The following is a 42,165-nucleotide window of genomic DNA, read 5'->3' as shown; positions in this document are numbered from 1 at the left end:
AAGGGTTTAAATTTGTTTACGAAGGCATAGAAGACGCAAATAAGATTCATAAAAAAGCAGACAAGGTGAAAGAAGCAAAAAAGAGTACGAAAAAAGCCAGTGGGGCTAAAGTAAAAATAGAAATTCCTAAAGAAAGGCTAGAACATGCTAATCTAGGTGACTTCACTAAAAATCCCAAGACCGGTGCAATTTCAAAAATGAAAGGTGGAGGGCATGGGCAGGATAATATTGATTTTTTGAGAAAACAAAATATAGAAGTGAATATCGAAAAAACATATTCAAATGGTGTAAGGGTCGGAAATGTTCCAGAACACAAGACAAAATCCAAACAAAAAGGTTCAAATCAATCTTGGTTTCCTAAAAATTGGACAGCAGCTGATATTGAAAATGCTGGACAACAGATAGCAAGACTTCCAGAATTTGCAAAAGTAAATGATGGAGAAGTTATTTTTGGAGAAGTTAATGGAGTGAGAGTAGGAGTAATAAAAACAAATGGTAAAATTGGTACAATTTTTCCTGATGCTACTAGACAACCATAAAAATTGAAAGGTGGAAAAATATAATGGACTTAAAAGAAAATATGAATATTGTACTTTCTGGAAGAAAAAAATTAAATATGAATGATGATTATGGTATTGAAAAATGTTGGAATAAAATGACAGAACTTTTGTCTAATAATCTGGATACTACAATAAAATATTTAGAAGATTGTAATGCTGATGATTTATATTGGATAAGTGAGATCTTTGAAGATGTTTCTGCCAATTTGAAAAGTCAAAAGTTTATTGACTGTTTGAGAAAACTAGATAAGAAATTCCCGGAATTAGAAATGACACATGACATTGATATTGCTGAAAGTTATTTTTAAAGATATCACACTGTAGACAAAGTGAGGAATGTAGTGACCCCAAAAGTTAGACCAAAAAATCTAACTTTGGGGCGTATTTTGATTGTCTAAATGCAGCCAATCGTATCATAAAATTATAGGGTTCTTAACAAGTACACTAGCGGTTACAGTAACATAGAAAAAGGAACAGTAAGACTTTCACATCAAAATGCCGTTATTTTAAGCGAAATTTTAATGTGCGATTTAAAATGTTTTTACGAATGAAATAGAGAAAGGGACATAAGAGATAAAGATAATATCCCTTACGACACGGTTAATATGGAAAAATAATGAGAAGGCACACGTTTTGAGTGCTTTCCTTTTTTTATAAAAACATTCAGTTATGAAGGGAAGTTATTTATGTTTAGGGGAGCGAGAACTGGCTGATTCACAAAAAGTAGCACCGATTATTAGTGTGTGAATGGTAGGAAAATTCCATAACATATTTAGTTTTTTTGCTCCATGTTTTTTCTAGTATTTCCATTTGTGAATGATATACTAAGAACAGGAGAATGGACTCCTAACAAAAGAAGAGAGGATACGAATACATGCAACGGGAGGCAAAATCATGAGTATTGATATGTATGTATCTAAATCCAAAGCCCAAGCGACGAGTACCAGCCAAGTTTGCCAGCAACATTTAGAAGGCTATGAAGCACTCCAACAAGCGATTAGTCAGTTCACCCCTCGAGCCTTTCTTAAAAGGAAAAGCGTACGACTCGGCCAAAGCTTATTATAGCACCGTGCTCTACCCCCTTGTGCAGGGAGGGATTTTGTTAACCGAAGCGACCGAAGCAGCCGTCAAAAAATTCTCAGAACGGTACCAAAGTGAAGTGGACAGTGGGGATCTCAAACAGTCCGAACTGGAAGAACAAATACGACGAGTCAATGAACTCATCCACCAATAGTAAAGCCTTGATAGTAAGGCATACACTCACTAATCAAGTTGCCAATAGCTAACTAAAGCTAATTTGTATTCATTGTAAGAAAAATTTATTTTTGAGAAAGGGAGCGATTGAGTGCAATCGTTTCTTTTTCTACATCTAGAGCTAATTTATAGCTCCAAGAAAGCCAGTTAGGAAAGAATATCAAAAACACAAGCAGAAGCAAAAGACTTTGACCCAGTGAAAGCAATGAAAGAAATAGCCGATTTCTTTACACCGATAGGAGACGGTGCTAGAGTGGTTACTCTGAACCGATTCTAGCAATTGTTAGAATCGGTTTTTTATTTTAGCGAATCACGATATTCTTTCGGTGTCATATCAAATGTCTTTTTGAAAACTTTACAAAAATAGCTAGCTCTTGAAAAGCCTAGATTTTTGGCGATAGTATGTACTGCCCAATCACTTTTCGCCAGCTGCTCTTTTGCATAAAGCATTTTTTGTTCATTTACATAATTGATAAAATTAATGTTTAGCTCGTTTTTAAACAATTTACTTAAGTAGAAGGGGCTTAAATAAACATAATTTGCTACTTCTTCTAAAGTAATCGAGCGGTGAATGTTTTTCTTAATATAGCGGATTGCTTGTTTGATTTCTTTATGTTCTCCGCAAGCTTTATTGGAAGCTGTGAGTTCTTTTTTTGGTTGTTTTTGTTTTTCATGTGCAGTGTAGTAATCACTCAACACATCAAGTACTTCCACTGTTTCAAGTGAATGAAGCAGGGCGGAGTGGTCGGGATTTTTTTGGTTAAAGTCTGCTTGGATTTGCTCTGTAAATTGATTGTCTACTTGATTTAACATAACAGGTTGAATATTTACCACATTTTCTTTCTCCAAAATGCCTCGCTCCTCCATTTATTCTTACCGTAATTATACCATAAAACAGCTTGAAATAACGTTTTATCTTGCATTTTAAATAGAACAATAAATTCTTTTTTATAACAAAATATTGTCATCTTTGTTTGGTTGTTGAAGGAATATGATAAATAGTTCACACTGGGGGCTATTTTTAGCATTGAAAAAGAGAATAATAAGATTGTAAAAGCTTGCACTATTTTGTTTTATAGCTTGTTTGTGTCCTTGTACCAGTGGTTTGACAGAGATATAATGAGGTGGAAATAACGCTTTCATGAGAGGGTGATCTTTTCAGTTGAAGATTCAAAAATTAGTATTATGTGCGATGTTGATTGCGATGTGTGTTATCGGCGCAAACATAAAATTAATGGGTTCGATTGCATTTGATGCGGCACCAGCTTTCATTGGGACTTTATTACTTGGTCCAATGTATGGAGCGATACTTGGAATATTTGGTCATTTGACTTCTGCTTTATTAGCAGGTTTTCCACTAACGCTACCAATACATTTAATTGTCGCTGGAATGATGGGGATAACAATGATTGCTTACGGTTTTACGCGACAAAAACTAGCAGATAAAAAACCATACATTAGTATTAGTTTATCTAGTATTGTTGCTTTTCTTTTTAACTGTCCGTTATCATTACTTGCAATTTATCCATTTATGCACGAAGCAGTATTTGTATTATTTCCAGTCCTAGCGATTGGCACGATTTGCAACATTTTTGTAGCAGAAATCGTGTATCAAGTTTTACCGGAACGCTGGAAAAAGCGGATTGCCGGGTACTAACAACTAAATAGGTGAATATATTAATCCGGGAAAGAGGTGAAAATCCTCTACAGGCCCTAGCTACTGTAATACGGACGAAAGCCAAATGTATGTCACTGGAAATTTTTTCCGGGAAGACTGGTAAGTAGGATGATGTTAAGTCAGGAGACCGCTAGTATATTCGATATTTAAGTAACAACTTCTAAGGGAGCGAGTTGTCTTTATTAAACAGATTTTCATGATAGGAAAGTTTCTTTGAGTTTGAAAGAAATACCTAGATTAAATCTGCCCAAAGACGCCAAAGTTCTGTTTGGTGTCTTTTTTTATGCAGAAAGAGAAAGGTGAAAACTGATGAAAAAAATCGTGATTGCAGCAGCTTCCAGTGGCGCTGGAAAAACAACAGTAACTCTTGGTATTATGCAGGCGTTAAAAAAAAGAGGTCTTACTGTGCAGCCTTTTAAAGTAGGTCCCGATTATATTGATACTAATTACCATCAAGCAATTACAGAAGTTCCATCCATTAATTTAGATAGTTTCTTAATTGCCGACGATAACAGGTTAGCATCTTTATTTCAAAAGCACGCGGCATCAGCTGATATAGCAGTAATAGAAGGTGTTATGGGATTATTTGATGGGTTAGGAGTGGACCGAGATAACGCAAGTACTTCTTTTATCGCAAAATGCACAAAGACGCCTGTTATTTTAGTCATTGATGGAAAAGCAATCTCTACTTCTGCGGCTGCTATCGTTGCTGGCTTTAACAATTTTGACCCAGAGTTACAATTAGCTGGTGTTATTGTAAACCGGGTTGCATCTGAAAATCATTTTTCTTTAATTAAAGGGGCAATAGAGAGGTATACCAATGTACCAGTAATAGGTTATTTACCAAAAAATGCGGATGTGGCTCTTCCTGAAAGACATCTTGGTTTAGTTCCACAAGAAGAAATGAGAGAACTTGAAACAAAGTGGGAGCTACTTGGAAGCTTGATCGAAGCACACCTTGATATGGAAAAATTGTTGCAAATTAGTGAATCTGCTGTGGAGCTTCCTGTCTCTAATTTAGACTTTCCGCTACCAGATTTTGCTGGAATGAAAGTAGCCTATGCGCTAGATGAAGCATTTCATTTCTATTATCAAGACAACTTAGATTTAATCAGTGCCACTGGGGCAGAATTGATTCCATTTAGTCCACTTAATGACAAAACATTACCAGAAGCTGATTTTATTTATATTGGTGGCGGTTTTCCAGAAGTGTTTGCACAGCAACTATCGCAAAATTATACCATTCGTCAAGCGATTTTTAATGCACATCAAAAAGGAACACCCATTTATGCGGAATGTGGTGGATTGATGTATTTAGGAACAAGCTTAGAAGTATCTGGTCAACTTTATGAAATGGTCGGAATTTTTTCAGGTGTTAGTAAAATGACGGAACGACTTCGAAAGTTTGGCTATTGTATTGCTACTCCTGTGGATGCTACAACATTGCTTGGCGTTACTGGGACAACGATTCGCGGGCATGAGTTCCATCATTCTATTTTTGAAACAACGGAAAAAACCTGCTTGGAACTGACGAAAATGCGAGACGGGGTTGTCATAAAAAAATGGAATGGTGGCTACCAGAAAGGGAATACTTTTGCGAGTTATTTGCATATTCATTTCTATCAAAACCCAGCTATTTTAGCTTCGATGTTTGGAGCGGTGAGATGATTCCAGTTTTGTTTTATACGACTTCTTTTATATTAGATTTACTACTAGGGGATCCGTACAGTTGGCCGCACCCAATTAAAGCAATCGGTAATTTTATTCAGTTATTAGGGACGCTGCTACGAAAAGTAGGCAAGTCGGAAAAATGGCTCTTTGTTGCAGGAGGAATTTTGTTTGTAGTAACGGTGGGGTTAACTGGAGTGATAACGTGGCTGCTCCTTCTAGTTAGTAGCAAAATAGCTTACTGGCTCTATGTGGTGATTTTTATTTATTTGGGATATTCAACGCTTGCAATGACATGTCTTGCAAAAGAAGCTCGGAAAATTCAGCGTACATTGGCGAAGGATGATTTAACGGCTGCAAGAATTCAAGTTGGCATGATTGTTGGTCGTGATACGGCGAATCTATCCAGAGAACAAATTAGTAAAGCGACGATTGAAACAGTGGCAGAAAATACTGCTGATGGTGTCATTGCGCCACTTTTTTACTTATTTCTCGGCGGTCCTGTTCTTGCGCTAATGTATAAAGCAGTAAATACACTGGATTCAATGGTCGGTTATAAAAATGAAAAATATCGCGCTATTGGTTTTGTTTCAGCAAAAATGGACGATGTTGCTAATTTCATTCCAGCAAGGCTCACTTGGCTTTTCCTAGTACTAGCAAGTTTCCTTTTAAAATACGATGGACGAGCGGCCTGGAAAATTGGGTGGCGAGACCGAAAGAAACATACAAGTCCCAATTGTGCCTATCCAGAAGGCGCTGTTGCAGGTGCACTGGATATTACACTTGGCGGAACACATGAATATTTTGGCAAAGAGGTCGTAAAACCAACTATAGGTGACGGTTTAGCACCTGTTACACAAAAAGAAATTAGCCAAACAATTTATTTACTTTATACAGCATCAATTTGTGCGTTTATTATTTTTGCAAGTATACATTTATTACTATTTTAAAGGAGTGGCAAAATGAACTACATTAAAAATCCAGCGAAAATTGAAGAAAAAAGCTTTGAAATTATTCAACAAATTATTGATGATAGCAGACCTGATTACAGCTTCCAAAATAATATAGAAGAAGCAATTATTAAACGAGCAATACATACGACAGCAGATTTTGATTATTTAGATAGTCTGGTTTTTCAACAGGATGTAATTTCAAAAATTATTCATTGTTTACAAAATAAAGGAACAATTTTTACCGATACTAATATGGCGCTAAGTGGAATTAATAAGCGACTTTTAGATGAACTTGGTTGCAAATATCATTGCTATGTAAGTGATCCAGAAACGGTTGAAATCGCTAAACAACATGGTATCACTAGGTCGATGGCGGGAATTAAACTGGCCTCTTTAAAAGAAGGACCAAAATTATTTGTACTTGGAAATGCCCCAACAGCTGTATATAAAATTATTGAAATGACCGAAAGTGAACAATTACAAGCAGATGCAGTCATCGCTGTACCTGTTGGGTTTGTAGGAGCCGCAGAATGTAAAGAAGAAATACTGGCAACCAATATTCCAGCAATTGTCGCACGTGGAAGAAAAGGTGGAAGTAATTTAGCCGCGGCGATAGTCAATGCAATTCTTATCACAATGTAAAGAAGGCAGGCAAATATGGAAGATTTTATTTATTATAATGGCAAAAAATATCGAAAAGGTTATACAACTGGGACTTGTGCCGCCGCTGCCGCTAAAGCTTGCGCGCAAATGATTTTAACACAAGAAGAGGTAAGTCTTGTTCAAGTAGAAACAACCGGTGGGCAAATTCTTGAAATCCCAGTAGCCAAGCAAAAATTTTCTAAAACAAAGGCAACTGCAGCCGTACAAAAAGATGGCGGGGATGATATTGATGCAACTCATGGAATGTGGATTTTTGTGGATGTAGAACTAACCGAAGAAAATAAAATCCATTTAGACGGAGGCATAGGCATAGGTCGCGCTACACAAAAAGGCATTTCGGTTGCAGTTGGTGAAGCTGCAATAAATCCGGCACCGCGAAAAAATATTATCGCAACAATGCGTGACTCTCTTGGTGAAACTCGTGGCGCAAATATTGTAATTTATGCACCAGAAGGAGAAGAACGTGCGAAACGAACGATGAATAGTAACTTAGGAATTGTAGGTGGAATTTCTATCCTTGGAACAACCGGAATTGTGACGCCAATGTCGGATGAAGGTTGGAAGAAATCGCTCTCCATTGAATTAGAGATGAAGCGCACACAAGGTATGGAACAAATCATCTTAGTGCCAGGTAATTACGGAGATGATTTTGTTCAAAACACTCTTGGCTTTTCGAATAATCAAGTCGTTTCGATGAGTAATTTTGTCGGTTATATGTTAAAAGAAACGCAGCGCCTTGCTTTTAAACGCGTATTAATGGTAGGGCACTTTGGAAAATTAGTTAAAGTATCCGCGGGGATTTTCACAACTTATAGTAAAGATGCCGATGCTCGGGCTGAAATTTTAGTTGCTAATCTTGCACTTCTTGGGGCACCAATTTCACTGTTAGAAGAAGTTGAAAAATGTAATACAACAGAGGCAGCTGGTGAATTAATTGAAGCAGCTGGATATTCACACGTTTATGATGTAATTGTTCAAAAAATAAAAGCCAGATCTGAGCGTTTTCTCAAATTCACCAAACCAAGTGTAGAAATTGATGTGGTTACTTTTTCGACTGAACGTGGCTTACTTGCCTCTACGAAAGATATAGAAGTTTTACGGGAGGAATGGCAGTGATTAGTGTTGTAGGAATTGGTCCAGGGGATGCGAATTTTTTAACAACTGAAGCAACAGGAGTGCTAAAAATAGCGGATACAGTTTTTGGATCAGAGCGACAATTACAAGAAATTAGCAATATAACAACAGCTACTAAACAACTTTTACCGAAAAAATTAGCGGAATTAAAAACAGTTCCGCACGAGGGCAAGGAGATTGTTATTTTAGCTTCCGGAGATCCCTTGCTTTACGGGATTGGAAATTGGGTGCTTCGTCATTTTACAAGTGAAGTTCGGATTGTTCCGGGGATTAGTTCTATCCAAATGATGTTTCATAAAATGAAGCTTCCAATGAATGATTGTTTTATCACAAGTAGTCATGGAAAAACACCTGATTTTGATTTTTTACTACAGCATTCCAAAGTAGCGATGGTAACGGATTCACTTATCGGTCCATATGAAATCGCTCAAGAAATTTTAAAACGCGGCTTACAAAAAATCATTTATATTGGAGAAAATTTAAGTACAACGGAGGAACAAATCCATCAACTGGCGCCAAATAAAGTGGCAAAAAAATACGATATGAATGTAGTGGTGATTGTAGATGAAAGATGAAGTATTTATTCGTGGTAAAGTCCCAATGACAAAAGCAGAAGTACGTGCTGTGAGCATTGATTTACTGGAACTAGATAATTCGAGCAAAAAATTACTTGATGTTGGTGCCGGGACAGGAAGTATTGGGCTACAAGTTGCCTGTAACTACCCCAAAATTCACGTAACAGCAATTGAACGAAATCCAGATGCTGTAGCGCTTATCAAACAAAATAAAATAAAATTCGGTTTGCAAAATATCGACATTATCCAAGCTTATGCACCAGTAGAAATAGCATCCACCAATAAATTTGATGCCATTTTCATTGGTGGTAGTGGCGGGAATTTAACTGAAATAATCGATTGGTCATTACAACATTTAAAAACGAATGGTCGCTTAGTACTCAATTTTATTTTAGTTGAAAATGCTCTTACAGCAATGCAACATTTAGAAAAGTGTGCAGTTAGTGAAATAACAATGAAACAAATTCAAGTAGCAAGTTGGCATAAGCTTGGCGTGGGGCATTATTTTGAACCGCAAAATCCAACAATCGTTATTGGTTGTAAAAAAATAGAGGAGTGAAAAAAATGGCACAAGTACATTTCGTCGGCGCAGGTCCGGGAGACAAAGAATTAATTACCTTAAAAGGATATCAACTATTAAAAGAAGCAGATGTAGTCATTTATGCGGGATCGCTCGTAAATCCAGAATTACTAGATTATTGTAAAGCTGACTGTGAAATTCATAATAGTGCAAGTATGAATTTAATTGAAATAATTGATTGTATGGAACAAGGAGTAACAGCCGGAAAAGAGGTAGTTCGCTTGCAAACAGGTGATTTCTCCATTTACGGTTCAATTCGAGAACAGGTAGAGGAAATGAAAAAACGTGATATTCCATTTACTTGTACACCAGGCGTTAGCTCATTCCTTGGGGCAGCAAGTAGTTTTGGTGTGGAATATACTGTTCCAGAAGTAAGTCAAAGTGTGATTATTACACGTATGGCAGGAAGAACACCAGTCCCAGACCGTGAGTCCCTTCGATCATATGCGGCACATCAAACCTCCATGGTAATTTTCCTTTCAGTTCAAGGTATCCGAAAAGTAGTTTCCGAACTTATTAAAGGTGGTTATAAACCTGAAACTCCCGCTGCTGTCATTTATAAAGCAACTTGGGCAGAGGAGAAAAAAGTAACAGGAACATTGGATGATATCGCTATGAAAGTCACTGAGGCAGGTATTACCAAAACCGCACTTATTATGGTGGGAGACTTTTTAGGGGAAGAATTCTATTATTCCAAACTGTATGATAAGGATTTTAAACATGAGTATAGATAAAATTGCTATCATTGCTGTTACTGAACGTGGCAGAAATCTTGCAATTCAATTAAACCATAAGCTAGAGGGAACTATTTTTGTCCCAGAAAAATATAAAAATGAAAAAAGTAAAGCCTTAAAACCTAATTTTGGTGAAGGACTGCGAAAACTTTTTTCGGAGTATCAAGCTTTGATTTGTATTATGGCTACTGGAATCGTCGTTCGAACACTTGCCCCTGTCATTCAAGATAAATTGTCTGATCCAGCGGTACTTGTTATGGATGAACACGGAGAATTTATAATTAGTTTGCTATCTGGTCATATCGGTGGAGCCAATGAATTAACAGAAGAAATTGCTTTAATAACAAATGGTGTGGCCGTAATCACCACTGCAACTGACCGCGCAAATGTGGCGGCAATTGACAATATCGCCAAAGCTATCAATGGCTATCTACCAGATTTTAAAGCAACAACAAAACGAATTAATGGTTTACTTGCTGCTGGTAAAGAGGTCGGTCTATATGTCGATGAACCACTTACGATTGACCGAAGAGGCTTTACTGAAAAGCCAGTTAGTCCGCAAATTTATATTTCCACAAAAAAACAAATTCCAGCAACTAACGTGGAACAAATTCAGCTAATTCCTAAGCTATATGTGCTAGGTGTTGGTTGTCGAAAAGGCATTTCAAATGAAACGATTGATTTAGCCTTTCAGCATTTTTGTGAACAAGAAAACATTCATCCGCGTGCATTTTCAGAAATTCATAGTATTTCTATTAAAGAACAAGAACCAGCAATTCAACATTTAGCTGCAAAATGGGAGATGCAATTTATCGTCCATACTGCAGAAAAATTACAAACTGTTGCAGAAAAATATCCAACATCCGAATTTGTCAAAAAAGCAGTCAAAGTGGGAAATGTTGCTTTATCCGCTGCAGATATTGGAAGTAATGGGAATGTTATTTCTACTAGATATGCAGAAAATGGTGTGACATTTGCAGCAGGAAAATTAACTAATAATAATAATGAGGTGGCAAAATGATTTATGTGATTGGTATTGGCCCAGGAGATCAACGTTTAATGACAGGGGAAGCGCTCCAAGCTATAGAGGAAGCAGACGTTATCGTTGGCTATGTAACATATATTAAATTAATCAAAGAACTTATCGAAGGAAAAGAAGTTGTAAAAACAGGTATGCGGAGAGAAATTGATCGTTGTCAAAAAGCGGTTGATATTGCCTTAGCTGGAAAAAAAGTTGCGGTTGTTTCAAGCGGAGATGCAGGGATTTATGGCATGGCTGGTTTAGTTTTAGAACTAGCTGAAAAAAGTGATTCAAACCTAGAAGTAAAAGTCGTTCCCGGAATAACAGCGAGTATTGGTGCGGCGGCTGTCCTTGGTGCACCAATTATGCATGACTTTTGCCATATTAGTTTGAGTGACTTAATGACCCCGTGGGAAGTTATTGAAAAACGGCTAAAATATGCAGCGATGGGCGATTTTATCGTTTGCTTTTATAACCCAAGAAGCAAAGGGCGCGCCAATCATTTAGCAAATGCTTTTCAGCAAATGATGGCATTTAAATCACCTGATACAGTCGTCGGTATAGTAAAAGATGTTGGTCGTAAAGAAGAACGAAAAATCATTACTACTATGCATGACATTGATTATGAATTAGTAGATATGACTACGATGGTTATTGTTGGAAATAAAGAAACCTATGTAAAAAATGGCAAAATGATAACGCCACGTGGATACTCACTATGATATTCGTACTTGGCGGGACATCGGATAGTTTAATGATTAGTGATATGCTAACAAAAAAAGGAGCTAATTTTTCACTTTCTGTTGCAACGGAATATGGTGAGACGCTAGCAAAGCAACATGCGAAAAAGGTTTTTTGTGGCAGATTAACGAAAGCAGAGATGCTCACAAAGTGGCAAACAGAGAGAGTGACAGCTGTAATTGATGCCACCCATCCGTTTGCGACGATTGTCTCTGAAACAGCGATGGAAGCATGTTTAGAAGCAGAAATTCCTTATATTCGTTTTGAACGTACGAGGGAACAAACCGATAATACTATTTTAGTTGCAGATGTAGAAGAAGCTTGCACAGTTGCTAATAAACTCGGAGAACGCATTTTTTTAACTACTGGCAGCAAAAATTTACCGGAATTTGTCGAGCGATTAAAGCATAAACATATTATTGCACGCATTTTACCAGTCTCAGCAGTTATTCGTTCTGCAGAAGAACTAGGACTAGTGGCTGATCAGTTAATTGGAATGAAAGGTCCCTTCACAACAGAAGCAAATAAAACGCAGCTGGAAATGACGCAAGCAGATGTGTTAATTACAAAAGAAAGTGGCAAGCAAGGTGGTTTTCAAGAAAAATTAGCCGCAGCGGCCGAACTAAACATTCCGGTGATCGTTATTCGTCGGAAATGCTTAAATTATCCAGTTGAAATAAATCAACTATCCGAACTACCAGAAATTTTAACACAATTGGAGGTCTACTAATGGGAAAAGTCATATTAATTGGTGCCGGTCCAGGAGATGCGCAGTTACTAACAGTCAAAGGACTTGCTGCACTCCAAAAAGCAGATGTAATTGTATATGATCGTTTAGTCGAACCAGCAATGCTTCAAGAACGAAAAGCAAGCTGTAAACTAATCTATGTTGGAAAAGAACCATCCCATCACCCAATTCCACAAGAAGAAATCGAACAAATTTTAGTCCGTGAATCAAAAGTAAATGAGTTAGTTGTTCGTCTAAAAGCTGGTGATCCTTATGTATTTGGACGAGGGGGGGAGGAAGGCGAAACACTTTACCAAGCAGGGATTCCATTTGAAGTTATCCCAGGAATTACTTCTGCCATTGGTGGATTAGCCTATGCTGGAATTCCAGTTACACATCGGGATTTTGCTTCTAGTTTTCACGTTATTACGGGACATTTGAAAAAAGGTCGCGATCCACTTGATTGGGAAGCATTAGCGCGACTAGAAGGAACACTCGTTTTTCTGATGGGAATGACTAATCTTCCCAATATTTGTGCTAACTTGCTAGCAGGAGGTCGAAAGCCAGAAACCGCAGTTGGAATCGTGCAGTGGGCTTCACGCGGGAAACAACTTACTGTTACTGGCGACCTAGTTACGATTGAACAAAAAGTAGCTGAATCAGGTATTTCATCACCAGCACTTATTGTAGTGGGGGATGTGGTTACACTCAGACCGCAATTGAACTTTTTTGAAGAAATGCCTTTATTTCATACAAAAATATTGCTACCAAGAGCACGAGCAGGAAAAAGCATGCTCGCAGAAAATATTCGTGATTTAGGCGGAGAAGTAACCATGTATCCTAATATTCAAGTGTTAGACATCAAGCCAACCACAACAGCTGAGCAACTTGCTAGAAAAAGTGAGCTACTGTTTACTTCTAAAGAGGCAGTAGAACGATTTTTTAGCTATGTTACAGAAATTAATTTGGATATACGCAGCTTGAAAAATACGCATCTTACAGCAATTGGCAAACAAACAAACGAGGCGTTTAAAGAAAAAGGAATTATTCCTGATACATTCATTAAAAGACGTAGTAATGAGCTTGTTTTAGAACATTTACCGCGCATCCAAAAAAACGAGAGCAGTCTTATTATTGGAAGTGTGATTGATACAGCTGAAGTAAAAGCGATGTTACCAGAAATAACATCTATCCAAATGATGCCACTATATGATATGCGACCAGTGACCGAACGCCCATTTGATTTACAATGTTTTGATCAAATTTGTTTTGCAAGTTCGCGCGCAGTCCATAATTTACTAGAAGTATTAACATCCGAAGAAAAAGCCCTTTTACAACAGAAAACCATTTTATCCATCGGAAAATTCACTAGTGCCACATTAAAAACGTTTGGATTCCATGATTTTTACGAAGCCGAAAGCGCTACGCCTGAAAGTCTTATCAAATTAATTAAAAAAACAAAACTAGAAGGAGTACCACAATGAAAAAAGCCATTTTAGTTGTCAGTTTCGGTACAAGTTACCCAGAAACAAGAGAAAAAACTATCGAAGCGTGTGAAAAAAGAGTTGCAAAAGAATTTCCTGATTATACGGTTTTTCGCGCTTTTACTTCCAACAAAATAATAAAAAAATTGAAAACACGAGATAACTTGGATATTAATACGCCGAGTCAGGCTTTGAGTCAACTAAAAGAATTAGGCTATAAAGAAGTCATTATTCAGTCACTTCATATTATTAGTGGTGGGGAATTTGAGAAAATTACTGCTCAAGTTGAAAAATTCCAAGCAGATTTTGATTCGATCATTATTAGCCAGCCACTGCTAGATTCTAAGGAGGATTATGAAGCAGCCATCGAGGCGATTCGCTATCAAATGCCAAAATTAAATGCAAATGAAGCACTTATTTTAATGGGACATGGTTCGAAACATCATGCTTTTAGTGCCTATGCTTGCCTTGATCATATGCTGCTAAATGAACCTATCTATCTTTGTGCAGTAGAAAGTTATCCAGGTCTTGACCAAGTGATTGATCGGCTACAAAAGGCGCAAATAACAAAAGCGCACCTAATGCCATTTATGCTTGTTGCCGGAGACCATGCGACAAATGATATGGCTTCAGATGAGGAGGATTCATGGAAAAGTACTTTAGAAAAAGCTGGCATCGAGACTGAATGTTATTTACAAGGATTAGGTGAAAATCCGCTTATCCAAGCTCAGTTTATCGAACATATTCATACCGCAATTGAAAGGGTGAATCATCGTGGCTAAATTTTATGGAATTGGTACTGGTCCAGGAGATAGCAAATTAATCACTATCGAAGCAGCTGAAAGACTAGGACAATTAGCTATTCTTTACACACCACAGCCAAAGAAAGGTGGAGAAAGTTTAGCGAGGAGAATTGTAGCACCTTATTTACAAGACTCGCTTATTATAAAAGAGCGCCATTTTCCAATGAGCTACAATAAAGACGAGAAAAAGCTCGCATGGAAAGAAATCGCCGAAGAAATTAAAGCAGATGTTAAAAAAGGATATGATGTTGGCTTTATTACCCTTGGTGACCCAATGATTTACAGTACATACAGCTATTTACTAGAGCTTTTAAAAGGGGAAATTGAAACAACTACTTTAGCAGGAATTTCTTCTTTCGTAAATATCGCTTCTCGGATTGAATTGCCACTTGTAATGGATGAAGAAAGTTTTGCGGTGGTTCCTGTAACAGCAGGTGCGGAAAAAATTGAGCAAGCATTACAGCACTTTGATACAGTTGTTTTAATGAAAGCAGCAAGTAATTTACCACTTATTAAAACCTTACTTGAAAAAATGGATTTATTAGATGCAGCAGTTATCGTTAGTGATGTTGCAATGGCGACAGAAAAAATAACAAATGGCATGCAAAACATTAATCCTACAGAGAAAATATCTTATTTTACCACCATTATCGTGAAAAAAAGAAGGGAGCAATACAGGTGAAAAAATTATGGAAATTCCTACCATTTATTTTAATTGGCGTCATTTATTTTACTTTAACAAATCCAGAATCTGCCCACGCAATGCACATTATGGAGGGCTTTTTGCCAGTTAAATGGGCTGTTTTCTGGTTAATTGTTTTTATTCCATTTCTTGTACTTGGCTTAATCCGAATTCGTAAATTGATTGCATTAGATAAAAATAATAAATTACTCTTAGCTCTATGTGCGGCTTTTATTTTTGTTTTATCAGCACTAAAAATTCCTTCTGTAACAGGCTCATGTTCGCATCCAACCGGTGTTGGTCTTGCAACGGTTATGTTTGGTCCTCTTGTTGTTAGTGTGCTTGGTGTCATTGTGTTACTTTTCCAAGCCTTACTTCTGGCGCACGGTGGGATTACAACACTTGGAGCAAATGCAATGTCAATGGCTGTTATTGGTCCAATGGTTGGTTTTGTCGTTTATAAATTAGCACGTAAATTAAACTGTAATAAAAGTGTTTCGATTTTCCTGTGTGCAATGACAGCAGACTTAGCAACATACCTTACAACTAGTGTACAGCTGGGGGTTGTTTTTCCAGATCCGGCATCCGGGATGATGGCATCTATTCTTAAATTTATGGCGATTTTCTGTGTTACCCAAGTACCAATTGCCATTGCAGAAGGGTTACTAACAGTTGTTATGTATAATCTAATTAGTAAAAATCTACCAGAAAAGGTGGCACAATTACGATGAAAAAAATTAATATTAATATTATTTTAATCCTCCTAGTCATTTTAATTATGATGAGTCCCTTTTTCTTCAATAAAACGGCTGAGTACGGAGGTTCCGACGGCGAGGCAGAAGCAGAAATCACCAAAATCGATCCTGACTATGAACCATGGTTTACACCAATTTATGAACCGAAAAGTGGTGAAATTGAAAGCTTGTTATTTACACTTCAAGGTTGTATTGGAACAGGAATAATTGCTTATGTTATTGGCGTAAGTCGCGGTAAAAAGAAGGCGCAAACTGATGCTGACGATTGATAAATACGCGTACCAAAATCGCTGGATAGCATTTTCTCCATCAGGAAAAGCATTATTTTATTTAGCTATACTAATCTTATCGTTAACAGGACCCGTTATTGTTCAAGCACTCCTGTTTTTATGTATAGTGCCACTCACTTTATATGTTGTTAAAATTCATTTTAAACTGTATTTGAAATGGCTCCTATTACCATTTTCATTTTTATTATTTAGTTTGCTCTCTATTTTAATTTCCATCTCCAAAGATCCTAGCAGTTTTATTACATCCATTTCCATTGGTAGTTTCTATTTTGGGATTTCAGAAGTGACAATTACAACGGCAACACAAGTTTTCTTTCGTAGCATTGCTTGTTTATCCGCAACATACTTCTTTGTTTTGACAGTTCCTGTAGTACAGTTAACCAAAGTAATGCATCAAATTTTTATTCCTAAAATACTTATTGAATTAACGATTTTGATTTATCGATTTATCTTTATCTTTTTAGAAGAAGCAGCTGCGATTCGAAAAGCACAGCGTTTGCGTTTTGGTTATTATGGGCTTAAAAATAGCTATCGTTCGTTTGGAATGCTCGTAAATACATTGTTTAATCGAGTGATGAAAAGATATAATGAAATGGTAATAACACTTGATGTTAAGCTATATCAAGGTGAATTTCATATCTAGGAGGAAGCCAAGGTGCTTAAAACAGAACATCTTTCATTTGCATACGAAGACGGAAAAAAAGCGCTAACTAATGTGTCGATTGATTTAGCGAAAGGAAACATTATCGGCTTAATTGGTGCAAATGGTTCAGGAAAATCCACGCTTTTTATGCAATTATTAGGAATTAATAAGCCAACACAAGGCAAGGTATATTTTGAAGGTAAACCACTTACTTATAATAAAAAAACCTTATTTGCTTTACGAAAAAAAGTGAGTATCGTATTTCAAGATCCAGAACAGCAAATTTTTTATTCCAATGTTCGGGATGATGTTGCTTTTGCACTAAGAAACTTAGGTGTTGCAGAACAAGAAGTTGAAGCGAGGGTTTCGCACGTACTTAATATTGTGGGTGCAACAGATTTCCAAGACAAACCAGTTCAATATTTAAGCTACGGTCAAAAAAAACGAGTTGCAATTGCAGGTGCATTAGTCCTTGATACAGATTGGTTGCTCCTCGATGAACCTACTGCTGGGCTAGACCCAATTGGTAAAAAAATCATGATGGAAATTATCGAACGGTTGGCAAAAGAAGGAAAGAAAATACTTATTTCTAGCCATGATATCGATTTAATATATGAAATATGTGACTATGTGTATATGTTAAAAAACGGGGAAGTTTTGACTGATGGGGAAACTAGTGCTGTGTTTTTACAAAAAAACCACATAGAAGCAGCAGGTCTAGTTCAACCATGGTTAATTAAATTACATCAGCAAGCGGGTTATCCATTATTTAAAAAAGAAGCAGAATTTTTCGCACAGTCAAGCAAGGAGGCAAATGAATGACGCAACAAATTATGATACAAGGAACCGCATCGGACGCAGGTAAAAGCGTTATTGTTGCAGGTTTATGTCGCTTATTTAAAAATAGAGGATTTCGTGTAGTTCCTTTTAAATCACAAAATATGTCACTAAATTCCTTTATTACAGCAACAGGAGAAGAAATGGGACGAGCGCAAGTTTTCCAAGCAGAAGCAGCCGGAGTATTTCCTGATGTTCGTATGAATCCAGTGTTACTTAAACCAACAAACGACCGGCAGTCACAAGTGATTTTTATGGGAACCATTCTCGACAATATGGACGCAGTTAGTTACCATGATTTCAAACAAACACTCATTCCAAAAATTCAAGCAGTTTACCAGAGTTTAGCCGCTGAAAATGATATTATTGTATTAGAAGGTGCCGGTAGTCCAGCAGAAATTAATTTAAATGATCGCGATATCGTAAATATGGGAATGGCAAAAATGGTAGATGCGCCAGTCGTTTTAGTTGCAGATATAGACAAAGGCGGCGTGTTCGCTTCGATTTATGGAACGATAATGCTCTTAAAAGAAGAAGAGCGCGCACGGTTAAAAGGAGTGATTATCAATAAATTCCGAGGAGATGTGGCACTATTACAACCTGGAATTGAAATGATAGAAGCGCTAACTAATGTACCAGTTATCGGCGTTATTCCATATGCAGACTTACAATTAGAAGAAGAGGATAGTGTCGCTCTTAGTGGGAAAAATGTCAGCGCAGACGATTCTGCATTACTTGATATTGCCGTTATTTGTTTACCGCGCATTTCCAATTTTACTGATTTTCATAGTTTGGAAATCCAACCAGACATAAGTGTACGTTACATAAAAAATGTCGCCGATTTTGATAATCCAGATTTACTAATTATTCCTGGCAGCAAAAATACGCTAGAGGATATGCATTTTTTAGAAGAGTCAGGTCTTAAAAAAGCAATTCAAAACTATGCTTGGAAAAATGGCAAAGTAATTGGGATTTGTGGTGGATATCAAATGCTAGGTCAAAAAATGTTGGATCCAAACCAAGTCGAAAGTAATCATCATGAAATTGCCGGACTAGGATTGTTAAATACCGAAACCACTTTTCAAACCGAAAAACAAACGACACAAATTAGCGGAGTAACATTTTTAGGCGAACCAGTTGAAGGATACGAAATCCACATGGGACAAACGAAACGAATGCAAAATACGAAGCCGTTTTGTGAAATTCAATCCGTCAATGGGGACGAGAAAGTCCATCAAGATGGTGCCGTTTCTTCCAATCAACATATTATCGGAACATATATCCATGGCGTTTTTGATAATGCGGAATTCTTAAAAAGGCTATTAGATGAATTGCTAATTAGGAAACAACAAATGCTATATCCTCATGAAATCATTCCTTTAAAAGAACATAAAGAGCAAGAATACAATAAATTAGCAACCCTATTAGAAGAAAATATTCAAATGGACAGGTTAGAGAAAATTATGAAAGGAGAACAAATATGCGTATCTACACTAAAACCGGCGACAAAGGAATGACGAGAATTATTGGAGGTAGTAAAGTTAGTAAAGACAACATTCGAATAGATGCTTATGGAACACTCGATGAACTAAATTCGCTGATTGGTTATACGATTACAACACTTTCCACTGAACCAGAAATTCAAGCAGAATTAGAACAAATCCAGCAACAATTATTTGATGCTGGAGGAGACTTAGCAACAGAAGAAGGGAAACGTCCATATAAACTAACCAGTGAACCCGTTGCATGGTTAGAAAATCGAATTGATAACTATGCCGACGAGCCACCGGAAATCGAAAAATTCATCCTTCCAGGTGGTACAGAAGCTGCCGCATTACTTCATATGGCAAGAACCGTGGCAAGACGAGCAGAACGAGAAATCGTTGGGATGCTAAAAATCGCTACTTCTAATCAAGAGGTACTGAAATATGTCAATCGCTTGTCAGACTATTTTTTTGCAGTTGCTCGAGTAGTCAATTTTCGTGCAGGTAAAACAGATGTTTTTTATAAAAATTCCGAATTAGTGTTTAGAAATAAAAAGAAATAATAATAAAACCTCTCCAGCCAATTGTAGGAGAGGTTTTATTATTAGAAATGTTGAATTAAAAACACGCCGATAAGCATTAATAGAACGCCAATCATTCGGTAACGATTAATCGGATGGGGAATGACACCAAAAAAGCCAAAATGATCAATAATAAGTGCAATAATCATCTGACCGCAAAGTGCTAAAACAACCGTCATCGCTGAACCAAGTAATGGTAACAATAAAATATTTGAAGTAACAAAAAGTACTCCAAGCGCGCCGCCTGTAAAGACCCACCACGGAATCCGGCCAACTCCTTTAAGCTGGAACGTTAAACGTCGCTCTACGATTAAGCAAACAATTGTCAGCAAAGTGGTTCCTACTAAAAATGAAATAAAAGATGCCACAAAAGGAGAACCAACTGTCACACGCAATTGACTATTAATCGAAGTTTGAATCGGTGACAAAAGCCCAGAAACAAGCCCCATCGCCATAAAAAGTATTAATGATTTAGATGATCTTTTTGCCATGTTTTTGTCCTCCTTTTAAAATCGTTGCATCAAATAAATGCCACCAAACATTAAAATAACACCAAGTAAACGCTCCATGTTTATTTCATGTATTGGTACTTGAAATAAACCAAAATGATCAATTATAATAGCCATAATCATTTGTCCACAAACTGTAATCATTACCAGTAGTGCAGAACCAAGACGAGGTAAAAGTAAAATATTAGCAGTTAAAAATATAACTCCTAAAGTACCACCCCCAACCCAAATATACCAAGGGTTAGAGCTAATCATTTCGGATGAAATCGGCCACGACCTTTGGGTAAATAAGCAAACAATCAGTAAAACGGTTGTCCCGACCATAAAAGAAACCCATGAAGCTAGAAATGGGGATTTCGTATATGTACTAAGCCGTGTATTAATAGCTGTTTGTACTGGTAAAACCATGCCGGCAAGTAAACCAGATACGATAAATAAAATAATCAAGCAAGACCCTCCTTTGTATCACAATGAGATAATTATAAAATAAAAGTGGGGTAAAAAGATAGTATTAATTTTAAAGTGAGGTAATTGAATGAAAATCCGTATCATTGGATCTGTCGGAAGTGGGAAAACGACACTAGCAAGAAAACTCTCAGATATAGAAGGTATTCCGTATTTTGAAACCGACCAACTTGTCTGGAAAAGAGAGCAAACAGAAGTAAGACGACCCAATTCTGAAAAAGCCGCATTATTAAGGCAGGTTTTGCAAAAGGAAGTCTGGATTATCGAAGGCGTACATATAGAGCCATGGACGATGGATAGCTTTAATCAAGCAGATATCATCGTTTTTTTAGATTTTCCTAAAAAGCAAATCCGCTATCAATTAATAAAACGCCAAGTTAAACAATGGCTACGAATCGAATCAGCACATTATCCAGTTAAATGGAAAATGCTCCAAAAAATGTTTTACTGGGATAACCTATTTACTAGTAAAAGCAAAGCCATTATTCATACTAAAATGATGGAAAATCCTGAAAAATGGTTGGTATTTAACAAAAATATTGGAAGTGAAAAATTGGCTAGAACTATCTTGCAAATTATATCGAGTCGTGATATAGTATGATTATTAAATACATCGAGGTGCGATATAGTTGTGGAAGAAAAATTACGAAAAATCTATCTGCCAATGACAGAAACCGCTTTTTACATATTATTATCATTAATAGAACCAAGACATGGCTATGCAATTATCACAAATGTTACTGAAATGACAAATAACCGAATAAAACTCGGTCCAGGAACTATTTACGGAAGCCTATCCAAAATGAGTAAAGACGGACTTATCCAGATTATCCAAGAAGAAAGCAATCGAAAAATCTATCAAATTACTGAAACCGGCAAAGCAATTTTACAGTTAGAAAAAACACGCATTGAAGAATTATATAGAAATACGAGGGGGATATAAAAATGGAAAAGAAAGTCTTGAAATTTTTCACAGTTGACAATATGGAAAAGGAAGTAGCCTATTTAAATGAAATGGCAAAGCAAGGCTGGCTTTTTACAGAGTACAAATCATTTAGATATCATTTTGAAAAAGGAGAACCAGCAACTTACACTTATGCACTCGATTTTAAAGAAACAACTGGTGATGAAGAGGCGTATAAAACACTTTTTGCGGATGCAGGTTGGGAACATGTCTATTCATATCCAATTTTAAATGGCAACTGGATGTATTTTCGTAAACTAGCTACTGAGACTGAAGCAACCGAAGACGTTTTCACGGATAAAGAATCGTTCGTTCATTTATTTCAAAACATCCGTAAACGCTGGTCGCTATTTGGCGGATTATTAAGCCTGATTTTGCTTTTTATGGCCATATTTCTTCCATCCAATTCTTTAAAAATTATCTATGCTATTCTTATTGTATTAATTATCGTGTTATATGGAAAAATGTTTATTAATCTCACACGAAAAATCAATAAATTAAATAGTAATACTTGACAATAAAAACAAATGTAACTATAATGGTTACAAAGAGGTGAGGAAATGGCCATTTCAACACGTTTTAGCGTTGCAGTTCATATTTTAACATTAATAGATATGAATCAAGAACGCTCGATTACATCTGACTTTATTGCCGCAAGCATAAATACGAATCCAGTTGTAATTAGACGAATTATGAGCAAACTAAAAAAAGCAGGACTAATTAAGTCTAGCCCTGGAATAAGCGGTACCTATTTATTAAAAGACGCTTCTGAAATCACGTTATATGATATATATGTAGCAGTGGATGTAGCGGATCATCTGTTTGATATTCATAAAAATCCTAATCCAAATTGTGAAGTAGGTGCAAATATTCAAGGCACATTAGACAACGTTTTTAACCACGCTGAACAGCAAATGGAAGCAGATCTAAAACGGACAACCTTGAGTCAAATAATTTCTGATATTAAACAAAAAGCAACAAATTAGCGGGATGTATTTCCCGTACATTTTTAAACTAAATGTAACTAATTCGGTTACTAATGAAACTGGAGGAATAAATAATGAAAATAGCAATTATTGGTGCAACTGGAAAAGCAGGCAATGAAATTACAAAAGAAGCACTTCGCCGTGGACATGACGTTACGGGATTTGTTCGAAATAAAGCAAAACTTTCGACTGAAATTAAAGCGGTAGAGAAAGATATTTTTGCTTTAACAACCAGCGATTTAGAAAATTTTGATGCAGTTGTGGATGCTTTTAATGCAGCTCCGGGGGAAGAAAACCTACATCAAACATCGTTAAAACACCTTTCTACTATATTAAAAGGGACAAAAACACGCTTAATTATTGTTGGTGGGGCAGGAAGCTTATATGTTGACCCGGAAGAAACGATTAGAGTTATGGATACACCAGATTTCCCAGCTGCATTTTTACCAACAGCAACTAACATGGGAGCCGCTTTTGATGCACTGCAAAAAGAAACGAATCTTAATTGGACATACATAAGTCCAGCCGCTTTCTTTAATCCAGATGGAGCTAGAACGGAGGAATATAAAACCGCACAGAATGTTCTAACGACAAATGCAGCAGGAAACAGCGAAATTAGTTATGCTGATTATGCCATTGCCTTCGTGGACGAAATAGAAATGGCCCAACATTTAAATCAACGTTTTAGTGTAGTATCGAAATAGAATAAGCAAATTTAAAAGCAAGTATTATTCGTGTAAATATTCGGATGCTGCTTGCTTTTTTATATATGGCTCGTAACTAGAGATGATTTAGCTGGATGAACTTGATGTTATACTGATATAATGAAATGCATAACTTTTTAAAATAAAAACATATATAGGACCTTTTAACTTCATTTTAGAAAGAGCACTGAAAAAATTCGCTTGATTATTAAATTGGAATTATTCGACAAGCCTTGCCAAAGAAAAAAGTATTTCAGATGTTAGTGAAAGAGATAGATTTAAGGTGGAGCATAAGGTGTTTTAAACTAGCATAGCAGATCGGCTAATTATCAAAGAAGCATTGAAGGAGGAGAAGAATGAATTGAAGAAATATAAATGCTTTTGTTGCGGCAATTTAACATTGCAAACAAGAGGGATTACGATATTTGTCCAGTCTGTTTTTGGGAAGATGATGCGTATTTAATTTTAGATGAGGATGAAATACGTTTTTTATATCATGAACAAAAAATGTTGCCAGAAGACTTAATAAATATTTCTTCCAGCGCAAATCATGGGCTGACACTAAAAGAAGGACAACAAAATTATAAAGAATTTGGCGCCTGTGAAAGAGAAATGCTACCCCATGTTAGAAAACCAAAATCATTTGAAAGAAAATAAAAGCAAAAAAATAAAATTTGGCGATTCACCAAATTTTTACTACTTTACCAAAAATATGTCGTTGTTTAACCCATCCATTAACAAATCCATGATTATTAGAAATTTGATACTCAACTTGATTATTCCGCGTACGAATCGCTGAAATTAAGTGTGTATAGTAATTACCTTTTACTTTACAAAATACAATATCTTTTACCTCAAGTTTGGTATCAGTTGTAATCGGAACAAGACTGACTGGTTGGTTCGATTTTATAATTGGCAACATAGAATTTCCTGCTTCTTTATACTTTTCAATGAATTGACCTTGTTGTAGCAAAGAAGCAATAAAGCTTGCCTTTGACATTTATACACCACCTTTTCATTTGAGTCTAGCAAAAACATGATGAAAAGTAAAGTCATTCTTTATATCACTACAAATTGATTTATTATAATATAGAAGAAACGCGACTTTTTTAATGTTTAAGATTTGTTAAATTGATATAAATAGAGCGCAAGATGGATTGCAATTGTTGCTAAATTAACGTATTCTAATACCATCAAGGGATTCGTAGACAGAAAGGCGTGACGGCTTCTGAAATATCGAAAACTATCTAAAAAGAAAAAGCAAAAAAGACTACTTGGAATAGCAGGAGTACTAGTTCTTATCATCTTAGTTGGTGTTATTGCCTCCGTTGTTAAACAGCAGTATTTAATTATGACGGCTCCAGAACCTGATCCAGCTTTTCATTCCAAAGAGCAAAATTTTCTAAATGAACTTTCACCACATGCGCAGGAAATACAAGAAAAACATGGTATCTTAACCAGTATTACTTTAGCTCAGGCAATCTTGGAATCTGATTGGGGACAAAGTGGTTTAGCGCAAAAAGGTAATAATTTATTTGGTGTAAAAGGTAAATCACCGCAGCCACTTGTAACAATGTCAACGAAGGAATTCGTAGATGGGAAATGGCTGGAAGTAAAAGCAAATTTTCGAAAATATAAAGACTGGAATGAGTCATTAGATGCGCACGCAGAACTTTTCTTAAATGGAACCACTTGGAGTAAAGATAAATACAATGGTGTTGTAGCAGCAGATGATTATAAAAAAGCTGCACAAGAACTGCAAGCAGCAGGTTATGCAACGGACCCCGACTATGCGGAAAAACTAACAACTATTATTGAAAACTATGATTTACAGCTATATGATAGAATTGATGACAAAATCTATTATGATACTAAATCAACAGGCTATGGTAATGTTAAAAAAGATGTATCGGGGGCCATTTGGACAAGACCATATGGACTATCAGGTGCGCAAAAAGTAGAAGAAATAAACTACTATAAACGAGAAGATTTAAAACTTTTACGTGAAGCAAAAACAGATAGTGGAACATGGTATCAAATTGCTGTAGCTGACGAGCCAATTGGCTGGGTAAAGCAAGAATTAATTGAAAAAAAGTAGCAAAATAACGGAAAAAGACGCAAAAAGGGTTGTCTTATTTATAGGCAAATAGTCCTTTTTGTAGTCTTTTTCTTTTTTATTTGCAAAAAAACGACCAAAGCAAACAACTTAAATATCAAACACTGCCACGTTTTGTAACATATGTCATCTAAAAGTAATGTGTATTACAGGAAACTTTTGATAGAATAAAGTGGTTGTTTAAAAGGACATTGGTTTCTAGTTGCAAAAAACTAGAAGGGATAATTCAAAAAGGATGTGCAAAAAATCATTATGTTACAACTCGCAAAGAAGCATTTGGTGACAATTGGAATTGGACTTACAATTACATTATGTGCATTACCACTCCATAGCCAAGCTGCTGGTCTAGAGGACGGCTTAACTTCCAAGCAAGAGAAGTTTATTAATGAGATTGCGCCGCATGCAGAGAAAGTACAAAAAGAACATGGCATTTTGGCAAGCATTACTATTTCGCAAGCAATCCTTGAATCTAACTGGGGAGAAAGTGTGCTCGCAAAAGATGGTAATAATTTATTCGGAATAAAAGGAGCTTACAACGGAGCATCCATTAAATTACCTACCAAAGAGCATAACGGTGTGGTATGGGTTGGAACGGATGCTAAATTTAGAGCATATCCAAGTTGGTACGAATCCATGAAGGATCACGCACTTTTATTTGTTAATGGCCCATCTTGGAACAAACATTTATATGCAGGTTTAATCAATGAATATGATTTTGAAAAAGCAGCTATTGCATTAGGCAAAACAGGTTATTCATCTGATCCAGAATATGCAGCAAAATTAATCGAACTAATAAAAAAAGCAAATTTAAATAAATATGACACAGTATACAGTGAACCTGTATCTGAAAAAGCAATTAAAGCTGTTGGGGCAGTAGCATCAAAAGACAATAGTTTTATTTGGTCCGCTCCAAGTGGTACAAAAGAAGCAAAACCGTTAGAAAGTATTTCTAAATATATTGGGCGAAAAGTTTCGATTGACCAAGAAGTAAAGCTATCCGATTCCAATATTTTATGGTATCACATCCATCAAAATGGTGAATCAATTGGTTGGGTGGAAAGCACAGCAGTTAAAAACTTTTATCAGTCAGAAGATTATTCACCTACGTTAGAGTCGCTATTAAAAACAGATGAGCAAAATCGCTTAGTAATCACTATGAAAATCGATACTTCAGAACTTCATAAAACACAGTATGCTATCACTAAGCCAAAAGAAAAATTAGTTCAAAAAGTACCTTTATTAAATATACAATCCATCACTTGGTAATAATATCGCAAAAAGCTGAAAAGTCATTCTCAGCTTTTTTTGCATTTTAACAGGTTTTTTCTGAAGAAACTGTTATAATGTATAAGGAGTTTATTAAGGAGGGGTTATTTTATATGGATGAACAATTAAAGATGTTAAAAGCGTTAACTGATGCGAAAGGTATCCCTGGTAATGAGCGTGCAGTTAGAAACGTATTTCGTGAATACATTGAACCGTTAGCTGATACGTTTGAAATGGACGGTTTAGGTAGCGCAATTGCTAAAAAAGTAGGTAATGAAGCTGGACCAAAAATTATGATAGCCGGTCATTTAGATGAAGTCGGTTTTATGGTCAGCCAAATTGATGATAAAGGATTCATCAAATTTCAAACAGTAGGTGGATGGGTTTCACAAGTCATGCTTGCACAAAAGGTAACGATAGTCACTCGTGCTGGGGAAGAAATTACGGGTGTGATTGGTTCAAAACCACCACACGTTATGACCGCAGCAGAACGTCAAAAATCTTTTGATATTAAAGATATGTTTATTGATGTTGGTGCAATTGATAAAGCCGAAGTTGAAAGTTACGGAATTCGTCCTGGTGATATGATTGTTCCTGCTTTTGATTTTACAGTAATGAAAAATGAGAAATTTTTACTTGCAAAAGCATGGGATAATAGAATTGGCCTTGCAATTGCCATTGAAGTACTAAAAAACTTACAAAAAGAGCAACATCCTAATATTGTTTATGGAGTTGGAACAGTTCAAGAAGAAGTAGGCTTACGCGGAGCAAAAACAGCAACACATTTTGTTCAACCAGATATTGGATTTGGTGTTGACGTTGGTATTGCAGGAGATACTCCAGGTGTAACAGAGAAAGAAGCAATGAGTAAAATGGGGAAAGGACCACAAATTGTTATTTATGATGCGTCAATGGTTGCACACGCAGGTCTTCGTGATTTTGTGACCGATGTTGCGGACGAATTATCCATTCCTTACCAATTTGAAGCTATACCAATGGGCGGAACAGATTCTGGTTCTATCCATTTAACTGGCAATGGAATTCCTTCGCTATCCATTACTATCGCAACCCGTTATATCCATTCGCATTCATCTATGTTACATCGCGATGATTTCGAAAATGCAGTAAAATTAATTACGGAAGTTGTTAAACGACTTGATCAAGAAAAAGTAACAGAAATTCGACTAGGTTGAGTTTCGAGAAATGAGGAAAACTTTCATGGAGCAGATTCAATCTGTAAAAAACGACCGTGTGAAAACATGGAAAAAATTACAAACTAGAAAAGGCCGAGATAAAACAGGTACTTATTTGGTTGAAGGTTTTCATTTAGTAGAAGAATCATTACGCCAAGACGGTCTCGTACTAGAGTTACTTGTTTCAAAAGGTGTATCTGTTCCAGAAGAGTGGCTAAAAGGACATTACGATATTTTTGAGATTAGTACAGAAATCAGTCATTTGATAAGTGAGACGATGACAGAACAAGGAGTCTTTGCGGTAGTTGCTACTGTTGAACCGGACTTGATATTGCTTTACGGAAAAAAACTACTTTTAGTTGATGCCGTTCAAGATCCTGGTAATGTTGGCACTCTGATTCGTACAGCAGATGCAGCAGGATATGATGCCGTAATTCTTGGGCGTGGCAGTGCAGATCTTTATAATCCAAAAGTTATTCGTAGTGCGCAAGGTAGCCATTTCCATATTCCTGTAATCCAAGCGAACTTAGTGGATTGGATTGTGAACTTGGAAGAAGAAGGTGTACCAGTAATTGGAGCTGTTCTTGATAATCAAGCTAAGTCTTTAAATGACACAATGAAACGAGATACACTAGCTTTAATGGTTGGGAATGAAGGAAATGGTATCTCAGCAGAATTACAAGCGCGATTGTCAGAAAAAGTGTATATTCCGATTTATGGTGATAGTGAATCATTAAATGTCGCTGTTGCTGCAGGAATTTTATTATACGGATTACGAAAATAATAAAAAAGAGTGCTAAGTATGTATGCGCCCCTAAAATTAGAATAAAAATCTAACATTAGGGCGCACTACAGTAATTAAAAACTTGCGCACTCTTTTTATTTATACTTCTTTCATTTGCTCCATTTCTACTTCACGTATAACGACATTTTTTAAATCTGCTACCACACTATGCATATAATCAAACGCTGCTCCCCAATCAAAATCTGTAAAAAAGTCATTCGAGCTACCTGTTGAAATAATGGTAACCTCAGTTTCTCCGTGAAAGTTATTAATATTTACAAATAAAGCTGCCCGATTAGAGGAACGGAAATAATATTTTTCGCAAGCAAGCATCGCCAAATCTCCAAATTCAAATGTTTGAATCTCTGAAAAGACAATATTAGAACCAACTTGACCTCGTTTAATAATCTCTAAAGTCTCAGAAACATCAGTTTTTACAAGGTAACGAATAGATGGCATAGTAACTTCTCCTTTTTATCATATTTCTTATAAATAGCTTAATTCAAAGGCAGAAATAGGTCAAATAGACCCACGGCTTACTAAAAATAAGCAACGTGGTATTAATTAGTTACTTTCTGATGATAAATATGTTACAATATCTTGAGAGGTGAGAATTATGACTGATGCACATACAGTATGTCCGAAATTTGAATCGGCGTTCCAATTATTAGGTAAACGCTGGACAGGACTTATCATCAATGTCTTACTGACTGGTCCAAAACGGTTTAAACAAGTTGCCGCTGAGATACCACAAATGAGTGATCGGGTGCTTGCAGAACGTTTGAAGGAACTTGAGGAAATGGATATTTGCTTAAGACAAGTATATCCAGAAACTCCTGTACGCATTGAATATGAACTAACTGAAAAAGGTAAAGCACTCCAAGAAGTAATGCTAGAGGTCCAGTGCTGGGCTGATAAATGGGTGGAAGTGCCAAATTAAACGAAGGATAATCTCTCCTCTAAATTTGGAGGGATTATTTTTTAGCTTGAATATTTGATTAAAGCATATTATAATAGAAACTATCTAAATACAAAAAGACAATGAAAGAGAAAAGTAACAAAGTGCGTCTGGATAGGGAGAAGTGGTCAAAGACTGGAAGCCACTTTGCAAACAAATTTGTGAACATTTCATCTCTGGAGTCGCCACTGGGAAGCGTAGTTAACGTGAAGGTGGACCGGTTACTAAGCCGTTATCAAAATTTTGAGTGGGAGCAATTTAGTTGTTCTTATTAGGGTGGTACCGCGAGAAGCCTCGTCCCTTTGTGGATAGAGCTTTTTTATTTTGTCTAAAAAGAAGGAGTGAACAGTATGTTAGAACAGTTAAAATTACTAAAAAGTGAGGCAGAAATAGAAATTGCCGCGGCAACAGATCTAAAAACATTAAATAATTTACGAGTGAAATACCTTGGTAAAAAAGGTCCTATGACAGAAATCATGAAACAAATGGGGAAACTTTCTGCTGAAGAAAGACCCAAAATGGGTTCACTCGCTAATGAAGTAAGAACAGCTTTAACAGAAGCCATCTCTGAAAAACAAACAATTTTAGAAGAAGAAGCAATTAATGAAAAGCTGAAATCCGAAACAATTGATGTAACTTTACCTGGAAGTAAGCCAAGTATTGGGACAAGCCATTTGTTGACTCAAGTAGTGGAAGAAATGGAAGATATGTTTATAGGAATGGGGTACAAAATTGCTGAAGGTCCAGAAGTAGAACTAGATTATTACAATTTTGAAGCATTAAATTTACCTAAAGACCATCCAGCTCGCGATATGCAAGATAGCTTTTATATTACAGAAAATACTTTACTTCGCACACAAACGTCACCAGTACAAGCAAGAACGATGGAAAAACATGATTTTAAAAATGGTTCCATCAAAGTAATTTGTCCAGGTAAAGTATATCGTCGTGATAATGATGATGCGACTCACTCCCATCAATTTACCCAAATCGAAGGACTAGTGGTTGGTGAAAATATTACTTTTGCAGATTTAAAAGGAACCTTAACTGTACTTGCTAAAACTATGTTTGGCGAAGAACGTGAAATTCGTTTGCGCCCATCATTTTTCCCGTTTACAGAGCCTTCCGTTGAGATGGATATTTCTTGTTTTAAATGCGGTGGAAAAGGGTGTCGAGTTTGTAAAGGAACCGGGTGGATTGAAATTCTAGGTAGTGGCATGGTTCATCCAAATGTACTTGAAATGTCCGGAATAGATTCTACTCGTTATAGTGGGTTTGCTTTTGGTATTGGACCAGAACGGGTTGCCATGTTGAAATATGCGGTAGATGATATTCGCCATTTATATACCAATGATTTACGCTTTACGAAGCAATTTCAAAGTACAGAAACGGGGGAAATCTAATGTTAGTTTCATATAATTGGGTCAAAGAATTTTTTGAAGAGTTCCCGTTATCTGCGGAAGAGCTAGGGGAAGCAATTACAAGAACCGGAATCGAAATTGAAGGTGTAGAAGAATTAAGCGCTAGTTTGAAAAACATTGTTGTCGGGGAAGTTTTAACTTGTGAACGACACCCTGATGCAGAAAAATTAAATAAATGTTTAGTACAAACAGACGATGAAGAACCTGTACAAATTATTTGCGGGGCACCAAATATTGCTGCTGGACAAAAAGTGATTGTTGCTAAAGTTGGCGCAAGACTTCCCGGTGGTCTTAAAATTAAACGTGCTAAATTACGTGGTGAAGTATCAGAAGGAATGATTTGTTCACTCGCAGAACTAGGGTTTGAAAGTAAAGTTGTTCCTAAAGCTTATGCAGAGGGAATTTATGTTTTACCAGCACATGTGGAAGTTGGCGTGAGCGCAATCGCATTAATGGGTCTAAATGATGCAATTTTGGATATGGCTATTACACCTAACCGTGCAGATGCTTTAAGTATGAACGGTGTAGCCCATGAAGTTGGAGCAATTATTCACCAAAAACCAGCGCAACCAAGACAACCCGATGTTTCAGAAAAAGGAAAAGCGGAGGCATTTTTAACAGTAGAAGTGGAAAATCCTACCGAAACGCCTTATTATGCAATTAAAATGATTGAAAATATTTCTATCGAAGAATCGCCACTATGGTTACAAACAAAACTGATGAAGGCAGGAATTCGACCTCATAATAACGTGGTGGATGTCACTAATTACATTAATTTATTATATGGACAACCGTTACATTCATTTGATTATGATAAAATTGGCAGCAAAAAAATTGTGGTTCGTTCCGCTAAAGAACATGAGGAAATTGTTACATTAGATGGTGAAAAACGAAAACTTCAAGCTGGTCATACAGTCATTACAAATGGAATAGAGCCAATTGCAATTGCAGGGGTTATGGGCGGAGAATCTTCAGAAGTTACGGCAAATACTACAACTGTTGCGTTAGAAGGCGCTATTTTTAGTAGTTCTTCTATAGGGAAAGCATCAAGAGAATTATATTTACGCACCGAAGCAAGTATTCGTTATGATAAAGGATCAGATGCTTGGAAAGTTGAGAAAGCACTTGCTCATGGTGGTGCGCTAATCGCCGAACTTACTGGTGGCACATTAGTTGGTGGCGTTGTCGAAGTAGATAACCGTGAAAAAGCAATCAATAAAATTGAAACAAGCTTAACACGGATTAATCGCATTTTAGGAACGGAAATCACTCAATCTGAAATAGAAACTATTGTTAATCGACTTGGCTTTGTATTAGAAGTAAAAGAAGATGCCTTAATCATTGAAGTACCATCTAGACGTTGGGATATCACGATTGAAGCTGATATTTTAGAAGAAGTTGCTCGTATATATGGTTACGATGAAATTCCAGCTACACTTCCAGCAACAAATACAACTGGTGGCTTATCAGAAAGTCAAAAAATGCGACGTGTAATGCGTGCTTATTTGGAAGGTGCGGGACTTAACCAAGCATTGACTTATTCGTTGACTTCTAAAAAAGATGCAACTCGTTTAGCGCTAACTAACGAAAACACAGTAGCACTTTCAATGCCAATGAGTGAAGAACATAGCCATTTAAGAACAAGTATCGTACCACAACTGATTCGTAGCGCAAGTTATAATATTGCTCGTAAAAATACGGATGTGGCACTTTATGAAATGGGAACAGTATTTTTTGCAACAGAAGGTGATAATTTACCAATTGAACAAGAACATTTGGCAGGATTGATTACCGGTAACTGGCAAGAGAATGATTGGCAAAAAGCATCGAAACCAGTAGACTTTTTCGTTCTAAAAGGTATTGTCGAAGGTTTAGTGAAGAAGTTAGGCATTAAAGCAGAACTAGTTTGGAAACAAACTGAAAAAGAAGAGTTACATCCTGGAAGAACTGCAAGCATTTATATAGAAGGAAAAGAAATTGGTTACCTTGCTGGTCTTCATCCAGCTTTAGAAGCAAGTGTCGATTTAAAAGAAACATATGTCTTTGAAATCAATGTGGAAGCATTACTTGCGGCATCTAAAGAAAAAATAGTCTACCATCCAATTCCACGCTATCCAGAAATGACACGTGATTTAGCGCTTCTTGTTGATAAAGAGACAGATCATGCAACGATTGAACAAGTTATCAAAGCGCATGGCGGGAACTTGTTGGTAAATATAGAGTTATTTGATATTTTTGAAGGTGCAAGCATTGGGGAAAATAAAAAATCACTCGCTTATACATTAACATTCCTTGATAACGAAAGAACACTTGTGGAAGAAGATGTACAAAAAGCAACAAATAAGGTTATCGAAGCATTACAAGAAAAATTAAACGCGATTATTCGTTAATTATCCAAGTTAACCTGTGAGAAACAATTTTCTTACAGGTTAATTTTTTAACTTCACTTAATGAATTAGTGCATGATATAATAATTAAATATGGCACAAAGTAAAGGACGGGAAAAATGACCTATGTAGAAATGAAAGATGTATCCAAATACTACCAAATGGGTGAGAATGTTGTTACAGCAAATGACAAAATAAACTTTGGAATAAAAAAAGGGGAATTAGTTATTATTGTTGGTCCTTCTGGTGCAGGTAAATCTACTGTTCTAAATATTTTAGGAGGAATGGACAACGCCAGTGAGGGCAAAATTATGGTTGATAACCAAGATATTGCTCAGTATAACACAAAACAATTAACCAAATATCGCCGAACAGATGTTGGTTTTGTTTTTCAGTTTTATAATTTAGTACCGAATTTAACTGCCAAAGAAAATGTGGAATTAGCTGCTCAAATTGCACCCAATGCTTTAGATGCGGAGACAGTTTTAACACAAGTCGGCTTAAGTCATCGTTTAAATAATTTTCCCGCACAACTTTCTGGTGGAGAGCAACAACGGGTGGCTATCGCTAGGGCTCTTGCAAAAGCTCCTAAATTATTACTTTGTGATGAACCAACAGGCGCACTAGATTATGATACGGGAAAATCAGTTTTAAAGCTGCTCCAAGAAACCTGTAAAAACACGGGTACTACAGTTATTATCATTACTCATAATACAGCAATAACTCCTATCGCGGACCGAATCATCGAAATTAATAATGCAAAAGTTCGAAGTATTAAAGAAAACCCGGAACCAATGTCTATTAATGACTTAGAATGGTAGAAAGGAGCAACTAGTGAAACGTACAGCATTATGGAAAGACATTTTCCGTGAAATTTGGCGTTCGAAAAGCCGCTTTATCTCAATTTTTATGTTGATTATGCTTGGGGTTGCTTTTTTCTCCGGACTTAAAGCGACAGGGCCAGACATGCTTTTAACTGCTGATAATTATTTTCAGAAATATGAGTTAGCAAATTTTCGTGTACAATCCACCTATGGCATAGATAAATCAGATAAAGAAGCATTAGAATCAATTTCAGGTGTAGAAGAAGTGGAACTTGGCTATACGGCAGATACACTGATGAAAGATAAAAATATAGTAACTAAATTATATTCCTTATCAGAAAAAGCAAACTTAAACAAATACAAAGTGATAAGTGGACATTTACCAGAAAAATCTGGAGAAATTGCACTGGATAACAATAAAGCGATTCACCAAAATGTAAAACTTGGCGATAAAGTAACTTTTGTGGATAGTAGCGGGGATGAATTAACTAATACATTAGCTAAATCAACTTATAAAGTGGTTGGTTTTGTTCAGTCACCTGCTTACATTCAAAAATCTGAACGTGGCTCAAGTACTGTTGGTAAAGGAAAAACAGATGCTTTTGGTGTCATTCCAGAACAAGATTTTGATTTGCCAGAATATACAGTTGCCAATATAACATTTCAAAATTTAGCCTCCCAAAAAGCTTTTAGTGATACATATATTTCCACAGAGAAAAAAGACAAGGCAAATATTGAAAAGGCACTTCAAGAACAACCAGCAAATCGCTTAGCTAAAATTAAACAAACAGAACAAAAGAAACTGGACGATGCAACAAATGATATTAATAAAACTAGAGCTGAACTGCAAGCAAATGAAGCTAAATTAGCAGACGCAAAAGCACAAATCGATACGGGTTTTTCAGAGTATAATGCCGCTAAAGCAAGTTACGAGGCTAAAATCAAGCAAGGTGAGGCAGAAATTACTGCTGGAGAACAGGAACTTGCTAATGCCAATACAAAACTTACTGCGGCTAAAATCCAAATTACCGACGGAGAAGAAGCACTTTTACAAGCAGAAGAAGAGCTAAATGATAATCAAGCTGTATGGGAAGATAACAATATCCTTTTAAACAGTGTTAATGGTTATTTAAGAACTGCACGATCAACTTTAGAAAATGCGTTAAGCCAACCAGATTTAACTAATTATCAATTAGACCGAGCAGCTTTAACAGATTCATTTGAACAAATTGCAACAGAATTAGAAATATCAGCGAGTGAAAAAGCTGATTATAAAGAGACATTAGATAATTTGATGGACGATTACGACAGCGGTACTATTACAGATGCTGAAATCCGTTCTAGTCTTAATGCAGCACTTGAACAGGTCGCTGCGGGAGAACAAGTTTATCAAGCTGCGCGAAATGAATTAAATGCTGGCAGACGACAACTAGATCAAGGTGCTAAAAATCTTGCGCAGAAAAAACAAGAATTACAAACAGCCAAAACCACTTATCAAACAGGGCTGGCACAATATGAGGCAGGAATGAAAGAACTTACTTCCGCCAAAAAAGAATTAGCTACTGGAAAAGAAACAGGACAAGCTGAATTACAACAGGCACTCACTAAGTTAAATACTGCAGAAGCTGAATACGAAAAAAATCTCAATTTATTTACAGCTGAAAAGAAAAAAGCAGAAACTAAACTTTCAAAAGCGGAAAAAGATGTCCAAATTGGTCAAGAAAAACTAGATGCATTAAAATCACCAAAATATTATGTACTGGACCGAAACGATAATCCTGGTTATAGCGAGTATAAAGAAAATGCAGATCGTTTAACTTCCCTTTCAACTGCTTTTCCTATCTTCTTTTTCTTAATTGCTGCCCTTGTTTGTTTAACAACAATGACTCGAATGGTGGAGGAACAAAGAACACAAATTGGGACATTAAAAGCATTCGGTTATTCCAATAGCAGCATCATTTTGAAATATCTTGTTTATGGTTCCATTGCGAGTGTGCTTGGAAGTGTCGTAGGAATCTTAATTGGTTTCCAGTTTTTCCCAAATATTATTTTTAATGCCTATAAATCAATGTATGCAATGCCATCCGTAGACATAGCATTTTACTGGAGTTACAGTCTATTAGCTTTATTTGTAGCACTACTTTGTACTACATTTACTGCATATGTGGCTTGTCGTGCGGAACTTCGCGCGAATTCAGCTACTCTAATGCGCCCGAAAGCACCAAAAATAGGCAAAAGAATTTTCTTAGAACGTATTCATTTTATTTGGCAGCGAATGAATTTTACAAGTAAAGTAACAGCACGTAATCTTTTCCGTTATAAGCAGCGGATGTTAATGACGGTACTTGGGGTAGCAGGTTGTACAGCGCTGATTTTGACAGGTTTTGGTCTTAGAAACTCTATTAGTGATATTGCCACAATGCAGTATGGGGAGATTATGAAGTATGATGCTGCCATCTATCAAGATACTAGCGCACCCAAGTCAGCGAAAGAAACGTATCAAGAACTTTTAGCAGATCCAAATGTTGCGAATAAATTGGCTTTTGCGCAAACCAATCTGGATGCAGTGAAGTCTGGTCAATCAGCACAAGCACTTTCGATTATTGTTCCTAAAAATGTAAATGAATTACCTGATTATATTGTGCTTCGCGACCGGGCAAGCCATACAACTGAAAAACTAACAAACGATGGAGCAATTATTAGTGAAAAATTAGCTAAATTATATGATATAAAACCAGGGGATAAAGTTACAGTTAAAAATGCGCAAAATGATAAGTTTAGCATTAAAGTTAGTGCGATTACCGAAAACTATGCAATGCACTACCTTTATATGACTCCAACTTATTATCAGCAAATTTTTGATAAAAAGCCTGTTTATAATTTAGATTTATTAATGCTAAATGACATTTCACAAAAGACCGAAACCGATTTTGCAGAGAAATTAGTGGACAGTAAATCGATTTTAAACGTAACATTCTCTAACAATGTAAGTTCGATGTTGACAGATACATTGGATAGCTTAAATATTGTTATTGTCGTACTGATCACTTCTGCTGCATTGCTTGCTTTTGTCGTATTATATAATTTAACAAATATCAATGTATCAGAACGCATTAGAGAATTATCAACCATAAAGGTACTTGGTTTTTATCCAAAAGAAGTGACAATGTATGTATATAGAGAAAACATTATTTTGACACTGATGGGGATTGTCACCGGTTTTGTACTTGGCTTTTTCCTACATCGCTTTATTATCACCACTGCAGAAGTGGACCAAATGATGTTTAGCCCAACAATTAATTGGACAAGTTACCTATTTTCTAGTATTCTTACATTAATTTTCGCTTCTATTGTAATGATAGTTATGCATATTAAATTAAAAAGAATTGATATGATTGAAGCACTTAAATCAGTAGAATAAGGAGAAACCTGCTTTTTGAAGCGGTTCTTAAAAGGAAAACTCAAAATTCACCTTTTAGGAGCCGACTCATTTTAGCAGTTTTTTTTATTTGACTAAATCCGTAAAAAATACTAAACTTAAAAAATAGTTAAAGGGGTGAACTTTATTTGGAAAAACAAAAAATAAAACAACTGATTCGTAGCTATCAACAAACATACATATTTGCATTAACACAAATTCATCAAGTTATATCAGAACTTTCTACTAATACTGCGGATATATCTATCGAGCAATTTTTTGCTTTACGTGAAGTTGCTGATAATGATGGAATTAGCGCAAGTGATATAGCTATTTCTTTATTAGTAAATAAAAGTGCAGTCACACCAAAACTTAAAAAGCTAGAAGAAAAAGGCTATATTATCCGAGCAAAAAATCCAAGTGATAAGCGAGCAATTGTTTTAACCATCACCGAAAAAGGAAATGAGGTTTATCAAGAATGTGAAAAGAAAATGGAAAACCTTATTAATGAATGGTTAGAAATTTTAGGAGAAACAGAGAGCGAACAATTTTTAAAGCTATATGAAAAAATCACCAGGTCAGTCATTCAAACAAGAATGTAAAAGGAGAGATTTGGTATGAAATGGGTTTTAAAACTACGATGGGCTATTTTGGCTTTTTGGCTTGTGGCAGCTGTTGTATTAATGCTAGTTGCGCCGCCCATGGCAGATTTAGTACGTGAAAAAGGGGAGCTAAAATTACCTGATGGCTATCCGTCTTCACTAGCTACAGAAATGCAAAAGAAACATAATCCTGATGAAAAAGGTTCGGCCTATATAGCAGTCTATAATGCGGATCATAAATTAACTGGGACTGATTTAAAGCATATCGAAAAATCATTGGACTCCATTGATAAAGATAAAGAAGCGCTCCATGTAACCAACGTTTTATCTAGTTTTAACCAGCCAGAATTAAAAGAAAAATTCTTATCAAAAGACGGAAAAACAATGGTGGCTACTTTAACAGTGGATGACTCAGAAGCTTCTGTTAAGAGCATTCGTAAGGCATTAGATAAAAAAATGGATATCCAAGGAATGGATAGTTATTTAACTGGGAATAAATTAATTCAAGAGGACGTTATACAAGGTTCAGAAGATGGCTTACATAAAACAGAAGGAATTACTGTTGTCTTTATTCTTGTCGTACTATTTCTTGTATTTCGTTCAGCAGTAGCACCATTTATTCCACTTATCACAGTTGGCATAAGTTATCTCGTAGCTCAAAGTTCCGTTGCTTTTTTAATCGACCTATTTAGTTTCCCTGTTTCTACATATACACAAATATTTATGGTTTGTATTATGTTTGGAATAGGAACGGATTATTGTATTCTCTTAATGAGTCGCTTTAAAGAAGAAATGGGCACAGGGTTAAATCCGCAAGAAGCTGTTCATGCAACTTATCGTACAGCTGGAAAAACAGTCATCTATAGTGGGGTAGCTGTGCTCGTGGCATTTACTTCTCTTTATTTTGTGCAGTTTGATTTATATCGTTCCGCTGTAGCAGTTGGCGTTGGTATTATCGTCTTACTGGCCTCACTCTATACACTCGTGCCATTTTTCATGAGTACACTAGGAACCCATTTATTCTGGCCATTAAATAAAAATATTAGTCATAAAGAAAATAAAGTTTGGGGAGCTGCTGGTAAATTCGCATTTGCAAGACCTTGGATAGCATTACTTATCGTGGCAGCCATTACTTTACCTCCAATATTACTTCACACAGGAACAGAATCATTTAACTCATTAGATGAAATTAGTGATAAATATCCATCAAAAAAAGGATTTGAAATTGTTTCAGATAGTTTTGGAGCAGGGCAAGTAGCACCGACGCAAATCTTTATTGAAAATGATGATAATATGCGGACAACAGATTATATTGCTCAAATTGAAAAAATTTCAGCAGATTTATCACATTTAAAAGGTGTCGATATGGTTATGAGTGCTTCACGACCAGCAGGGAAACGTGTGGATGATATCTACATTAACAACCAAGCCGGTCAAGTAAATAACGGTGTCAATCAAGCAACAGATGGTGTTGGACAAGTGAAGGAAGGGCTTGATTCAGCTAGCTCCGAACTAAAAAAATCGGAACCAGCGTTAAATCAGGCAGTGGAAGGTGTTAGTGATTTACAGCAAGGTACCGTCGCAACTCAACAAGGTATCACACAACTCCAAACCGCTCTTACACAAATTCAAACAGGTATTGAAAGCGGAGCAAGTGGAGCAGGTGACCTAAAACAAGGCATATCAGATGCAAAAACACAACTCACTGCACTACAAGATGGCGAGACTCAAATTCAAGCTGGTTATGTAGAAATTCAAAAAAATCTCCAAAGTGTAGCAGATCAGCTAAATAGTTTCACAGATCCAAATGCAGAAGCAATTGATACATCTAAATTAGAAGCGCAGTTTAAACAAATTGCAGATTCCTTCCAAACCTTCGCTGCGGCACATCCAGAAATTAGCAATGATCCTAAGTTCCAACAACTAGCCGCAAATATACAAGGCTTACAAACTGCTGGCACTGAACTTAAAACTGCCGCCGATAACCAAATGGCTACACTACAAACAAAAATGACCGAGCTAAATCAAGGTATCCAACAATTGGCTACTGCAATGGCCCAATTAAATGAACAATCAAAACAAATTTCTAGTGGTCTAAGTGCATTTAATTCCGGTCTTAGCCAAATAGAAACAGGACTTGATCAATTGGAACAAGGGTTAAATCAAGCCGCAGATGGTCAAAGTCAAGTTGTTGCTAAAATGCCCGAAATATCGACCGCTTTAAGTCAAATTGCTGCTGGACAAGGCGCACTAAAAGATGGATTTTCTGGAATTAGTGGGCAGATGGGTGAACTTACGAGTGGCTTAACCTCTGGAGCAGACGGTTTAGGCAAAGTACAAAGTGGTTTAAATACTGCAAATGGTCTTATCAATGATTGGTCCAATGTGCCGTATGCAAGTTCCGGAATTTATGTTCCAGATGAACTACTAAAAAATGAAGATTTTCAAAAAGTATTAGATCAATATATTTCTGATGACGGCAAACTAGCAACAATTAATGTTGTATTAACAAAAAATCCATATTCTAATGAAGCAATGGATTCAATAGATGATATTAATGAGCAGTTAGCAGCCAGCACAAAAGGAACTAAACTTGAAAATGCTAAAATTGGGATTGGCGGGATGACGAGCGCTAATTATGATACACGTGATATGTCCACCGCCGACTATCATTTAGTACTGATCATTGTTTTGGCAAGTGTATTTATTACTTTAGTTATTGTATTACGTTCTCTAGTAATGCCACTTTATTTAATCGCCTCACTCGTATTAACTTATTTCGCAGCCCTTGGTTTTGCAGAAATTATCTTCATGCGAATCCTAGGCTATAGTGGACTTACTTGGGCAACTCCATTCTTTGGATTTGTTGTTCTAGTCGCACTTGGGATTGATTATTCCATATTCTTAATGTCCCGATTTAACGAATATAATGGACTTTCGGTTCGTGAACGAATGATAAAAGCGATGAAAAACATGGGAGGCGTCATTTTCTCGGCAGTCATTATTCTTGGTGGAACATTTGCCGCAATGATGCCAGCTGGTGTTCTTTCGCTATTAGAAATTGCAACAGTAGTTCTAATCGGGCTTATCCTTTATGCCATCGTTATTTTACCATTGTTCGTTCCAGTTATGGTAAAACTTTTCGGTCGTGGTAACTGGTGGCCATTCATTACAAGAAAAGGAGACCATCAAGAAAACGTCCCACCAAAAAAATAACAACCAATAAAAAGCCGCATTTCCTTTTAAAGAAGTGCGGTTTTTGATTTCACTGGAAATAATTTATTAGTTTGCAGAGCCATCTTGTTTTAAACTATGCCAATTCCACGAAAATGAATACCAAACAAAAAATCAATTTTCCTGATATATATGGTATGTTTAATTCCTTAAAACACACCCCCTATCCAAATGTAAAGGTAGTGATACTTGTATAAGGTTCATATCATAGTCCCGGAAATGTGATTAGTTGATTACTTTTTTCCTTGATTAGGTGATCGAAAAGGATGTTTTTATTTCGCACTATTATCGTGTCGATTTTGGTACCGCTGATTTTTTCAAGCGAATGAAATTTTTTCCTAAGATAAAAAAGATCTTCATCAATCCATGGTGCCTCTAGTTTTTTACCCTTACACACAGATAGTTATAGCTGACATAGTACAATAAAAGTAGACCCAGGGTTAGAGAAAAAATGATAAAATAAAAGAAAGAAAACCCAAGTGTCAAA

The 42,165-nt window shown here is 36.3% G+C and carries 46 protein-coding genes, 1 pseudogene, 1 riboswitch and 1 other annotated feature; of the genes and pseudogenes, 42 read left to right on the top strand and 5 right to left on the bottom strand.

All coding sequences use genetic code 11. The features are described 5' to 3' along the window. The 5 genes and pseudogenes from HCJ50_RS14200 to HCJ50_RS15920 form a co-directional block, all read left to right on the top strand. On the top strand, positions 1–539 hold a 539-nt coding region (locus tag HCJ50_RS14200), incomplete at its 5' end, for an EndoU domain-containing protein (protein ID WP_261983606.1). A gap of 41 nt (positions 540–580) precedes the next feature. Next, a complete protein-coding gene (locus tag HCJ50_RS14195; RefSeq protein ID WP_185347669.1) occupies positions 581–868 on the top strand; it encodes a hypothetical protein in 288 nt (95 codons plus the stop codon). 129 nt (positions 869–997) lie between these two features. Next, positions 998–1,111: pseudogene (locus HCJ50_RS14190) on the top strand (helix-turn-helix domain-containing protein); the annotation flags it as partial. A 343-nt stretch (positions 1,112–1,454) separates the two neighbouring features. Next, the gene (locus HCJ50_RS15925; RefSeq protein ID WP_260443050.1) at positions 1,455–1,625 is read left to right on the top strand and encodes a hypothetical protein; all 171 of its coding nucleotides are present in this window, start codon (positions 1,455–1,457) and stop codon (positions 1,623–1,625) included. Positions 1,626–1,659: 34 nt separating this feature from the next. After that, positions 1,660–1,794 carry a hypothetical protein gene (locus tag HCJ50_RS15920; RefSeq protein ID WP_260443051.1) on the top strand — a complete coding sequence of 45 codons (135 nt, stop codon included), beginning with the start codon at positions 1,660–1,662 and terminating at the stop codon, positions 1,792–1,794. A 317-nt stretch (positions 1,795–2,111) separates the two neighbouring features. On the opposite strand, the gene HCJ50_RS14180 is transcribed toward HCJ50_RS15920, so the two are convergent. Next, positions 2,112–2,663, bottom strand: a complete 552-nt coding sequence (locus tag HCJ50_RS14180; RefSeq protein ID WP_185347594.1) for a helix-turn-helix transcriptional regulator — start codon at positions 2,661–2,663, stop codon at positions 2,112–2,114. A gap of 313 nt (positions 2,664–2,976) precedes the next feature. On the opposite strand from HCJ50_RS14180, the gene cblT reads away from it, so the two are divergent. The 20 genes from cblT (at position 2,977) to HCJ50_RS14080 (ending at position 19,829) form a co-directional block, all read left to right on the top strand. Continuing rightward, entirely contained in the window at positions 2,977–3,471 is a 495-nt protein-coding gene (gene cblT, locus HCJ50_RS14175; RefSeq protein ID WP_185347596.1) for an alpha-ribazole transporter, read from the top strand. Then, positions 3,464–3,641: riboswitch (cobalamin riboswitch) on the top strand. It overlaps the preceding gene by 8 nt. A 160-nt stretch (positions 3,642–3,801) precedes the next feature. After that, the gene (locus HCJ50_RS14170) at positions 3,802–5,160 is read left to right on the top strand and encodes a cobyrinate a,c-diamide synthase (protein ID WP_185347598.1); all 1,359 of its coding nucleotides are present in this window, start codon (positions 3,802–3,804) and stop codon (positions 5,158–5,160) included. Further along, on the top strand, positions 5,160–6,110 hold the full coding sequence (gene cbiB, locus HCJ50_RS14165) for an adenosylcobinamide-phosphate synthase CbiB (protein ID WP_185347671.1): 951 nt from the start codon (positions 5,160–5,162) through the stop codon (positions 6,108–6,110). Before HCJ50_RS14170 ends, cbiB begins: the two co-directional genes overlap by 1 nt. A 12-nt stretch (positions 6,111–6,122) precedes the next feature. Then, entirely contained in the window at positions 6,123–6,755 is a 633-nt protein-coding gene (locus tag HCJ50_RS14160) for a cobalt-precorrin-8 methylmutase (protein ID WP_185347600.1), read from the top strand. 15 nt (positions 6,756–6,770) lie between these two features. Beyond that, positions 6,771–7,892: a cobalt-precorrin-5B (C(1))-methyltransferase CbiD gene (gene cbiD, locus HCJ50_RS14155; RefSeq protein WP_185347602.1), complete on the top strand. Its 1,122-nt coding sequence runs from the start codon at positions 6,771–6,773 to the stop codon at positions 7,890–7,892. After that, entirely contained in the window at positions 7,889–8,485 is a 597-nt protein-coding gene (locus tag HCJ50_RS14150; protein WP_185347603.1) for a cobalt-precorrin-7 (C(5))-methyltransferase, read from the top strand. Before cbiD ends, HCJ50_RS14150 begins: the two co-directional genes overlap by 4 nt. After that, positions 8,475–9,044 carry a decarboxylating cobalt-precorrin-6B (C(15))-methyltransferase gene (locus tag HCJ50_RS14145; RefSeq protein WP_185347605.1) on the top strand — a complete coding sequence of 190 codons (570 nt, stop codon included), beginning with the start codon at positions 8,475–8,477 and terminating at the stop codon, positions 9,042–9,044. Before HCJ50_RS14150 ends, HCJ50_RS14145 begins: the two co-directional genes overlap by 11 nt. Positions 9,045–9,049: 5 nt before the next feature. Then, positions 9,050–9,799 carry a cobalt-precorrin-4 methyltransferase gene (locus tag HCJ50_RS14140; protein WP_185347607.1) on the top strand — a complete coding sequence of 250 codons (750 nt, stop codon included), beginning with the start codon at positions 9,050–9,052 and terminating at the stop codon, positions 9,797–9,799. Further along, complete coding sequence (gene cbiG, locus HCJ50_RS14135) at positions 9,786–10,820, top strand: cobalt-precorrin 5A hydrolase (protein WP_185347609.1); 1,035 nt, start codon at positions 9,786–9,788, stop codon at positions 10,818–10,820. The genes HCJ50_RS14140 and cbiG overlap by 14 nt, the downstream gene beginning before the upstream one ends. Next, positions 10,817–11,542, top strand: a complete 726-nt coding sequence (cobJ, locus tag HCJ50_RS14130) for a precorrin-3B C(17)-methyltransferase (protein ID WP_185347611.1) — start codon at positions 10,817–10,819, stop codon at positions 11,540–11,542. The genes cbiG and cobJ overlap by 4 nt, the downstream gene beginning before the upstream one ends. Then, positions 11,539–12,291 (top strand): precorrin-6A reductase, encoded by a 753-nt coding sequence (gene cobK / locus HCJ50_RS14125; RefSeq protein ID WP_185347613.1) that lies wholly within the window; start codon positions 11,539–11,541, stop codon positions 12,289–12,291. The genes cobJ and cobK overlap by 4 nt, the downstream gene beginning before the upstream one ends. Then, positions 12,291–13,772 (top strand): uroporphyrinogen-III C-methyltransferase, encoded by a 1,482-nt coding sequence (cobA, locus tag HCJ50_RS14120; protein ID WP_185347615.1) that lies wholly within the window; start codon positions 12,291–12,293, stop codon positions 13,770–13,772. The genes cobK and cobA overlap by 1 nt, the downstream gene beginning before the upstream one ends. Continuing rightward, positions 13,769–14,554: a sirohydrochlorin cobaltochelatase gene (locus HCJ50_RS14115; protein WP_185347617.1), complete on the top strand. Its 786-nt coding sequence runs from the start codon at positions 13,769–13,771 to the stop codon at positions 14,552–14,554. The genes cobA and HCJ50_RS14115 overlap by 4 nt, the downstream gene beginning before the upstream one ends. Next, complete coding sequence (locus HCJ50_RS14110; protein WP_185347619.1) at positions 14,547–15,257, top strand: cobalt-factor II C(20)-methyltransferase; 711 nt, start codon at positions 14,547–14,549, stop codon at positions 15,255–15,257. Before HCJ50_RS14115 ends, HCJ50_RS14110 begins: the two co-directional genes overlap by 8 nt. Positions 15,258–15,337: 80 nt before the next feature. After that, the gene (locus tag HCJ50_RS14105; RefSeq protein WP_010990808.1) at positions 15,338–15,988 is read left to right on the top strand and encodes an energy-coupling factor ABC transporter permease; all 651 of its coding nucleotides are present in this window, start codon (positions 15,338–15,340) and stop codon (positions 15,986–15,988) included. Then, complete coding sequence (locus tag HCJ50_RS14100) at positions 15,985–16,281, top strand: energy-coupling factor ABC transporter substrate-binding protein (RefSeq protein WP_185347621.1); 297 nt, start codon at positions 15,985–15,987, stop codon at positions 16,279–16,281. Before HCJ50_RS14105 ends, HCJ50_RS14100 begins: the two co-directional genes overlap by 4 nt. Beyond that, positions 16,268–16,945, top strand: coding sequence for an energy-coupling factor ABC transporter transmembrane protein (locus HCJ50_RS14095; protein ID WP_185347623.1), 678 nt, complete (start codon positions 16,268–16,270; stop codon positions 16,943–16,945). Before HCJ50_RS14100 ends, HCJ50_RS14095 begins: the two co-directional genes overlap by 14 nt. 12 nt (positions 16,946–16,957) lie before the next feature. Further along, complete coding sequence (locus HCJ50_RS14090) at positions 16,958–17,767, top strand: ATP-binding cassette domain-containing protein (RefSeq protein ID WP_185347625.1); 810 nt, start codon at positions 16,958–16,960, stop codon at positions 17,765–17,767. Next, entirely contained in the window at positions 17,764–19,299 is a 1,536-nt protein-coding gene (locus tag HCJ50_RS14085; protein ID WP_185347627.1) for a cobyric acid synthase, read from the top strand. Before HCJ50_RS14090 ends, HCJ50_RS14085 begins: the two co-directional genes overlap by 4 nt. Further along, positions 19,263–19,829 (top strand): cob(I)yrinic acid a,c-diamide adenosyltransferase, encoded by a 567-nt coding sequence (locus tag HCJ50_RS14080; RefSeq protein WP_185347629.1) that lies wholly within the window; start codon positions 19,263–19,265, stop codon positions 19,827–19,829. Before HCJ50_RS14085 ends, HCJ50_RS14080 begins: the two co-directional genes overlap by 37 nt. Before the next feature lie 41 nt (positions 19,830–19,870). Here the strand turns inward: HCJ50_RS14080 and HCJ50_RS14075 are convergent, their stop codons facing one another. Beyond that, positions 19,871–20,338, bottom strand: coding sequence for a DMT family transporter (locus HCJ50_RS14075; protein ID WP_185347631.1), 468 nt, complete (start codon positions 20,336–20,338; stop codon positions 19,871–19,873). Between the two features lie 15 nt (positions 20,339–20,353). Further along, a complete protein-coding gene (locus HCJ50_RS14070; protein ID WP_185347633.1) occupies positions 20,354–20,803 on the bottom strand; it encodes a DMT family transporter in 450 nt (149 codons plus the stop codon). Between the two features lie 88 nt (positions 20,804–20,891). On the opposite strand from HCJ50_RS14070, the gene HCJ50_RS14065 reads away from it, so the two are divergent. The 6 genes from HCJ50_RS14065 to HCJ50_RS14040 all read left to right on the top strand — a co-directional run bounded on the left by HCJ50_RS14065 (position 20,892) and on the right by HCJ50_RS14040 (position 24,132). Then, positions 20,892–21,422 (top strand): shikimate kinase, encoded by a 531-nt coding sequence (locus tag HCJ50_RS14065; protein WP_185347635.1) that lies wholly within the window; start codon positions 20,892–20,894, stop codon positions 21,420–21,422. Between the two features lie 30 nt (positions 21,423–21,452). Beyond that, on the top strand, positions 21,453–21,764 hold the full coding sequence (locus HCJ50_RS14060) for a PadR family transcriptional regulator (protein WP_185347637.1): 312 nt from the start codon (positions 21,453–21,455) through the stop codon (positions 21,762–21,764). Between the two features lie 2 nt (positions 21,765–21,766). Next, positions 21,767–22,300: a DUF2812 domain-containing protein gene (locus HCJ50_RS14055; protein ID WP_185395659.1), complete on the top strand. Its 534-nt coding sequence runs from the start codon at positions 21,767–21,769 to the stop codon at positions 22,298–22,300. A 45-nt stretch (positions 22,301–22,345) separates the two neighbouring features. Then, positions 22,346–22,771, top strand: coding sequence for an Rrf2 family transcriptional regulator (locus tag HCJ50_RS14050; protein ID WP_185347641.1), 426 nt, complete (start codon positions 22,346–22,348; stop codon positions 22,769–22,771). Between the two features lie 74 nt (positions 22,772–22,845). After that, a complete protein-coding gene (locus HCJ50_RS14045; protein ID WP_185347643.1) occupies positions 22,846–23,475 on the top strand; it encodes an NAD(P)-dependent oxidoreductase in 630 nt (209 codons plus the stop codon). Between the two features lie 375 nt (positions 23,476–23,850). Beyond that, positions 23,851–24,132: a CPCC family cysteine-rich protein gene (locus HCJ50_RS14040; protein WP_260443052.1), complete on the top strand. Its 282-nt coding sequence runs from the start codon at positions 23,851–23,853 to the stop codon at positions 24,130–24,132. A gap of 25 nt (positions 24,133–24,157) precedes the next feature. Here HCJ50_RS14040 and HCJ50_RS14035 read toward each other — a convergent pair whose 3' ends face one another. Continuing rightward, the gene (locus HCJ50_RS14035; protein WP_185347645.1) at positions 24,158–24,475 is read right to left on the bottom strand and encodes a phage repressor protein; all 318 of its coding nucleotides are present in this window, start codon (positions 24,473–24,475) and stop codon (positions 24,158–24,160) included. A 228-nt stretch (positions 24,476–24,703) separates the two neighbouring features. Here HCJ50_RS14035 and HCJ50_RS14030 point away from each other — a divergent pair, with 228 nt between their 5' ends. The 4 genes from HCJ50_RS14030 to HCJ50_RS14015 all read left to right on the top strand — a co-directional run bounded on the left by HCJ50_RS14030 (position 24,704) and on the right by HCJ50_RS14015 (position 28,834). Further along, positions 24,704–25,573, top strand: coding sequence for a glucosaminidase domain-containing protein (locus tag HCJ50_RS14030; protein ID WP_185347689.1), 870 nt, complete (start codon positions 24,704–24,706; stop codon positions 25,571–25,573). A 270-nt stretch (positions 25,574–25,843) separates the two neighbouring features. Then, positions 25,844–26,857, top strand: coding sequence for a glucosaminidase domain-containing protein (locus HCJ50_RS14025; protein WP_221636228.1), 1,014 nt, complete (start codon positions 25,844–25,846; stop codon positions 26,855–26,857). Positions 26,858–26,970: 113 nt separating this feature from the next. Then, a complete protein-coding gene (locus tag HCJ50_RS14020) occupies positions 26,971–28,050 on the top strand; it encodes a M42 family metallopeptidase (RefSeq protein ID WP_185347648.1) in 1,080 nt (359 codons plus the stop codon). A gap of 25 nt (positions 28,051–28,075) precedes the next feature. After that, entirely contained in the window at positions 28,076–28,834 is a 759-nt protein-coding gene (locus HCJ50_RS14015; RefSeq protein ID WP_185347650.1) for a TrmH family RNA methyltransferase, read from the top strand. Positions 28,835–28,933: 99 nt separating this feature from the next. Here HCJ50_RS14015 and HCJ50_RS14010 read toward each other — a convergent pair whose 3' ends face one another. Beyond that, entirely contained in the window at positions 28,934–29,293 is a 360-nt protein-coding gene (locus tag HCJ50_RS14010) for a DUF6054 family protein (protein WP_185347652.1), read from the bottom strand. Between the two features lie 157 nt (positions 29,294–29,450). Between HCJ50_RS14010 and HCJ50_RS14005 the strand changes: the two genes are divergently transcribed. The 7 genes from HCJ50_RS14005 (at position 29,451) to HCJ50_RS13975 (ending at position 41,660) form a co-directional block, all read left to right on the top strand. Then, a complete protein-coding gene (locus HCJ50_RS14005; RefSeq protein ID WP_003721618.1) occupies positions 29,451–29,774 on the top strand; it encodes a winged helix-turn-helix transcriptional regulator in 324 nt (107 codons plus the stop codon). Between the two features lie 92 nt (positions 29,775–29,866). Further along, positions 29,867–30,097, top strand: a binding site (T-box leader). Positions 30,098–30,142: 45 nt separating this feature from the next. Further along, complete coding sequence (gene pheS / locus HCJ50_RS14000; protein ID WP_185347654.1) at positions 30,143–31,195, top strand: phenylalanine--tRNA ligase subunit alpha; 1,053 nt, start codon at positions 30,143–30,145, stop codon at positions 31,193–31,195. After that, entirely contained in the window at positions 31,195–33,603 is a 2,409-nt protein-coding gene (pheT, locus tag HCJ50_RS13995) for a phenylalanine--tRNA ligase subunit beta (RefSeq protein ID WP_185395660.1), read from the top strand. Before pheS ends, pheT begins: the two co-directional genes overlap by 1 nt. A 116-nt stretch (positions 33,604–33,719) precedes the next feature. After that, the gene (locus tag HCJ50_RS13990) at positions 33,720–34,421 is read left to right on the top strand and encodes an ABC transporter ATP-binding protein (protein ID WP_185347658.1); all 702 of its coding nucleotides are present in this window, start codon (positions 33,720–33,722) and stop codon (positions 34,419–34,421) included. Between the two features lie 13 nt (positions 34,422–34,434). Continuing rightward, the gene (locus tag HCJ50_RS13985) at positions 34,435–37,845 is read left to right on the top strand and encodes an FtsX-like permease family protein (protein ID WP_185347660.1); all 3,411 of its coding nucleotides are present in this window, start codon (positions 34,435–34,437) and stop codon (positions 37,843–37,845) included. Positions 37,846–37,991: 146 nt separating this feature from the next. Then, positions 37,992–38,444, top strand: a complete 453-nt coding sequence (locus HCJ50_RS13980; protein ID WP_185347662.1) for a MarR family winged helix-turn-helix transcriptional regulator — start codon at positions 37,992–37,994, stop codon at positions 38,442–38,444. Between the two features lie 15 nt (positions 38,445–38,459). Next, positions 38,460–41,660, top strand: coding sequence for an MMPL family transporter (locus HCJ50_RS13975; protein WP_185347663.1), 3,201 nt, complete (start codon positions 38,460–38,462; stop codon positions 41,658–41,660). The last annotated feature ends 505 nt before the right edge of the window (positions 41,661–42,165 follow it).

This window comes from Listeria immobilis (assembly GCF_014322765.1).
Classification (GTDB): Bacteria; Bacillota; Bacilli; order Lactobacillales; family Listeriaceae; genus Listeria; species Listeria immobilis.
The sequence above is the reverse complement of the archived record's forward strand: the minus strand, read 5'-3'. Positions and strand labels throughout refer to the sequence as shown.

Excerpts from the sequence above, each read along its gene's own strand:
- HCJ50_RS14055 (WP_185395659.1), top strand. The coding sequence starts at position 21,767 with ATGGAAAAGAAAGTCTTGAAATTTTTCACAGTTGACAATATGGAAAAG.
- cobA (WP_185347615.1), top strand. The coding sequence starts at position 12,291 with ATGGGAAAAGTCATATTAATTGGTGCCGGTCCAGGAGATGCGCAGTTA.
- HCJ50_RS14080 (WP_185347629.1), top strand. The coding sequence starts at position 19,263 with ATGCGTATCTACACTAAAACCGGCGACAAAGGAATGACGAGAATTATT.
- cbiD (WP_185347602.1), top strand. The coding sequence starts at position 6,771 with ATGGAAGATTTTATTTATTATAATGGCAAAAAATATCGAAAAGGTTAT.
- HCJ50_RS14025 (WP_221636228.1), top strand. The coding sequence starts at position 25,844 with ATGTTACAACTCGCAAAGAAGCATTTGGTGACAATTGGAATTGGACTT.
- HCJ50_RS14005 (WP_003721618.1), top strand. The coding sequence starts at position 29,451 with ATGACTGATGCACATACAGTATGTCCGAAATTTGAATCGGCGTTCCAA.
- HCJ50_RS14020 (WP_185347648.1), top strand. The coding sequence starts at position 26,971 with ATGGATGAACAATTAAAGATGTTAAAAGCGTTAACTGATGCGAAAGGT.
- HCJ50_RS14065 (WP_185347635.1), top strand. The coding sequence starts at position 20,892 with ATGAAAATCCGTATCATTGGATCTGTCGGAAGTGGGAAAACGACACTA.
- HCJ50_RS14195 (WP_185347669.1), top strand. The coding sequence starts at position 581 with ATGAATATTGTACTTTCTGGAAGAAAAAAATTAAATATGAATGATGAT.
- cobJ (WP_185347611.1), top strand. The coding sequence starts at position 10,817 with ATGATTTATGTGATTGGTATTGGCCCAGGAGATCAACGTTTAATGACA.
- HCJ50_RS14035 (WP_185347645.1), bottom strand. The coding sequence starts at position 24,475 with ATGTCAAAGGCAAGCTTTATTGCTTCTTTGCTACAACAAGGTCAATTC.
- HCJ50_RS14140 (WP_185347607.1), top strand. The coding sequence starts at position 9,050 with ATGGCACAAGTACATTTCGTCGGCGCAGGTCCGGGAGACAAAGAATTA.
- HCJ50_RS14145 (WP_185347605.1), top strand. The coding sequence starts at position 8,475 with ATGAAAGATGAAGTATTTATTCGTGGTAAAGTCCCAATGACAAAAGCA.
- HCJ50_RS14170 (WP_185347598.1), top strand. The coding sequence starts at position 3,802 with ATGAAAAAAATCGTGATTGCAGCAGCTTCCAGTGGCGCTGGAAAAACA.
- HCJ50_RS14085 (WP_185347627.1), top strand. The coding sequence starts at position 17,764 with ATGACGCAACAAATTATGATACAAGGAACCGCATCGGACGCAGGTAAA.
- HCJ50_RS14015 (WP_185347650.1), top strand. The coding sequence starts at position 28,076 with ATGGAGCAGATTCAATCTGTAAAAAACGACCGTGTGAAAACATGGAAA.
- HCJ50_RS14010 (WP_185347652.1), bottom strand. The coding sequence starts at position 29,293 with ATGCCATCTATTCGTTACCTTGTAAAAACTGATGTTTCTGAGACTTTA.
- HCJ50_RS14160 (WP_185347600.1), top strand. The coding sequence starts at position 6,123 with ATGAACTACATTAAAAATCCAGCGAAAATTGAAGAAAAAAGCTTTGAA.
- cobK (WP_185347613.1), top strand. The coding sequence starts at position 11,539 with ATGATATTCGTACTTGGCGGGACATCGGATAGTTTAATGATTAGTGAT.
- HCJ50_RS13990 (WP_185347658.1), top strand. The coding sequence starts at position 33,720 with ATGACCTATGTAGAAATGAAAGATGTATCCAAATACTACCAAATGGGT.
- HCJ50_RS15925 (WP_260443050.1), top strand. The coding sequence starts at position 1,455 with ATGAGTATTGATATGTATGTATCTAAATCCAAAGCCCAAGCGACGAGT.
- HCJ50_RS14045 (WP_185347643.1), top strand. The coding sequence starts at position 22,846 with ATGAAAATAGCAATTATTGGTGCAACTGGAAAAGCAGGCAATGAAATT.
- HCJ50_RS14075 (WP_185347631.1), bottom strand. The coding sequence starts at position 20,338 with ATGGCAAAAAGATCATCTAAATCATTAATACTTTTTATGGCGATGGGG.
- HCJ50_RS14100 (WP_185347621.1), top strand. The coding sequence starts at position 15,985 with ATGAAAAAAATTAATATTAATATTATTTTAATCCTCCTAGTCATTTTA.
- HCJ50_RS14105 (WP_010990808.1), top strand. The coding sequence starts at position 15,338 with ATGCACATTATGGAGGGCTTTTTGCCAGTTAAATGGGCTGTTTTCTGG.
- pheS (WP_185347654.1), top strand. The coding sequence starts at position 30,143 with ATGTTAGAACAGTTAAAATTACTAAAAAGTGAGGCAGAAATAGAAATT.
- HCJ50_RS14115 (WP_185347617.1), top strand. The coding sequence starts at position 13,769 with ATGAAAAAAGCCATTTTAGTTGTCAGTTTCGGTACAAGTTACCCAGAA.
- HCJ50_RS14050 (WP_185347641.1), top strand. The coding sequence starts at position 22,346 with ATGGCCATTTCAACACGTTTTAGCGTTGCAGTTCATATTTTAACATTA.
- HCJ50_RS14095 (WP_185347623.1), top strand. The coding sequence starts at position 16,268 with ATGCTGACGATTGATAAATACGCGTACCAAAATCGCTGGATAGCATTT.
- cbiG (WP_185347609.1), top strand. The coding sequence starts at position 9,786 with ATGAGTATAGATAAAATTGCTATCATTGCTGTTACTGAACGTGGCAGA.
- pheT (WP_185395660.1), top strand. The coding sequence starts at position 31,195 with ATGTTAGTTTCATATAATTGGGTCAAAGAATTTTTTGAAGAGTTCCCG.
- HCJ50_RS13975 (WP_185347663.1), top strand. The coding sequence starts at position 38,460 with ATGAAATGGGTTTTAAAACTACGATGGGCTATTTTGGCTTTTTGGCTT.
- HCJ50_RS14040 (WP_260443052.1), top strand. The coding sequence starts at position 23,851 with ATGCTTTTGTTGCGGCAATTTAACATTGCAAACAAGAGGGATTACGAT.